The 56098-nt window shown below is 66.8% G+C and carries 52 protein-coding genes, 5 tRNA genes and 1 riboswitch (2 of these 58 cut by a window edge); of the genes, 36 read left to right on the forward strand and 21 right to left on the reverse strand.

Going from position 1 to position 56098, the window contains the following annotated elements:
• From acnA to AB4Y75_RS06395, 5 genes are all read left to right on the forward strand, one after another.
• A protein-coding gene (gene acnA / locus AB4Y75_RS06375) for an aconitate hydratase AcnA (RefSeq protein ID WP_441435006.1) crosses the window boundary here: on the forward strand, nucleotides 1-2631 show its 3' portion. 204 nt of this gene lie to the left of the window's left edge; the window shows 2631 of its 2835 coding nt (coding positions 205-2835); its start codon lies off the left edge, out of view; the stop codon is at nucleotides 2629-2631.
• Nucleotides 2632-3025: 394 nt separating this feature from the next.
• On the forward strand, nucleotides 3026-5476 hold the full coding sequence (locus AB4Y75_RS06380; protein ID WP_441435007.1) for an N-6 DNA methylase: 2451 nt from the start codon (nucleotides 3026-3028) through the stop codon (nucleotides 5474-5476).
• Nucleotides 5477-5586: 110 nt separating this feature from the next.
• On the forward strand, nucleotides 5587-6681 hold the full coding sequence (locus tag AB4Y75_RS06385) for a restriction endonuclease subunit S (RefSeq protein WP_441435008.1): 1095 nt from the start codon (nucleotides 5587-5589) through the stop codon (nucleotides 6679-6681).
• The gene (locus AB4Y75_RS06390; RefSeq protein WP_441435009.1) at nucleotides 6678-9779 is read left to right on the forward strand and encodes a type I restriction endonuclease subunit R; all 3102 of its coding nucleotides are present in this window, start codon (nucleotides 6678-6680) and stop codon (nucleotides 9777-9779) included. Before AB4Y75_RS06385 ends, AB4Y75_RS06390 begins: the two co-directional genes overlap by 4 nt.
• Nucleotides 9766-10503 carry a M48 family metallopeptidase gene (locus AB4Y75_RS06395; protein WP_441435010.1) on the forward strand — a complete coding sequence of 246 codons (738 nt, stop codon included), beginning with the start codon at nucleotides 9766-9768 and terminating at the stop codon, nucleotides 10501-10503. The genes AB4Y75_RS06390 and AB4Y75_RS06395 overlap by 14 nt, the downstream gene beginning before the upstream one ends.
• A 458-nt stretch (nucleotides 10504-10961) precedes the next feature.
• Here AB4Y75_RS06395 and AB4Y75_RS06400 read toward each other — a convergent pair whose 3' ends face one another.
• From AB4Y75_RS06400 to AB4Y75_RS06410, 3 genes are read right to left on the reverse strand one after another with little or no spacing between them, the layout of a single operon-like run.
• Nucleotides 10962-11447 (reverse strand): hypothetical protein, encoded by a 486-nt coding sequence (locus AB4Y75_RS06400; RefSeq protein ID WP_441435011.1) that lies wholly within the window; start codon nucleotides 11445-11447, stop codon nucleotides 10962-10964.
• Nucleotides 11444-11941 carry a helix-turn-helix domain-containing protein gene (locus AB4Y75_RS06405; RefSeq protein WP_441435012.1) on the reverse strand — a complete coding sequence of 166 codons (498 nt, stop codon included), beginning with the start codon at nucleotides 11939-11941 and terminating at the stop codon, nucleotides 11444-11446. Before AB4Y75_RS06405 ends, AB4Y75_RS06400 begins: the two co-directional genes overlap by 4 nt.
• A 42-nt stretch (nucleotides 11942-11983) precedes the next feature.
• Entirely contained in the window at nucleotides 11984-12364 is a 381-nt protein-coding gene (locus AB4Y75_RS06410; protein WP_441435013.1) for a hypothetical protein, read from the reverse strand.
• Nucleotides 12365-13236: 872 nt separating this feature from the next.
• On the opposite strand from AB4Y75_RS06410, the gene dxs reads away from it, so the two are divergent.
• From dxs to AB4Y75_RS06430, 4 genes are all read left to right on the forward strand, one after another.
• Nucleotides 13237-15210, forward strand: a complete 1974-nt coding sequence (gene dxs, locus AB4Y75_RS06415; protein ID WP_441435014.1) for a 1-deoxy-D-xylulose-5-phosphate synthase — start codon at nucleotides 13237-13239, stop codon at nucleotides 15208-15210.
• Nucleotides 15207-15827 carry a DUF402 domain-containing protein gene (locus tag AB4Y75_RS06420; RefSeq protein ID WP_441435015.1) on the forward strand — a complete coding sequence of 207 codons (621 nt, stop codon included), beginning with the start codon at nucleotides 15207-15209 and terminating at the stop codon, nucleotides 15825-15827. Before dxs ends, AB4Y75_RS06420 begins: the two co-directional genes overlap by 4 nt.
• Nucleotides 15820-16380: a hypothetical protein gene (locus AB4Y75_RS06425; RefSeq protein WP_441435016.1), complete on the forward strand. Its 561-nt coding sequence runs from the start codon at nucleotides 15820-15822 to the stop codon at nucleotides 16378-16380. The genes AB4Y75_RS06420 and AB4Y75_RS06425 overlap by 8 nt, the downstream gene beginning before the upstream one ends.
• 97 nt (nucleotides 16381-16477) lie before the next feature.
• Nucleotides 16478-17455 (forward strand): aldo/keto reductase, encoded by a 978-nt coding sequence (locus tag AB4Y75_RS06430; RefSeq protein WP_441435017.1) that lies wholly within the window; start codon nucleotides 16478-16480, stop codon nucleotides 17453-17455.
• Nucleotides 17456-17559: 104 nt separating this feature from the next.
• Here the strand turns inward: AB4Y75_RS06430 and AB4Y75_RS06435 are convergent, their stop codons facing one another.
• From AB4Y75_RS06435 to AB4Y75_RS06475, 9 genes are all read right to left on the reverse strand, one after another.
• Nucleotides 17560-19680: a 3-hydroxyacyl-CoA dehydrogenase NAD-binding domain-containing protein gene (locus AB4Y75_RS06435; protein WP_441435018.1), complete on the reverse strand. Its 2121-nt coding sequence runs from the start codon at nucleotides 19678-19680 to the stop codon at nucleotides 17560-17562.
• The gene (locus AB4Y75_RS06440) at nucleotides 19677-20921 is read right to left on the reverse strand and encodes a thiolase family protein (protein ID WP_441435019.1); all 1245 of its coding nucleotides are present in this window, start codon (nucleotides 20919-20921) and stop codon (nucleotides 19677-19679) included. The genes AB4Y75_RS06435 and AB4Y75_RS06440 overlap by 4 nt, the downstream gene beginning before the upstream one ends.
• Before the next feature lie 82 nt (nucleotides 20922-21003).
• Nucleotides 21004-22335, reverse strand: a complete 1332-nt coding sequence (locus AB4Y75_RS06445) for an HRDC domain-containing protein (protein ID WP_441435020.1) — start codon at nucleotides 22333-22335, stop codon at nucleotides 21004-21006.
• A gap of 45 nt (nucleotides 22336-22380) precedes the next feature.
• Nucleotides 22381-22980, reverse strand: a complete 600-nt coding sequence (locus AB4Y75_RS06450; RefSeq protein WP_441435021.1) for a DUF3000 domain-containing protein — start codon at nucleotides 22978-22980, stop codon at nucleotides 22381-22383.
• 138 nt (nucleotides 22981-23118) lie between these two features.
• Nucleotides 23119-24174, reverse strand: a complete 1056-nt coding sequence (locus AB4Y75_RS06455) for a threonine aldolase family protein (protein ID WP_441435022.1) — start codon at nucleotides 24172-24174, stop codon at nucleotides 23119-23121.
• Between the two features lie 56 nt (nucleotides 24175-24230).
• Complete coding sequence (locus AB4Y75_RS06460) at nucleotides 24231-24953, reverse strand: SDR family NAD(P)-dependent oxidoreductase (RefSeq protein WP_441435023.1); 723 nt, start codon at nucleotides 24951-24953, stop codon at nucleotides 24231-24233.
• A gap of 37 nt (nucleotides 24954-24990) precedes the next feature.
• Nucleotides 24991-26361, reverse strand: a complete 1371-nt coding sequence (locus AB4Y75_RS06465; protein WP_441435024.1) for a DUF6421 family protein — start codon at nucleotides 26359-26361, stop codon at nucleotides 24991-24993.
• Between the two features lie 271 nt (nucleotides 26362-26632).
• The gene (gene msrB / locus AB4Y75_RS06470) at nucleotides 26633-27052 is read right to left on the reverse strand and encodes a peptide-methionine (R)-S-oxide reductase MsrB (protein ID WP_441435025.1); all 420 of its coding nucleotides are present in this window, start codon (nucleotides 27050-27052) and stop codon (nucleotides 26633-26635) included.
• Between the two features lie 46 nt (nucleotides 27053-27098).
• The gene (locus AB4Y75_RS06475) at nucleotides 27099-27593 is read right to left on the reverse strand and encodes a hypothetical protein (protein WP_441435026.1); all 495 of its coding nucleotides are present in this window, start codon (nucleotides 27591-27593) and stop codon (nucleotides 27099-27101) included.
• Between the two features lie 57 nt (nucleotides 27594-27650).
• Here AB4Y75_RS06475 and AB4Y75_RS06480 point away from each other — a divergent pair, with 57 nt between their 5' ends.
• Nucleotides 27651-28919: an alpha/beta hydrolase family protein gene (locus tag AB4Y75_RS06480; protein ID WP_441435027.1), complete on the forward strand. Its 1269-nt coding sequence runs from the start codon at nucleotides 27651-27653 to the stop codon at nucleotides 28917-28919.
• 39 nt (nucleotides 28920-28958) lie between these two features.
• Here AB4Y75_RS06480 and ybaK read toward each other — a convergent pair whose 3' ends face one another.
• From ybaK to AB4Y75_RS06495, 3 genes are read right to left on the reverse strand one after another with little or no spacing between them, the layout of a single operon-like run.
• Nucleotides 28959-29447, reverse strand: a complete 489-nt coding sequence (gene ybaK, locus AB4Y75_RS06485) for a Cys-tRNA(Pro) deacylase (protein WP_441435028.1) — start codon at nucleotides 29445-29447, stop codon at nucleotides 28959-28961.
• 6 nt (nucleotides 29448-29453) lie between these two features.
• The gene (locus AB4Y75_RS06490) at nucleotides 29454-29936 is read right to left on the reverse strand and encodes a SufE family protein (RefSeq protein WP_441435029.1); all 483 of its coding nucleotides are present in this window, start codon (nucleotides 29934-29936) and stop codon (nucleotides 29454-29456) included.
• A 22-nt stretch (nucleotides 29937-29958) separates the two neighbouring features.
• Nucleotides 29959-30876, reverse strand: coding sequence for a sulfurtransferase (locus AB4Y75_RS06495; protein WP_441435030.1), 918 nt, complete (start codon nucleotides 30874-30876; stop codon nucleotides 29959-29961).
• Between the two features lie 236 nt (nucleotides 30877-31112).
• Between AB4Y75_RS06495 and zapE the strand changes: the two genes are divergently transcribed.
• Nucleotides 31113-32162, forward strand: coding sequence for a cell division protein ZapE (gene zapE, locus AB4Y75_RS06500; protein WP_441435031.1), 1050 nt, complete (start codon nucleotides 31113-31115; stop codon nucleotides 32160-32162).
• A gap of 128 nt (nucleotides 32163-32290) precedes the next feature.
• Here the strand turns inward: zapE and AB4Y75_RS06505 are convergent, their stop codons facing one another.
• From AB4Y75_RS06505 to AB4Y75_RS06525, 5 genes are all read right to left on the reverse strand, one after another.
• Nucleotides 32291-32488: an antitoxin gene (locus tag AB4Y75_RS06505; RefSeq protein WP_441435032.1), complete on the reverse strand. Its 198-nt coding sequence runs from the start codon at nucleotides 32486-32488 to the stop codon at nucleotides 32291-32293.
• A gap of 138 nt (nucleotides 32489-32626) precedes the next feature.
• Nucleotides 32627-32702: transfer RNA gene (locus AB4Y75_RS06510), tRNA-Gly, on the reverse strand.
• 20 nt (nucleotides 32703-32722) lie between these two features.
• Nucleotides 32723-32794 (reverse strand) — tRNA-Val (locus AB4Y75_RS06515).
• Between the two features lie 37 nt (nucleotides 32795-32831).
• Nucleotides 32832-32902 (reverse strand) — tRNA-Cys (locus AB4Y75_RS06520).
• A gap of 34 nt (nucleotides 32903-32936) precedes the next feature.
• A tRNA-Gly gene (locus tag AB4Y75_RS06525) sits at nucleotides 32937-33009 on the reverse strand.
• Nucleotides 33010-33181: 172 nt separating this feature from the next.
• On the opposite strand from AB4Y75_RS06525, the gene AB4Y75_RS06530 reads away from it, so the two are divergent.
• The 16 genes from AB4Y75_RS06530 to hisF all read left to right on the forward strand — a co-directional run bounded on the left by AB4Y75_RS06530 (nucleotide 33182) and on the right by hisF (nucleotide 45516).
• Nucleotides 33182-33253, forward strand: a tRNA-Val gene (locus AB4Y75_RS06530).
• Nucleotides 33254-33541: 288 nt separating this feature from the next.
• Nucleotides 33542-33877 carry a DUF6966 domain-containing protein gene (locus AB4Y75_RS06535; protein WP_441435033.1) on the forward strand — a complete coding sequence of 112 codons (336 nt, stop codon included), beginning with the start codon at nucleotides 33542-33544 and terminating at the stop codon, nucleotides 33875-33877.
• Nucleotides 33878-34023: 146 nt separating this feature from the next.
• A complete protein-coding gene (locus AB4Y75_RS06540; RefSeq protein WP_441435034.1) occupies nucleotides 34024-34866 on the forward strand; it encodes a cytochrome in 843 nt (280 codons plus the stop codon).
• 111 nt (nucleotides 34867-34977) lie between these two features.
• Entirely contained in the window at nucleotides 34978-35577 is a 600-nt protein-coding gene (gene def / locus AB4Y75_RS06545) for a peptide deformylase (protein ID WP_441435272.1), read from the forward strand.
• Nucleotides 35574-36494 (forward strand): methionyl-tRNA formyltransferase, encoded by a 921-nt coding sequence (gene fmt, locus AB4Y75_RS06550; protein WP_441435035.1) that lies wholly within the window; start codon nucleotides 35574-35576, stop codon nucleotides 36492-36494. The genes def and fmt overlap by 4 nt, the downstream gene beginning before the upstream one ends.
• Nucleotides 36491-38059 carry an RsmB/NOP family class I SAM-dependent RNA methyltransferase gene (locus AB4Y75_RS06555; RefSeq protein WP_441435036.1) on the forward strand — a complete coding sequence of 523 codons (1569 nt, stop codon included), beginning with the start codon at nucleotides 36491-36493 and terminating at the stop codon, nucleotides 38057-38059. The genes fmt and AB4Y75_RS06555 overlap by 4 nt, the downstream gene beginning before the upstream one ends.
• 25 nt (nucleotides 38060-38084) lie before the next feature.
• The gene (gene rpe, locus AB4Y75_RS06560) at nucleotides 38085-38759 is read left to right on the forward strand and encodes a ribulose-phosphate 3-epimerase (RefSeq protein WP_441435037.1); all 675 of its coding nucleotides are present in this window, start codon (nucleotides 38085-38087) and stop codon (nucleotides 38757-38759) included.
• Between the two features lie 130 nt (nucleotides 38760-38889).
• A riboswitch (FMN riboswitch) is annotated at nucleotides 38890-39024 on the forward strand.
• A gap of 75 nt (nucleotides 39025-39099) precedes the next feature.
• Nucleotides 39100-39810: a nicotinamide riboside transporter PnuC gene (gene pnuC, locus AB4Y75_RS06565; RefSeq protein WP_441435038.1), complete on the forward strand. Its 711-nt coding sequence runs from the start codon at nucleotides 39100-39102 to the stop codon at nucleotides 39808-39810.
• Nucleotides 39811-40881 carry a bifunctional diaminohydroxyphosphoribosylaminopyrimidine deaminase/5-amino-6-(5-phosphoribosylamino)uracil reductase RibD gene (gene ribD, locus AB4Y75_RS06570; protein WP_441435039.1) on the forward strand — a complete coding sequence of 357 codons (1071 nt, stop codon included), beginning with the start codon at nucleotides 39811-39813 and terminating at the stop codon, nucleotides 40879-40881.
• A 9-nt stretch (nucleotides 40882-40890) separates the two neighbouring features.
• The gene (locus AB4Y75_RS06575; RefSeq protein ID WP_441435040.1) at nucleotides 40891-41511 is read left to right on the forward strand and encodes a riboflavin synthase; all 621 of its coding nucleotides are present in this window, start codon (nucleotides 40891-40893) and stop codon (nucleotides 41509-41511) included.
• Nucleotides 41508-42152, forward strand: coding sequence for a 3,4-dihydroxy-2-butanone-4-phosphate synthase (ribB, locus tag AB4Y75_RS06580; RefSeq protein ID WP_441435041.1), 645 nt, complete (start codon nucleotides 41508-41510; stop codon nucleotides 42150-42152). The genes AB4Y75_RS06575 and ribB overlap by 4 nt, the downstream gene beginning before the upstream one ends.
• Nucleotides 42153-42186: 34 nt before the next feature.
• A complete protein-coding gene (gene ribA / locus AB4Y75_RS06585; RefSeq protein ID WP_441435042.1) occupies nucleotides 42187-42843 on the forward strand; it encodes a GTP cyclohydrolase II in 657 nt (218 codons plus the stop codon).
• Between the two features lie 34 nt (nucleotides 42844-42877).
• Complete coding sequence (gene ribH / locus AB4Y75_RS06590; protein WP_441435043.1) at nucleotides 42878-43369, forward strand: 6,7-dimethyl-8-ribityllumazine synthase; 492 nt, start codon at nucleotides 42878-42880, stop codon at nucleotides 43367-43369.
• Between the two features lie 95 nt (nucleotides 43370-43464).
• Nucleotides 43465-43728 carry a phosphoribosyl-ATP diphosphatase gene (locus AB4Y75_RS06595; RefSeq protein WP_441435044.1) on the forward strand — a complete coding sequence of 88 codons (264 nt, stop codon included), beginning with the start codon at nucleotides 43465-43467 and terminating at the stop codon, nucleotides 43726-43728.
• A 137-nt stretch (nucleotides 43729-43865) separates the two neighbouring features.
• A complete protein-coding gene (hisG, locus tag AB4Y75_RS06600; protein WP_441435045.1) occupies nucleotides 43866-44708 on the forward strand; it encodes an ATP phosphoribosyltransferase in 843 nt (280 codons plus the stop codon).
• 28 nt (nucleotides 44709-44736) lie between these two features.
• Complete coding sequence (gene hisF, locus AB4Y75_RS06605; protein WP_441435046.1) at nucleotides 44737-45516, forward strand: imidazole glycerol phosphate synthase subunit HisF; 780 nt, start codon at nucleotides 44737-44739, stop codon at nucleotides 45514-45516.
• A gap of 120 nt (nucleotides 45517-45636) precedes the next feature.
• Here the strand turns inward: hisF and AB4Y75_RS06610 are convergent, their stop codons facing one another.
• The gene (locus tag AB4Y75_RS06610) at nucleotides 45637-46278 is read right to left on the reverse strand and encodes a TIGR03085 family metal-binding protein (RefSeq protein ID WP_441435047.1); all 642 of its coding nucleotides are present in this window, start codon (nucleotides 46276-46278) and stop codon (nucleotides 45637-45639) included.
• 152 nt (nucleotides 46279-46430) lie between these two features.
• On the opposite strand from AB4Y75_RS06610, the gene hisI reads away from it, so the two are divergent.
• From hisI to gltB, 9 genes are all read left to right on the forward strand, one after another.
• Nucleotides 46431-46907 carry a phosphoribosyl-AMP cyclohydrolase gene (gene hisI, locus AB4Y75_RS06615; protein WP_441435048.1) on the forward strand — a complete coding sequence of 159 codons (477 nt, stop codon included), beginning with the start codon at nucleotides 46431-46433 and terminating at the stop codon, nucleotides 46905-46907.
• Entirely contained in the window at nucleotides 46907-48484 is a 1578-nt protein-coding gene (locus AB4Y75_RS06620) for an anthranilate synthase component I (RefSeq protein WP_441435049.1), read from the forward strand. The genes hisI and AB4Y75_RS06620 overlap by 1 nt, the downstream gene beginning before the upstream one ends.
• Nucleotides 48484-49116, forward strand: a complete 633-nt coding sequence (locus AB4Y75_RS06625) for a Trp biosynthesis-associated membrane protein (protein WP_441435050.1) — start codon at nucleotides 48484-48486, stop codon at nucleotides 49114-49116. Before AB4Y75_RS06620 ends, AB4Y75_RS06625 begins: the two co-directional genes overlap by 1 nt.
• A gap of 95 nt (nucleotides 49117-49211) precedes the next feature.
• Complete coding sequence (locus tag AB4Y75_RS06630) at nucleotides 49212-49472, forward strand: HGxxPAAW family protein (RefSeq protein ID WP_441435051.1); 261 nt, start codon at nucleotides 49212-49214, stop codon at nucleotides 49470-49472.
• 3 nt (nucleotides 49473-49475) lie between these two features.
• Entirely contained in the window at nucleotides 49476-50288 is an 813-nt protein-coding gene (gene trpC, locus AB4Y75_RS06635; protein WP_441435052.1) for an indole-3-glycerol phosphate synthase TrpC, read from the forward strand.
• A 77-nt stretch (nucleotides 50289-50365) separates the two neighbouring features.
• Nucleotides 50366-51775: a tryptophan synthase subunit beta gene (trpB, locus tag AB4Y75_RS06640; protein WP_441435053.1), complete on the forward strand. Its 1410-nt coding sequence runs from the start codon at nucleotides 50366-50368 to the stop codon at nucleotides 51773-51775.
• A complete protein-coding gene (gene trpA / locus AB4Y75_RS06645; RefSeq protein WP_441435054.1) occupies nucleotides 51772-52566 on the forward strand; it encodes a tryptophan synthase subunit alpha in 795 nt (264 codons plus the stop codon). Before trpB ends, trpA begins: the two co-directional genes overlap by 4 nt.
• A 9-nt stretch (nucleotides 52567-52575) precedes the next feature.
• Nucleotides 52576-53685, forward strand: coding sequence for a prolipoprotein diacylglyceryl transferase (gene lgt / locus AB4Y75_RS06650; RefSeq protein WP_441435055.1), 1110 nt, complete (start codon nucleotides 52576-52578; stop codon nucleotides 53683-53685).
• A 213-nt stretch (nucleotides 53686-53898) separates the two neighbouring features.
• A protein-coding gene (gene gltB / locus AB4Y75_RS06655) for a glutamate synthase large subunit (protein ID WP_441435056.1) crosses the window boundary here: on the forward strand, nucleotides 53899-56098 show its start. It continues 2417 nt past the right edge of the window; 2200 of the gene's 4617 nt are visible here — the first part of the coding sequence; its start codon is at nucleotides 53899-53901; its stop codon lies off the right edge, out of view.

Genomic DNA, 56098 nt, shown 5'->3' on the forward strand with positions numbered 1-56098 from the left:
GCCGAGCCTGACACGGAAATCCAGTTCACCCCCGCCCGCGTGATCATGCAGGACTTCACCGGCGTGCCGTGTGTGGTCGACCTGGCCACCATGCGCGAGGCCGTGAAGGATCTGGGCGGTGACCCGAAGCGCGTCAACCCGTTGGCGCCCGCCGAGATGGTCATCGACCACTCCGTGCAGATCGACGCCTTCGGCAATGCCGGGGCGCTCGAGCGGAACATGGAGATCGAATACCAGCGCAATGGGGAGCGTTACCAGTTCCTCCGCTGGGGCCAGACGGCCTTCGACGACTTCAAGGTCGTCCCGCCGGGAACCGGCATCGTGCACCAGGTCAACATCGAGTACCTGGCGCGCACCATCATGACCCGTGAGGTGGACGGCAAGCTCCGCGCTTACCCGGACACCTGCGTGGGCACCGATTCGCACACCACCATGGTGAACGGCCTGGGCATCCTCGGCTGGGGCGTCGGCGGCATCGAAGCCGAGGCGGCCATGCTGGGCCAGCCCGTCTCCATGCTCATCCCGCGCGTGGTCGGCTTCAAGCTCTCCGGCTCCATCCCGGCCGGCGCCACCGCCACGGACGTGGTGCTGACGATCACCGAGATGCTGCGCAAGCACGGTGTGGTCGGCAAGTTCGTCGAGTTCTACGGTGAGGGCGTCGCGGCCGTGCCGCTGGCAAACCGCGCCACCATCGGCAACATGAGCCCGGAGTTCGGCTCCACGGCAGCCATGTTCCCGATCGACGACGTCACGCTCGACTACCTGCGCCTCACCGGCCGCAGCGAGGAGAACGTCGCCCTGGTGGAGGCTTACACCAAGGAGCAGGGCCTCTGGCACGATCCGTCCCGCGAGCTGCGCTTCTCCGAGTACCTCGAGCTGGACCTGTCCACCGTGGTGCCGTCCATCTCCGGCCCGAAGCGTCCCCAGGACCGCATCGAGCTCACGGACGCCAAGGAGCAGTTCCGCAAGGACATCCACAACTACGTCACGCTCGCCGACGGCAGTGTCGACGAGGCGCTGGACGAGTCCTTCCCGGCTTCCGACTCCCCGTCCTTCAGCCCGGATTCCCACATGACCGAGGACAACGAGGTCAAGGTGGTGGCATCCGCCGCCAACGGCGCCAACGGACGTCCGTCCAAGCCCGTGACCGTGCAGACCGCCGACGGCCGCAGCTTCGAGCTGGACCACGGTGCCGTGTCGATCGCCTCGATCACCTCCTGCACCAACACCTCGAACCCCTCGGTCATGCTGGCTGCGGCTCTGCTGGCACGCAACGCCGTGGAGAAGGGCCTCACGGCCAAGCCGTGGGTCAAGACCTCGGTAGCCCCCGGTTCCAAGGTCGTCACGGACTACTACGAGAAGTCCGGCCTGACGCCGTACCTGGAGAAGCTCGGCTTCTACATCGTCGGCTACGGCTGCGCCACCTGCATCGGCAACTCCGGTCCGCTGGAGCCGGAGATCTCCGAGGCCGTCCAGGCCAACGACCTCTCCGTCACCGCCGTCCTGTCCGGCAACCGCAACTTCGAGGGCCGCATCAACCCGGACGTCAAGATGAACTACCTGGCCTCCCCGCCGCTGGTCATCGCGTACGCTCTGGCCGGCACCATGGACTTCGACTTCGACGTCGATCCGCTGGGCCAGGATGAGCAGGGCAACGACGTGTTCCTGAAGGACATCTGGCCGAACCCGGTCGAGGTCCAGCAGGTCATCGACTCCTCCATCGACGAGGGCATGTTCGCCAAGGGCTACGAGGGCGTCTTCGAGGGCGACGACCGCTGGAAGGCGCTCGACACCCCCGCCGGCGACACCTTCGCCTGGGCCGACGACTCCACCTACGTCCGGAAGCCCCCGTACTTCGAGGGCATGAAGTCGCAGCCGGAGCCCGTCACGGACATCGAGGGGGCCCGCGTGCTCCTCAAGCTGGGCGATTCCGTCACCACGGACCACATCTCCCCGGCCGGTTCCTTCAAGTCGGACACCCCGGCGGGCCAGTACCTGCTGGCCAACGGTGTGGAGCGCAAGGACTTCAACTCCTACGGTTCCCGTCGTGGCAACCACGAGGTGATGATCCGCGGCACGTTCGCGAACATCCGCATCAAGAACCAGCTGCTCGCCGACTTCAACGACGGCGCCGGCGTCGAGGGTGGCTTCACCCGCGACTTCACCCAGCCCGAGGGTCCGCAGGCCTACGTCTACGACGCGGCGCAGAACTACCGTGAGGCGGGCACCCCGCTGGTGGTCCTGGGCGGCAAGGAGTACGGTTCCGGCTCCAGCCGTGACTGGGCTGCCAAGGGCACCGCGCTGCTGGGCGTCAAGGCCGTCATCACCGAGAGCTTCGAGCGCATCCACCGCTCGAACCTGATCGGCATGGGCGTCCTGCCGCTCCAGTTCCCGGAGGGCGAGAACGCCGCGACTCTGGGCCTGGACGGCACCGAGACGTTCTCGATCTCGGGTGTGACCCAGCTGAACGAAGGCGTGACGCCGAAGACCCTCAAGGTCACGGCCACCAAGGAGGACGGCACGAGCAAGTCCTTCGACGCCGTCGTCCGCATCGACACCCCCGGTGAGGCTGACTACTACCGCAACGGTGGCATCCTCCAGTACGTGCTGCGGCAAATTAGCGGTAGCTGAACATAGCGAAATAGAGCCCTGTCTCCGGGATGCCCCGGCGACAGGGCTCTATTGCTTGGCTTGGGCCAGAGATTCGCCTGAGACCAGAATTACATGGGACCCGTTGTGTACCCGGTGTCGACTGAGGAACCCATCAGTACGCGCTGAGGCAAATCAGAGGAGCTCGAGCCGATCTGCTCGGGTACCAGCGGATCTGGTCGTCGACGCACCTTTTCGGGGACTGTGATGAAATTTTGCACGAGCGCACCGTAATTCTTCGGCTCGGTGCGGCATTTGGCGTTGGGCCGCGATCTCAGATGAGGACGATGGCAGTGGAAGACACTGAACAGAATTGGCGGTCCGTGAGGCCTGTTCTCGGCTCGTGATACTTGAATGAACGTAGAAAGAGTCAACCGTGGCGCTGAAAAAATCTGACCTCTACTCCTCACTGTGGAGCAGCGCCGACGAGCTGCGCGGATCGATGGACGCCAGCCAGTACAAGGACTATGTCCTCACACTGCTGTTCGTGAAGTATGTCTCTGACAAGGCGAAGGCAGACAGGTCGGCGCTGATTTATGTCCCCGACGACGGCTCCTTCGACTATCTGATCTCGCTCAAGGGAAAGCCCGACGTCGGGGAGAAGGTTAACGTCGCCATCCGGCGTCTCGCCGAAGAGAACGACTTGCTGGGCGTTATCAACAACGCCAACTTCGATGACCCCGCTAAGCTCGGCTCGGGCAAGGAACTGCAGGACAAGGTCTCGAACCTGATCGGCATCTTCCAGGACATGGACTTCACTGGCTCCAAGGCCGAGGGTGACGACCTCCTGGGCGACGCCTACGAGTACCTCATGCGGCACTTCGCCACGCAGTCCGGCAAGAGCAAGGGGCAGTTCTACACCCCGTCAGAGGTCTCTCGCGTGATGGCGCAGCTGCTCCAGATCCCGGCGGGCACCCCGAAGTCCACCACCGTGTACGACCCGACCTGCGGCTCCGGGTCGTTGCTGATCAAAGTTGCGGACGCCGCCCCCAACGGCTTGACGATTTACGGCCAGGAAAACGACAATGCCACCTGGGCGCTGGCGCGGATGAACATGATCCTCCACGGCAACGAGACTCACGACCTGCGCCAAGGGAATACCCTGGCCACCCCGAAGTTTACTTACAACGGCAACCTCCAGACATTCGACTATCTTGTGGCAAACCCGCCGTTCTCTCACAAGACCTGGACCAACGGTTTCGACTACTCTTTCGGCCGTTTCGATGGCTTCGACACCCCGCCCGACAAGAACGGCGATTACGCGTTCCTCTTGCACATGGTCAAGTCATTGCGGCCCCGAGGCAAGGGCGTCGTAGTCCTCCCGCACGGAGTGCTGTTCCGCGGAAACTCTGAGGCGAGGATCCGCACCGGGCTGATCAGGCGCGGCTACATCAAGGCAATCATCGGCCTGCCGGCGAACCTTTTCTACGGCACCGGCATCCCCGCCTGCCTGATCGTGCTCGACAAGGAGAACGCCCAGGGACGCAGTGGCATCTTCATGATCGACGCGAGCAAGGGCTTCGCCAAGGACGGTCCCAAGAACCGGCTGCGCCCGCGCGACATGCACAAGATCGTCGACGCCTACAACAGCAGCAAGGAGATCGCCCGCTACTCCCGGATGGTGCCGATCGGCGAGATCGCGGATCCGAAGAACGACTACAACCTCAACATCCCGCGCTACATCGACTCTTCCGAACCCGAGGACATCCAGGACCTCCGCGCGCACATGCACGGCGGCATTCCCAACCGTGACCTCGATGCACTCCAGGCCTACTGGGACGCGTTCCCGAACCTCCGCAGTGAACTCTTCGCACCGCAGCGCGAGGGTTACTCGGAGCTGAAGGTCGAGCCCAGCGAAATCCGGTCGACAGTCACCATCTCCGGCGAGTACGAGGCTTTCGAACTCGACACCGCGAATACGGTGCAGCAGTGGTGGGCAAGCAAGCGAGACCTGCTCGAGGCGATCGAACCGACCGCTAGACCCGCAGAGCTCATCCACGAGATCTCCGAGGCGCTCTTGGATGCGTTCCGGCCACGACCGCTGATCGACGAATACGGCGTCTACGAGCAGCTCATGAGCTATTGGAACGACGTCATGCACGACGATGTGTCGCTGATCGCCAGCGAAGGCTGGATCCAGGCCGTGCAGCCGCGCGCCGCACGCATGTGGAAGGACAAGAACAACAAGCCCAAGTACGAAGACGCCCACATCGTCTTCGGCACCGGTGCGAAAGCGAAACGTTGGGTGATGGACCTCCTTCCACCTGAGCACGTGATCGCTCGCTACTTCGCAGCCGAACAGGCCGAACTCGACCGCCTGACCGAGGCTCGCGACGCAGCAACCCTCTTAGTGGCCGAATACATCGAAGAGAACGCCGCCGAAGGCGGGCTGCTCTTCGACGCTGCCGAAGAGGAGGGCAAGCTGCCTAAGAAGGCTGCGGCTGAGTACCTCAAGGAACTCAAACGTTCTGGTGGAGACTCCGATGAGATTGCGGCGTTCACTGAAGTCGGAGTGTTGTATCGAGCTGAGGACAAGGCTAAGGAGGCCGTCAAGGACGCTACAACCGCACTCAACGAGAGGGCTCTCGCCAAGTACAAGATACTCACCGAGGCTGAAGTGCAGGACCTCGTCATCGATGCTAAGTGGGGGACGACCCTCCAACGGCAGATTAATGGTGAAGTGGTGGCGCTCGGTCAGATTCTGATCGCGAGGCTTAGCATGCTTGCTGGACGGTACGAGGCGACGATCGGCGGGCTGGACGCATTGGTCAGTCAGCTTGGCGAAAAGGTAGCGCGCCTCCTTGCTGACTTGGAGATCCTTGCATGACCGCGTGGGGCATATCGACATTTGGAGACGAGTTTTCCGTCCAACTTGGGAAGAGGGTGGATGCGGCGGTTGCGAGGGGAGTCCCAAAGGTTTGCATCAACAATCGGGGCGTGCGCTGGGGGCATATCGATCCCTCGGTAGCGGCTATCGAGCTGCTGAACGATGCTGATATTCGTGAGCTGCGTCTGGTTAAGGGCGACCTGCTTGTTTGCGAAGGCGGCGAGATCGGACGTTCCAGCGTCTGGCGCGATGAAGTTCCAGAGGCCTATTACCTCAACACCCTCCATCGCTTGCGCCCCAAGCAAGGATACGAACCCGAATTGGCTGCGGCATATCTTGAGTATTTTGTCGCTACAGGGGCACTTCAGGCGATTGTTGGGAAGTCGAGCCTGGCTCATCTGACCAAAGAGAATCTTCTTCGGCTTCCGCTGCCTGTCCCGCCGCTTGATGAACAGGCCGCTATCGCCGCGACACTGCGTTCCGCGGACGACCTAACGGTATCGCTGGAGCGTCTGATCGCGAAGAAGCGGGATGTCAAGCAGGGCATGATGCAGGAACTCCTTACCGGCCGCACACGCCTTCCCGGCTTTATGGGTGACTGGTGTGAGGTCGAGCTTGGTGTACTCGGGGTATTTCTCAAAGGCCGCGGAATCAATCGAGACCAGGTGCGATCCTCCGGTGTTCCGTGCATTCGGTACGGTGAGATTTACACGGCATATCGGAACTATGCTCGCGAAACGGTTTCATTCGTAGATCCTGACGTGGCGATGTCGGCTCTGCCGATCAGGTCAGGCGACCTGCTTTTCGCTGGTTCTGGTGAGACCAAGGCTGAGATCGGCATGACCGTTGCCTACGTAGGCGATGCCGCTGCAGTAGCCGGTGGAGACATCATCGTCTTGCGTGGGACTGGCTTCGATCCTGTTTTCGTTGGGTCGCTCCTAAACACTCCACAGTTGGCCGCGCAGAAGGCGAGTCGCGGGCAGGGCGATGCGGTGGTGCACATCGGCGCGAGTGCGCTCTCGGCACTTCGATTCCGACTTCCTGATATCGATGAGCAACGCGAGATCGCGAATATCTTGCAGTACGCTGACGCAGAGATCGAAGCGCTGAGGCGTCGTCTGGAGTCTGCACGTGCGGTGAAGGTCGGGATGATGCAGGAGCTGTTGACGGGGCGAACCCGCCTGAGAGTGACGGAGGAAGCATGAGCACGGTCGGTCAGAAGGAGCACGAGACACAACGCCGGGTGGTCAAGCTCTTCCAAGACAAGCTGGACTACACCTACGGTGGGAACCTGAAGGATCAGGACAACCGCAATGTCGATGAAGCTAAGCTCCGCACTTACCTGCTCGGTCGCGGGTACGACGAAGCTCTAGTCTCTCGCGCGGCACATCAGCTCCTGACCGCCGCAGCGTTCGGCGGCGGCTCTTCGTTGTACGACCAGAACCGTAAAGTCTATGAGCTACTCAGATACGGCGCTAAAGTCAAGACCGATGTCGATGAGACCACCCATTCAGTGCACCTGATTGACTGGACCAATCCGGCGAAGAACGACTTCGTCGTGGCTGAAGAAGTCACGGTCAAGGGCCAGCATACGAAGCGACCCGATCTCGTCCTCTATGTGAATGGGATCGCGCTCGGGGTGGTGGAGTTGAAGCGCTCAACGGTGAGCGTGGCCAGTGGTATCCGTCAGAACATCGGTAACCAGCGCCATGACTTCGTCCGTCCGTTCTTCACCACGGTCCAGCTGCTGTTCGCCGGCAACGATGTGGAGGGTCTGCACTACGGGGTCATCGAGACCCCGGAGAAGTACTGGTTGCGGTGGAAGGAGGAAGACGAGAACGCTGATCTTGACCTCGCGATCACCCAGATGTGCGCCAAAGAGCGGTTCTTGGAGATCCTCCACGACTTCATTGTCTATGACGCGGGCGTGAAGAAGTCCCCGCGCCACAACCAGTATTTCGGCGTCAAGGCCTCTCAGGCCCGTATCGCCAAACGCGAGGGCGGCATCATCTGGCACACCCAGGGATCGGGCAAGAGCCTGACGATGGTATGGCTGGCCAAATGGCTCCTGGAGACCCAGCACGATGCCCGCGTCCTAGTGATCACCGACCGCACTGAGCTGGACGAGCAGATCGAAGACGGCTTCTCCGGGGTCGGGGAGAAGATCGTCCGCACCCAGTCGGGCGCAGACATGCTCGCGATGCTCAACACGTCGAACCCGCGTCTCATGTGCTCCCTAGTGCACAAGTTCCGCGGCACCGGCGAAGAGGCCCGGGACAAGGACGCCGAGGACTTTGCGAAGGACCTCAAGACGAAGATCCCCGACGGTTTCACGGCCAAAGGCAACATCTTCGTTTTCGTCGACGAGGCCCACCGCACGCAGAGCGGCAAGATGCACCGCATCATGAAGGACCTGCTGCCGGGGGCGATGTTCATCGGTTTCACCGGCACGCCACTGTTAAAGAGCGACAAGAAGACCAGCATCGAGACGTTCGGGTCGTTCATCCACACCTACAAGTTCGACGAGGCCGTCCGTGATGGTGTCATACTCGACCTGAAGTACGAGGCCCGCAAGGTCGAACAGGAGCTCCAAGGATCCGCGGCGGTCGACAAGTGGTTCAACGCCAAGACCCGCAACCTCACCGACCTGTCGAAGGCTCGGCTTAAGCAGAAGTGGGGCACGATCCAGAAGGTCTTCTCCTCTGCGCCCCGCTCGGCACAGATCGTCCAGGACATCCTCATGGACATGGAGACCCAGCCGCGGCTGATCAGCGGCCGAGGCAACGCGATGTTGGTGAGCGACTCGGTCTATCAGGCCTGCACCTTCTACGAGGCCTTCGTGAAGAACGGCTTCAGGGGCAAGGTCGCGATTGTCACCAGCTACAAGCCTAATCCGACCGTGATCTCCAAGGAAGACGCTGGCGAGGGCGATACGGAAGAGCTCCGCAAATACGAGATTTACCGGCAAATGCTCGCCGACTACTTCGGCGGGGATCCCGACAAAGCCATCGGTCGGGTTGAAGAGTTCGAGACCGACGCGAAAAAGAAATTCGTCAACGAGCCTGGTCAGATGCGGCTGCTCATCGTGGTCGACAAGCTCCTGACCGGCTTCGACGCGCCGAGTGCGACGTACCTGTACATCGACAAGAGAATGCGCGACCACGGCCTCTTCCAGGCGATCTGCCGCGTTAACCGTCTCGACGGCGACGACAAGACCTACGGGTACATCGTCGACTACCGCGACCTGTTCAAGTCGCTCGACAAGACAGTCACCGACTACACCTCCGAAGCCTTCGGCGAGTACGAGGCCGATGATGTCGACGGACTGATCAGCGACCGCACTGAGCAGGACCGCAAAGATCTCGAGGAGGCCCTCGACACCATCCGTGCTCTTTGCGAGCCGGTAGCTCCGCCCAAAGGCACGCTCGAATACCAGCACTACTTCGTTGCGTCTACGCCCGGCGACGCCGACCAGATCAAAGACAACGAACCCAAACGCGTTCTGCTCTACAAGTCCGTTGCCACCATCGTACGCGCCTTCGGAGCCGTCGCCAGCGACATGGAAGCCGCCGGCTACACGGCTGCTGAGATGGCGTCGATCAAGGACGAGGTTGCCCACTACACCGCCGTCAAGAGCGAGGTCGAGGCCGGAGCCGGCGAGAACATCGACATGAAGCAGTACGAGGCAGGGATGCGCCAACTGCTCGACAACTACATCAATGCCAAACCCGTCGAGCAGGTCGCCGACCTGGAGAAGACCCTGGTCCAACTGATCGTCGATCGCGGGCCCGACGCTCTCGACATGCTGCCACCTGGAATTAGGGGCAGCAGCACGGCCACAGCGGAGACGATTATCAACAACGTCCGCAAAACGATCGTCGACGAACACGCGATGAACCCGCGCTACTACGAGCACATGTCCGACCTTCTCGACGCACTCATCGAGAAGCAGAAGGAAGACGCCGAGGACTACGGGGACTACCTCCGCAAACTCATCGAGCTGACGAAGAAGGTCGGCACCCGAGAAGTAGTAGGCGGCAAAACCTACCCGGAATGGGCAAATACTCCAGCGCGCCGGGCGATCGTTGATTTCCCATGGCTACCGATCGATCTTGTTGTCGACTCCGAGGCGCTGCATCGCAGGATCCAGTCCAGCAAGGAACACGGATGGGCCGACGCCGGTTCCGGCAAGATGAAGGAACGCGCACTCGCCCGTGAGTTGCGCAAGGAACTCCCCAGGATCGAAGAGGACTGTCTGGCAGAGTTCATCGAACTGTTGAAGAACAATGATGAGTACCGATAACGCCTACCTCACCGTCGCGGGCCTTGGCGTCGATGTCGTCTACAAGGACATCAAGAACATGCATATCGCGGTCTACCCCCCGGTGGGCCGGGTGCGGGTAGCTGCCCCGCAGCGGACGACTGAGGACGCTATTCGTCTTGCGGTAGTGCAGCGGCTCGCCTGGATCAGGCGTCGGCGGGAACAGCTCCAGAACGCGGAGAGGCAGACAGAACGCAAGATGGTCTCGGGGGAGACTCACTATGTGTGGGGGCAGCGGTATCTCCTCGACGTTTCTAAGTCGAGCGGTGCGTACGGTGTCGAGGCCACGGGCAATACGCTCTGGGTGATCACTCCACCTGGTACAGACGCCTCCGGGCGGTTCGGAGCACTGGATCGGTGGTACCGCCGTGAGCTGAAGGCCGCGGTGCCGGCGGTGCTGGAAAAGTGGCAGCCGATCCTAGGGGTCGAAGCAGCCAAGTTCGTCGTACGACGGATGAAGACCAAATGGGGAACATGCGTCACGACCTCGCGGACAATTTGGCTCAACCCTGAGTTGGCGAAGAAGGATCCCCGGGGCCTGGAGTACATCGTCGTCCACGAATTGATGCATCTGCTGGAGCGTGGGCACGGTGAGAAGTTCGTGGCTCTGATGGACCGGTTCCTTCCCGACTGGCGAGCACGCCGAGACGAGCTGAACGAGGCCCCGCTCGGGCACGAAGAGTGGGGAGAGTACGAGCAGCCGTAATTTCCAACCGGTCGGCTCAGCGACTCCAATCTTGCATGTGACGATGCTCTGGAGCTCCGGCATGCTGCAAACCCGCTTACGCGGACCTCGGCGGTATGCCTCGAAGTCGTAAACCGGGGCGTTCCTTGATCAGCCGCCGTCGTGGCGAATCGATGGCAAGAGCCGTATCCTTTGGGGATATTGCGGCAATGGAAGGGTTCTTCAGTCGATGGCATAAAAGCATCCTTAACTGGGGCTACCGGATCGCCAGTGAGGAGCTGCAGATAGTGATCATGACCTGGATTGAGCGAACCTGCCACCACCGGCGCTGCCGACCACGCTAAGTTCGTTTGAAGCCCGTAGATCTTGAGACCATGAGAACTAGGAACGCGGATCACGTGGTCGAACGGCAACCGTCACCTGCTTCTACGGCAGACCCATGCCACGTTCGGCGTCAACTAGCATAGTGACCCCGACACCTAGAGCTCGGTGGCGGGCAGGAAGACTTTGTCCTTCAAGAAATCGTTTAGCGAGTCGACGTTGATCTGAAGGTTCACATCTCCCTGACGAATCAGTCCGAGTGTCGGCACCGGAACGCGAAGGCGAGCTGCGTAGGTAGCCAGAGCCTCGCGCTGGTATGGGTAAATCGCCATGATGGCGACTCGCTCTAGAAATTCGCCCATAGCTATGCCGGAGACAGTCGCGGGTTCACTGGCTGCCCATATCGCGGTGAATACGCTCTCGATGGCGCAGCCCTCGTCAACGAACTGGAAGGCAAACTGGGTGGCTAGTTCGTTTTCTTCGCTAATGCCAACTTCGAAATGGACGCTTTGGCTTGGCTCTTGGGCAGATCCCGGTGCGCTCCGACGGGCTGAAAATGATTTCTCATTTACGGCGCGGAGGTCGAAGGCATGGACGAGCTCGCCAGCGTCCTCTATGCGTCGAGGGCGTTCTGTGAATGTCATCCGGCTAGGGCAAAGTCAGTGCGAGGACTGTTGCTCGCAAAAGTCACCGAGAATTTGGTAAATTTGGCCGATCCCGAAACAAGCTGATCTTGGAAAGCAGTCTCGGTGACGATTGGCTCATAAAGGGCTTTGACAAATTCATGCCCGGACAATACCTTGTGCTGCACTGGGGGCAGCTCCACGAACTGAATCCAGCGGTCACCGTGAGCTTCGAGCTGCCCACTGTCCTTGGCCACGTAATGAGTGACGAGAGCGCCGACCGCGTGAGCGTAGTTTGAGATCCTGCTCAGTGATGCAGCAGTGAGCATCCGTTCAAATTCTGAGACGGCCTGTTGCGTGTGCCCAAGGAGTTCAGCCACGTCGGATTGCTTGAGGCCCGCGTCCTTCCGGATCTGGACGAGCTGTGCGATCAGTTCGCGGTTCTGGCGAGCAAGGTACTTGGCGCGACGCCTCGCGCTCTTTGTGCCGATGCTGTGGTCGTGATCGGTAGCCATGTTCCGATGATTCCATACAAGCTACACCTTGTGCAAAGTTATCTAGGTTTTGGCGTGCAGGCCGAGTAGCCGTTCCACAAGCCCTTCGGTGTCCGTCGGGAGATTCCACGCCTTCGAACGGCCCCCGTCGCAACGCGCGTAGGCGAACTTCATCTGAACGTTCTGGCGCTCATGCACCTCTCCAGGTGTACCTGCGACGTTCTTCAGGTGAGCATGCAGTGCCACCAGAACGTCTTGCCATGGGGCGGCCGGCTCGTAATGGTAGTGCCTGAAGTGTTCGGTGTTGACCTTCGGGACATCTGGGTCAAGCAGTGCCCGGAGTTCGTATGAGTCTGCAGCTCCCCGCATCACCTTAATTGGTTCGCCGTCGTCTTGCGGATCGGCAAGCCCATCAGCTGCTGTGTCAAACAGGTCCTCAAGCACTCCGAAGATCGTGTCCCGCGGTACGGCTGGGAGATCGTGGTACCACTGTCTCAATTTGTCGAGCTCAGCGTCCTTGACTGGGTAGTAGGCGTGCCACTGGTACGGGGCTAGGGCGGGCTGGCAGCACCGAGATTGAGCCGCGTCATCCTGGCTTTGTCCGTGTGGATATACGTACGTGAGCGCTGTGGGCAGTCGAGGCCCAGGTTTCGGCGCGGATCCGGATACTGGCACGCGACCTCCTCAAGGAATATATAAGGAAGACTAGGTTCCCCCGCTGACATCGTAACGCCGTGGGAACTGGGACCGCATGCTCATCTCAGTGGAGTGCAAGCTCTGTGACCAACCTGTCGGATTAGACTGTCAATGTTCATTCTCTAAGTTCTACGAGTGGTAGCCAATGACTGCTGTATGCGCCCTCTTGCGGCAGACAGAAGCGATCGGTCGAGTTCTTGTCAGTGGCCCGCGGGTGCTCGTTGAGCAACGGCTCGATCGCTCGGCCAAAGGTGGTTGGAACCGTCATCGAAGCACTTCGACTGTCTGACTTAGGCGGGTCAACGTCCTACGTTTACGGTAGACGTTCTTGTATCAAGAAGCTCGATATGGATCTGGGCTCCTGAGTACATCACCATAATTGCCCAGGGTCGTTACGCAGATAGCTCAATGCGCTCAAGACGGATAACAACCGTCGCGGATTGGAAGCACGTAACAGTACGTGCTGCGCCAGATCTCGGCCTAGCGTCCGTACGTTCCGGATCGGAAGACCCCGCCACCCGAGGGTGGCGGGGTCTTCCGTTTCCGGCGAAGTCACGACGTCTCCCTGTCCGGGGAGGCGGTAAAGTGGGAGAGCACAACCGGCGGGAGAAGGAGGGCCCTTGGGCATCTTGGAAGGTATCCGGGAACCGCATGACCTGCAGCGGCTGAACCAGGATCAGATCGAACCGCTGGCGGCCGAGATCCGCGGGTTCCTGATCAGCAACGTCTCGCAGACGGGCGGCCACCTCGGTCCCAATCTGGGCGTGGTGGAACTGACCATCGCGCTCCACCGGGTCTTCAACTCGCCCGTGGACTCCATCGTCTTCGACACCGGTCACCAGTCCTATGTGCACAAGCTGCTGACCGGCCGCCAGGATTTCGGCACGCTCCGTCAGCAGGGCGGCCTCTCGGGCTACCCGGACCGCGGCGAGTCCGAACACGACATCGTCGAGTCCTCGCATGCGTCCTCGTCCTTGTCCTGGGCGGACGGCATCTCCCGTGCTCGCAAGCTCCAAGGTGAGAATGATCGCTACACGGTCGCCGTCATCGGCGACGGCGCCCTGACCGGCGGCATGGCGTGGGAGGCCCTCAACAACATCGCGGCCGACAAGGACCGCAAGGTGGTCATCGTCGTCAATGACAACGGCCGTTCCTATGCCCCGACCGTCGGCGGTTTCGCCGATTACCTCGCCTCGCTGCGCCCCACGATCGACGCCTGGCGGGCCAAGCCCGGCTACGAGGGCGCCATGAACTGGTGGAAGACGCGCCTGCAGGAGGGCGGCCCGGTGGGGCAGTTCACCTATAAGAGCCTGCATGCCGCGAAGAAGGGCGTGAAGGACTGGTGGGCCCCCCAGGGGATGTTCGAAGACCTCGGGATGAAGTACATCGGCCCCGTGGACGGCCATGACGAGGAAGCCGTGGAGGAGGCCCTGAGGCTCGCCCGTAACTTCGGCGGTCCGGTCCTGGTTCACACCATCACGGAGAAGGGCCGCGGCTATGCGCCCGCCCGCGCCGACGAGGCCGACCAGTTCCACGCGGTGGGCGTCATCGACCCGGAGACCGGGCTGCCCACCTCCAGCGGGGGCGCCCGTTCCTGGACCAGCGTGTTCGGCGAGGAGATCGCCGCCATCGCCGACGAGCGTGACGACATCGTCGGCATCACCGGCGCCATGCTGATCCCCGTCGGCCTCAGCGAGATGGCGGCCCGGCACCCCGACCGGGTGATCGACGTCGGCATCGCCGAACAGCATGCCGTGACCATGGCGGCAGGGCTGGCGTTCGGCGGCCTCCACCCCGTGGTGGCCGTCTACGCGACGTTCCTCAATCGCGCGTTCGACCAGCTCCTCATGGATGTCGCCCTCCACAAGGCCGGGGTCACGCTGGTCTTGGACCGCGCCGGGGTCACCGGACCGGACGGCCCCAGCCACCACGGCATGTGGGACATGGCCATGGTGCAGACGGTCCCCGGCCTGCACCTCGCAGCGCCCCGCGACGCGAGCCGGCTCCGCGAGGAGCTTCGCGAGGCGGTGGCGATCGACGACGCCCCGAGCGTCGTGCGCTTCTCCAAGGGCGCGGTGGGTCCCGAGGTCAACGCCCTGGAACGGCTCAAGGACGGCGTGGACGTCCTCGCCCGCCCCGAGGAGGGCCGGCTGGAGAATGACGTGCTGCTCATCTCGGTGGGCGCGCTGAGCGAGCTCGCCCTGGAGGTCGGAGAACGGCTCGCGGCCCACGGCATCACCTCGACGGTGGTCGATCCCCGCTGGGTGCTCCCCGTCCCGCGCTCGATCATCGCCCTGGCGGCGCGCCACCGGCTGGTGGTGTGCCTGGAGGACGGCGTGCGGGCGGGCGGCGTCGGTTCCCGGATCCGCCAGGAGATGCGGGCCGCTGGAGTGGACACCGCCCTGAACGAGGTCGGGCTCCCGGTGGAGTTCCTCGCCCACGGCACGCGAGGCCAGGTGCTGGAGCGCGTCGGCCTCACGGCGCAGCAGGTGACGCACGACGTCGTCGCGCAGGTTCTCGGCACGAAGGTCCCCTTCGCTCGCCCCCTCCCCGGTCAGCAGGCGCCCAGCACGGGAAGCATCCCGGCCCTGTGACGGCCGATGCCGGCCGGGGCCCGCTCGACGTCGCCCCCGGTGAGCTCGTCGTGGCCCGTAACCGCAAGTGGGACGGCGCCGCGCACTGGGTGGTGCCGGGCCGCTACCTCGGCGAGGACGACCACGGCTGGTGGATCTATCAGGCCCAGGGCGAGTTCTGCTCCCGGCCCGGCGCCGCCTTCTACACGCACAGCCACAACGTCCTGCTCGTGCCCCGCGAGGGGGACTGGGTGGCGACGTTCTACGACGATGACCACCCCGGTGACTTCCGGGTCTATGTGGACATGGCGGTCGGACACGAATTCAAGCGCATCCGGCCCGCGGTCACCGAATTCCACGTGGTGGACATGGACCTGGACGTCATCCTCTTCGCCGACGGCACGAGCCACATCGATGACGAGGACGAGTTCGCCGAGCGGTGCGTGAGCATGCACTATCCGGCCTGGCTGGTGAAGGCGACGGAGGACTCGTGCCGCGACGTCCTCGCCGCCGTGCAGGCCCGCCAGGCGCCCTTCGCCGGCGTGGCGGACGCCTGGCTGGCCCGCGGACTGGAAGCCACCCGAACCGGTGAATGGCACGATGACTGGATCCCAGAAGACGGAGAGAACGATGAATGAACTGCTGCGCGCCTACCGGCGTGACGAGGACGGTGTCCTCAGCTTCCGCGAGGCCTGGTACGAGCAGGAGGAAGGCGTGGTGGTGGTCAACCACGGCGTCGTGGGCCATGTGAGCAAGGACGACGTGCAGTCCGTGGAGTCCGACGAGGCCGCGGTGGCACTGCTGGAGGCCTTCAGCGCGCAGTGCGCCGAGGACGGCTTTGCCGAGATCCCGGTCGAGGAGCAGCACTGGGTGGTCGCCCAGTTCGCGCTGAAGAGCAAGGACGGGACCGAGCGGGACCGCTACTTGGAGCGTTCCGCCGTCGCCGCGCTGACCGGCCACTTCGCCTGGCGCGGGCTGGGCGTGGTGGACCGGAGCGCCATCGCGAACGGCAAGCTCAACATCTTCCTGATCTCGCCCGAACCGGCCAAGGCCGTCAAGGCCGTGGTGTCGGTGGCGCGCGAAGCCGATCTGGACCCGACCAAGCTGAGCGTCGGCGTCGCGCCGTATTCCGAGCCCGAGGCACTCAAGCGCCGTCACCCGGCAGGGCCCGGGACAGCGTTCAGTCTCTGAGCGGACTGCCGGCAGCCTTCGCCCGCTCAACACAGGCCCTTCCGGCGTGTCCGGAGGGGCCTGTGGCGCTTCCGGGGCCATTGGATAGGCTGACTGTATGACTGAATACCGCAGATTGGGAACATCCGGACTCGTCGTCTCCACCATCGGCCTCGGGTGCAACAACCTGGGCCGGCCGAACACGCCGAGCTTCACCCAGGAAGGCACGGACACCGTCATCCACGCGGCGCTGGACGCGGGGGTCACCCTTTTCGACGTCGCGGACGTGTACGGCGCCACACCCGGCCTGAGCGAGGAGATGCTCGGCAAGGCCCTCGGCAGCCGGCGTTCGGAAGTCGTTCTGGCTACCAAATTCGGCATGGACATGAACGGGGTCAACGGCGCGGACTTCGGGGCCCGCGGATCCCGCCGTTACATCGTCAACGCCGTCGAGGCGTCCCTGCGGCGTCTCGGGACCGAGTGGATCGATCTGTACCAGTTCCACACCCCGGATGACGGGACGCCCGTCGAGGAGACGCTCCGCGCCCTCGATGACCTGGTGACCGCCGGCAAGGTGCGGTACATCGGCCACTCGAACCGTGCCGGCTGGCAGATCGCGGAGGCCGAATTCCTGGCGCACTCGCTCGGCACCGAGCGCTTCATCTCCAGCCAGAACCATTACAACCTGCTGGACCGCCGGGCGGAACTCGAGGTCCTGCCGGCGGCTCGGGCGTACGGACTGGGTGTTCTGCCGTACTTCCCGCTCGCCAACGGGTTCCTCACCGGCAAGTACGCGCCGGACCGGGTGCCCGAAGGCTCGCGCCTCAGCCACACCCGGCAGAACATGGTGCGCGACGCCGACTGGGAGCAGATGGGCCGCTACTCGGAGTTCGCCCGGGAACGGGGACTCACCGAGGTGGAGGTCGCCTTCGCGTGGCTCCTGGCCCAGGAGCCTGTCAGCAGCGTGATCGCCGGTGCGACGAAGGTGGAGCAGGTCCAGCAGAACGCACGCGCGGTCGAGGCCCGACTGAGCCCCGAGGATCTGGCCGTCCTGGACGAGATCTTCCCGCCGGTGCCCAAGGTGGCGCTCTTCTAGACCCGGCACGACGACGAAGGGGACGGCACCCGGTGGTGCCGTCCCCTTCGTCGTCGTTCGCTGCGCCGTCGCCCCCTCCGCCCGCGCGGCTCAGGATGCCTGGCTCAGGCCGTGTGGAACCGCTTGCCGTTGACGCGCTCGGACGCGCCCACGCGGTCCAGGTACGGCGTGATGCCGCCCAGGAACATGGGCCAGCCGGCGCCGAGGATCATGCAGAGGTCGATGTCCTCGGGACCCGCCACCACGCCTTCCTCCAGCATGAGGCCGATCTCCTCGGCCAGGGCGTCCTGGGTGCGGGTCAGGACTTCTTCAGCCGTCGACGGCCGATCACCGAAGCTCATCAGCGCCATGACGCGCTCCGGGATCTCCTGGCCGCCGTCGTCGGTGGGAGCCCACAGACCCTTCACACCGTTGTCGATGAGCGCCTGCAGATTGGCCGAGACCGTGAAGCGGTCACCGAACGCAGCGTGCAAGGATTCCTGCACATGCTGCGCGACCGGCAGGCCCACCATGGCGCCCAGCGTGAACGGCGTCATGGGCAGACCCATGGGACGCAGGGCGTTGTCCGCGACGTCGGCCGGAGTGCCTTCGTCGAACGCCGCGGTGACCTCGCCCATGAGGCGGAGCAGCACGCGGTTGACCACGAACGCAGCGGCGTCCTTGACGAGCACGGCGCTCTTCTTCAGGTTCTTGGCCAGCTGGAACGCGGTGGCCAGGGTCTCGTCCGACGTCTTCGGCGCCCGCACGATCTCCAGGAGCGGCATGACGGCCACCGGGTTGAAGAAGTGGAAGCCCACCAGTCGTTCCGGGTGTTCCAGATCGCGGGCCATCTCCGTGACGGACAGGCTCGAGGTGTTGGTGGCGAGGATGCACTCCGGGGAGACGATGGCCTCCACCTCGGCGAACACCTGCTTCTTGACCGAGAGCTCTTCGAACACGGCCTCGATCACGAAGTCGGCGTCGGCGAACACCTGCTTGTCCACGGCGCCGGTGATGAGGGCCTTGGTCCGGTTGGCGGCATCGGCGGACATGCGGCCCTTGGCCTGCAGCTTGTCGACTTCACCGTGGATGTAGGACACCCCGCGGTCCACGCGCTCCTGGTCGATGTCCGTCATGACCACCGGCACCTTGAGCTGCTTCGCGAAGAGCAGCGCCAGCTGACCGGCCATCAGGCCCGCGCCGACCACGCCGACCTTGGTGACGGGCCGCGCCAGCTTCGCATCCGGCGCACCGGCCGGTCGCTTGGCACGCTTCTGCACCAGATCGAGGAAGGCATAGACCGTGGAGCGGAACTCGCCGGTCTGCATGAGGCCCGCGAGAGCCTCGCACTCTGCCGCGGCGGACTCCTCCTGCGTCTGGGTGCGATTGGCCTCTAGCAGGTCCAGGACCTTGCCCGGAGCGGGAGCCGCATCGGAGATCTTCCGGGTCACGAAGGCGCGTCCGGCGTCCACGGCGGCCTGCCAGCGCTCGGCCACCTGAGGATCGGAGGCGTCGACGGCGTGGGTGCGCTCCGGGGTCACGTCGCCGCGGAGGACCTGCCCGGCCCAGACCAGGGACTGCTCCAGGAAGTCGGCGGCATCGAAGAGCGCATCCGCGACGCCGAGCTCGACGGCCTGCTTGCCGCTGAGCGTCCGGTTGTTGTTCAGCGGGTTCTCGATCATGACCTTGACGGCGTTCTCGGGCCCGATCAGACGTGGCAGGAGGTACACGCCGCCCCAACCGGGGACCAGGCCCAGGAAGGCCTCGGGGAGCCCGAGCGCGCCGGCGGAGGCGCTCACCGTGCGGTAGGTGGACTGGAGGGCGATCTCGAGGCCGCCGCCCAGGGCGAGGCCGTTGATGAAGGCGAAGGTCGGCACCGGCAGGTTCCTGAGCAGTCCGTACACCTCGTGTCCCAGGCGGGCCATGGCCAGACCGTGCTCGGGCTCCGAGATCGCGGACACGGCGGTGAGGTCGGCGCCGGCCACGAGGAAGTACGGCTTCCCCGTGATGCCGACGGCCTGGATCTCGCCCTTGGCCGCCCGTTCGGCGAGGGCCTGGAGGGTCCGGCCCAGCTCGATCAGGGTGTTCGGCCCCAGCGTGGTCGGCTTGCGGTGATCCAGGCCGTTGTCCAGGGTCACGAGGGCGAGCGTCCCCGCGCCCGGCAGAGGCACGTCCTGCACCAGAGAGTGGGTCACCGTCTCCGTGCTGAAGAGCCCTGCGAGTTCTGTGAAGTCATCGAGACTCATGCTGCCTCTCCTGCCTGTGCGTCGGTTCCGTAGTCGGGGTGGTGGGGGTTCTCCCAGATGATCGTGCCGCCCATGCCGAGGCCGATGCACATGGTGGTCACGCCATAGCGGACGCCCGGGTCCTGCTCGAACTGGCGGGCGAGCTGGTTCATCAGGCGGACGCCGGAGGAGGCGAGGGGGTGGCCCAGGGCGATCGCGCCGCCGTAGCGGTTGACCCGGGGGTCGTCGTCGGCGATGCCGAAGTAGTCCAGGAAGCTGAGGACCTGGACCGCGAACGCCTCGTTGATCTCGAAGAGCCCGATGTCCTCGATGCCGAGGCCCGCCTTCTCCAGAGCCTTGAGGGTGGAGGGCACCGGGCCGTATCCCATGACGCTCGGCTCGACGCCGGCGAAGGCGTACGAGACCATGCGCATGCGGACGGGCAGGCCCAGCTCCTCGGCGGTGCCGGCGTCGGCGAGCAGGGCTGCCGTCGCGCCGTCGTTCAGTCCGGCCGCATTGCCGGCGGTGACGCGGCCGTGCGGGCGGAAGGGGGTGCGGAGACCCTCAAGGTCCTCCAGGGTGGTGCCGGGCCGGGGAGGCTCGTCCGCGGTGTTCAGGGTCCAGCCGGCGCCGGCCTTCTTGCTCGCCACGGGGACGAGGCCGGCCTGGATGTCGCCGCTTTCGTAGGCTTCGGCGACCTTCCGCTGTGAGGCGACGGCATAGGCGTCGGCGCGCTCCTTGGTGATGGCCGGGAAGCGATCGTGGAGATTCTCTGCCGTGTTGCCCATGTTGAGGGCGGCGGGGTCCACGATCCGCTCGGAGAGGAAGCGGGGATTGGGATCGGCTCCCACACCCATGGGGTGGTGGCCCATGTGCTCGACTCCGCCGGCGATCACGACGTCGTAGGCGCCGGACGCGATCCCGCTGCCGGTGGTGGTGACGGCGGTCAGGGCGCCGGCGCACATGCGGTCGATGGCGAATCCCGGGACCGACTGGGGGAGCCCTGCGAGCAGCGCTGCGGTGCGCCCGATGGTCAGTCCCTGGTCGCCGGTCTGCGTGGTGGCGGCGATGGCCACCTCGTCCACGCGTTCCGCCGGAAGACCGGGGTTGCGGCGCATCAGTTCACGGATGCATTTGACCACCAGGTCGTCGGCGCGGGTCTCGGCATAGATGCCCTTGTCTCCTGCCTTGCCGAAAGGGGTGCGAATGCCGTCGACAAAGACGACATCGCGGCCGGCCAGGCCTTTGCGGATGCGGCTCACGCTTGCTCCTCGTTGAGTTCAACGCCCGGCGGACGGGCGGCACGCTGGTGTCCGGCGGGCGCCGGACGCGTTCAACGTTATGTTACTCGTCAGTAACTTCTTTGGGCAAGGGCTTCCGGCCGGGTGTCTGCGCGGAGTCCGGATGCTGGATCGCCTCCAGCAGCAGGGGGCCCGTGAGCCGGCGCTGCCAGCTCCGTGCGCCGAGTTCCGCGAGTGCGTCATCCACGCTGTCGGCGTCCGGCTCGGTGGGCGGCCGCCACATGACACGCCGCAGGTGATCCGGCGTGAGCAGGTTCTCCACGGGCATGTCCCACTCCGCTGCGAGGTCGGTCAGGGCCTGGCGTGCGGCGGCCAGGCGGGCGGCCGCCACGGGGTCTTTGTCCGCCCAGGCGCGAGGGGGAGGCGGGGCATTGGTGGGCAGGTGCAGCGGAGGCAGATCCTCGGTGTCCCGGGCCGACATGAGCGCCCGGAGCCAGCGTGGCGCCTCGCGCTGCGCCGCGCGGCCGTCGAAGCCACGCGTCGCGATCAGCTGAGGAACCGTGGTGGGCATGGCGCGGGCCGCGGCGATGAGCGCGGAGTCCGGCAGCAGGCGTCCCGGTGCGACGTCGCGCTTGCGGGCCAGATCCTCCCGTTCGAGCCAGAGCTGGCGGACGGCGGCCAGCTGCCGGCGGTCACGGATCTGGTGCATGCCGGACGTCCGCCGCCAGGGTTCCTTACGGGGAGGCGCGACGCCGGCGTCCAGAATCGCCTGGAACTCCTCCAGGGCGAAGCCGAGTTTGCCCTGGCTGGTGAGGAGCTCGATCAGCTCCTCACGCAGCTCGATGAGCACCTCGACGTCCAGGGCGGCGTACTTCAGCCAGGGCTCAGGCAGGGGACGGGTGGACCAGTCCGCGGCCGAGTGCTCCTTGGCGAGCCGGAAGCCGAGCAACTGCTCGATCACGGCAGCCAGTCCGACGCGGGGGAGTCCGGCCAGGCGGGCCGCCAGCTCCGTGTCGAAGAGTGCGGATGGCCAGAGGCCGAGTTCGCTCAGGCAGGGCAGGTCCTGAGTGGAGGCGTGCAGGATCCACTCGGCGCCCTCCAGCGCGTCCTGAAGGGGTTCCAGGTCCTCGAACGGCTCGGGATCGATCAGCCAGGTGCCCGAGCCCTCCCTCCGGATCTGGACCAGGAACGCCCGCTGGCCGTAGCGGAAACCGGAGGCGCGCTCGGCGTCGACGGCGACCGGCCCGGTCCCGGCGGCCAGGGCGGCGGCACAGCGCTGCAGCCCGGCATCGGTGCTGATGACGAAGGGGACGCCCTCGCGAGGGGTGTCCAGTTCGACGACATCCGGCGCCTCGAGGACGAGGTCATCCAGGTCGGGGGAGACTGTGTCAGCGGCCGGATCGCCGGCCGTGGTCAGGTTTCGCTTCAGAGTCATGGTGCTTTCAGTTTATCCGGGTGCTGTCCACGGGCCGCCCGGTCGTCAGAAACGGCGTCCCGGGAGGGCGGTGACACCCTCGGGAAGCGGCGGGAGGCCGGCGAAGGAGCAGACCATGTCCGCCCAGGCTTCGAGGTGGTTCTGCACCTGCCAGTCCGCGGGGGTCCAGGAGGCCCGGAGTTCGATGTCGATGGTGCTGCCCCGTTCGGCGAGGGTGCCGAAGGAGTCTGACAGCACGCGGGTGGCGGTGCCTCCCGCGGAGCTGTGGTCGGCGCCGTGATTCTGGAGCGCCTCCACGAGCCAGGCCCAGGCGACCGTGCCCAGGAGCTCGTCGTTGCCCATCTCGGCGTCCATCTGGGCCCGGATGAAGGTGACCACGCGGAAGTCACCGCCCCAGACCTCGGAGCCCGCCGGATCGTGGAGCAGGATGAACCGGCCCGTGGCCAGGTCCGCGAGCCCTTCGGCATCGGCGTGGCCGGGGCCGAGCGCGGACGGTGAGATCTCCGCGCCGAGGGCCACGGCGAAGGGCGCCAGCCGTGCCGGAGCCGGGATCTCCTCGAGCCGGAGTTCCGCGCGGGAGCGCGCGGCCTTCAGCGAGGAGAGTGCTCTGTTGAAGCCCGACGGCAACGGGGCATTGGCGTTCACGGCACGAGAATACTGCGGTGCGGGCGTGCCTCCATTGAGCCACGCCCGCACGATGCGAGTTTGAGGCCTCCGAGCCCCGTCTCAGGGCGCCGAGGCCAACTGTCCGGCATCACGATGCCGGGGTCCGGCGTCGGCCGGTCAGGCTCCGAGCTCCGCGCGCAGGGCGGCGGCGAAGGCGTCCACGTCGGCCTCGGTGGTGTCGAAGGAGCACATCCACCGGACCTCGCGGCGGCCGGCGTCCCAGTCGTAGAACCGGAACTTGGAGCGCACGGCATCCGCCACACCCTCCGGCAGGATGGCGAAGACGCCGTTGGACTGCGTCTCCTGGGTGATCTCCACCCCGGGCAGGTCTTCCACGGCGGTGCGGAGGCGCTGCGCCATGGCGTTGGAGTGGCTGGCGGAGCGGAGCCAGAGGTCGCCTTCGAGCAGCGCGATGAACTGGGCGGACATGAAGCGCATCTTGGAGGCCAGCTGCATGCTCATCTTGCGCAGGTAGATCAGGCCGGGAGCGGCTTCCGGGTTCAGCGCCACCACGATCTCGCCGAAGATCAGGCCGTTCTTGGTGCCGCCGAAGGAGAGGATGTCCACCCCGGCGTCGCGGGTGAAGGCGCGGAGGGGCAGGCCGAGGGTGGCGGCGGCGTTGGCGAGCCGGGAACCGTCCATGTGCAGCTTCATGCCCTTGGCGTGCACGTGGTCCGCGATCGCGCGGACCTCCTCCGGGGTGTACACGGTGCCCAGCTCGGTGCTCTGGGTGATGGAGACGGCCAGCGGCTGGGCGCGGTGCTCGTCACCGTAGCCCCAGGCCTCCAGATCGATGAGTTCGGGGGTCAGCTTGCCGTTGTCGGTGGGCACGGCCAGCAGCTTGATGCCGCCCATGCGCTCGGGGGCGCCGTTCTCATCCACGTTGATGTGGGCCGTCGTGGCGCACACGACCGCGCCCCAGCGGGGGATGAGCGACTGGAGTGCCACCACATTGGCGCCGGTGCCGTTGAAGACCGGGTAGTACTCGATGCCGGCGCCGAAGTGTCCTTCCAGGACCTCGCCGAGCCGGGCGGTGTACTGGTCCTCGCCGTAGGCGATCTGATGCCCGTGGTTGGCCTGGGCGATGGCTTCCAGGATCTCCGGGTGCACGCCGGAGTAGTTGTCCGAGGCGAAGCCCCGGCTGGTGACGTCATGCAGGGGTGCGGATGCCATGGTGGCGTGTGTTTCCTGTTCTGTTCGCGGGAAAGTGGAGAGTGGGGACGGACCGGTCACGCGTTCCAGGCGGGCAGGATCCGGCGGGTGCCGTTCAGATCCGCGGCATCCTGGCCGAAGAGGTCCAGGGCGGCCTGGGCCAGTTGCGTGACATCCGTGTAGCCGGGGAATCTGCGCTCAGGGTGGGCGGCACGCTGCGCTTCGTCCACGAGGGACTTCACGGCGAGCACGACGGCGGCCGCGCGGCCGGTCTCCTCGGTGCGGAATGCGTCCGCCACGGCGAGGGTCCAGGCTTCCGCCGCAGCCTTGGCGGCGGCGTAGTTGGCTCCCTTGCCCGTGGGGTGCTCGGCGATCGTGGAGCCGACCATCACGAAGCGGCCGGTGGGGGAGGCGAGCAGGGCCGGAAGGAACGCCCGGCTCGTGTTGCGCAGGGTCTGCACCGCCTGGCGGTGCAGGAAATCCCAGTCCTCGTCGCTCTGGTCCAGCAGGGACGTGCCGCCACGCCAGCCGCCCACCAGGTGCAGCACGCCGTCCACTCCGCCGGATTCGTCGGTGACCTGTGCCGCGAGCCGCTGGACGGCGTCGAAGTCGGCCAAGTCGCAGACCAGGGGGGTGACGGTGTGGCCGGAGGCCCCGGTGGCGGCGGCCGCAGCCGATTCGATGCGGTCCGGGGACGAACCGATCGTGTAGACGCGGTGGCCGGCCTGGGAAAACGCCGTGGCGGCAGCAACCCCGGAAGGGCTGCTGCCGCCGGCGACGACAACGGTGAGGTTGTTCATGATCTCGAGTCTAGGCTCTCGTTCCGGGTGCCGTGGTTCAGGCCAGCGCGGTGGCGCCGGTGATGCCCGCGGTGGACTCGATGACGTGGCGCATCTTCTTCTCGAGGGCCTCGAAGAACATGGAGAGCGGGAACTCGTCGTCCATGACCTGATCGGTGATCTCGCGCGGGGTGCCGGTGAGCGGCAGGGCGTCGGGTCCCTTGGCCCACACGGAGGCCGGGTGCGGGGTGACGGTGGCCGTGATCATCTCGTAGGCGGCGATCCAGTGCGCGACCTTCGGGCGGTCGATGGAGCGCCAGTAGAGTTCCTCGATTTGCTCGCCGAGGGCCACGACGACGTCCGCGACGTTGTCCCACTCGATGCTCATCTTGCCGTCGGTCCAGTGCAGCACGCGGTGCTGGTGCATCCACGCGAAGAGCAGCTGGCCGCCCAGGCCGTCGTAGTTGCGGACACGGGAGCCCGTGATGGAGAAGCGGAAGATCCGGTCGAAGATGACCGCGTACTGGACGAGCTTCGCGTGCTTGCGCGCCTCGGGGCTGGCGTTCTCGTCCTTCTCGACCAGGACGGACTCGCGGAAGGCGGTGAGGTCGCAGCGGAGCTCTTCCAGCGAGTAGAGGAAGAACGGCATGCGCTGCTTGATCATGAACGGATCGAAGGGCAGGTCGCCTCGCATGTGGGTGCGGTCGTGGATGAGGTCCCACATGATGAAGGCCTCCTGCGTCAGCTGCTGGTCCTCGATCAGCTCCGCCGCGTCTGCGGGGAGGTCCAGCGAGGTGATCTCGGCAGCTGCCTTCAGCACCCGGCGGAAGCGGGCTGCTTCGCGGTCCTGGAAGATGGCGCCCCAGGTGAAGGCCGGGGTTTCGCGGACGGCCACGGACTCGGGGAAGAGCACTGCGGAGTTGGTGTCGTAACCGGCGGTGAAGTCGACGAAGCTCAGCGGGACGAACAGCTTGTTGGAGTACGCGCCGGCTTCCAGTTCCGAGATGAACTCGGGCCAGAGGACGTCCACCAGCACCGCTTCCAGGAGGCGCTGGGTGCTGCCGTTCTGGGTGTACATCGGGAAGACCACCAGGTGCTGGAGGCCGTCGATGCGGTGCTCCTGCGGCTGGAAGGCCATGAGGGAGTCGAGGAAGTCCGGCTCGCCGAAGCCGGCAGCGGCCCAGGCCTTCAGGTCCTTCTGCAGGAGGGTGAGGTACTCGGCGTCGTGCGGGAAGAGCGGGGCCAGCTCGGCGACGGCTGCGACGACGGTGTCGACAGCCTCGGCCGCTGCGGCGTGGTTCGCCGGCTCTTCGATGGCGCCGTTCTTCGACTGGAACGGCTGCACGCTGCTCACGGCGGTCTTCAGGCGCTGCCAGGCGGGGTGCTCGGCGGTGACGCGGGAGGTGGTCTCGATGGTGGTGGCGGTCATGGCCAGGCTCCTTATTCCTCTGTTCCCCGGAGGGAAAGTGCGGGGGATCGTGTGTGATCCGCCACACCGTGACATCTGGATTCAGCGTAGCCGTGAACAATCATGTCTGTTGCAAATTCGAGCCAAGCATCAGTAGTTCTTATGCATGCCGAGGTTCTCGCGCCTTGAGGCCCACTGACCGTGGAAGTGCCTCACGCTGGTCACCCGGATACCCCTGGAAAGCAGTCGGACCCGGACGCACAGGAAGTGCGTCCGGGTCCGGGGAGTCGATCTATTCGGCAGGCCTCAGCTTCAGGGACACCGAATTGATGCAGTACCGCTGGTCGGTGGGCGTGTCATAGCCCTCGCCCTCGAAGACGTGTCCCAGATGGGAATCACAGCTGGCACAGCGGACCTCGACGCGTTCCATGCCGAGGGTCGAATCCCGCAGGTACCGGACCGTGCCGTCCGCGAGCGGTGCGAAGAAGGACGGCCAACCGCAATGGGAGTCGAACTTCTCCTTGCTGGTGAACAGCTCCGCGCCGCAGGCACGGCAGCTGTAGACGCCCTCCTGCTTCGTGTCCCAGTACTCGCCGGTGAAGGCCCGTTCCGTACCGGCCTGGCGGAGGACCTGGTATTCCTCCGGTGTCAGCTCCTGACGCCATTCCTGGTCGCTCTTGACGACCTCTGCGCCGTTTCCCGGGCGGTCCATGATGCGCTCCTCACTCCGATGATCTGTTCGGTGTACGTGTTAACGCTCAGGAGTCCCCGATGAATCCCGAACCCGCATACAGATGCAGCACCGGCAGCCCGAGAGCGTTCTGCGCCTTGCTGGCCAGGTCCGCGTGGAAGGTGTCCAGCACGGCGTGCGGCTTCGTGAACACGACGGCCTGAGCGGCGTCGGTGGCCTTGACGGCGTCCACGAGCGCCTGCACGGCGGAGCCTTCGTCCACCACCGTGCCTTCGATCTCCTGGAAAAGGCCGTCCAGCGCGGCCAGTGACCGCTCCAGGATCTGAGAGGCGTCCTGCCGCGCGTCGGCGGGGTCCTGCGCCTTGGTGCCCAGCTCGCGGAACGCCTCGGCGAACTCGAGAAGCGAGAGGTGCTCGACGAAATCGACCAGGAGGTGGCGCTGCGTGTCGGCCTGGACCAGGAGCTTCGCGGAGAACTCCCCACCGTCCAGGAGTTCCTCCAGACTGGTGCGGTCCGACTCGTCAAGTGTGGTTTCCGTCAGGATGACGATTGGCTGAATCATGTGACAAGACTAGTCCGGTGCAGGAGATTCCCGGCCACAGCCAGCAGAATGGATGTCATGGAAGAACAGAGCAGCACGGCACGTGGCCATGGTTTCTTCAGGATCGCAGGCCTCGGCGTCGCCTCGGCCCTGGCGGCGACGGCATTGCTGGGTGCGGGCAGTTCCGCCCTGGCGGCCTACTTCGCACGCCGGATCATCACCCCGGACCGTGTGAAGAGCGAAGGGGAGGAACTGCTCGCGGTGGTCCAGGGAGACCGGGGCCCCGAGGCGATCTTCCGTGCCACGGCGGAGAGCACGGTGGAAGGCGTCTACAGCTTCCACTTCGACGGCGACGCCGGTCTGGCGAGGATCGGCCGGATCACGTCCTATTCGCCGCTGGAAGGCACCGTGCAGCGGGAGATCGAGGAGATCTACTCCGGGAGCCTGGACCGGGTGCGCTGGGGCCGCTGGGGCGGAGCCACGTATCCGGACCCCTCCGCGCTCGGCCTCCCCTTCGACGAGGTGCTGCTCCGGAACGAGATCGGCGATTTCCCCGCCTGGCTGGTCCCTGCGCCGGAGGTCAGCGCCGGGGAGCACCGCAAGCATGCGGCGCCGGGTGGCCAGGAGGTCTGGGCGATCATGGTCCACGGCCGGGGCGCCACGCGGATGGAAGGGCTGAGGGCCCTGCCGGTGGTCCAGGAACTCGGCCTGACCAGCCTGATGATCTCCTACCGCAACGACGGCGACGCCCCGCCCTCCGACGCGGGACGGTACGGTCTGGGCTCCACCGAATGGCGGGAGGTCGAGGCGGCCATCACCTATGCGCTGGACCACGGCGCCACCGATGTGGTGCTGTTCGGCTGGTCGATGGGCGGTGCCGTGTCCCTGCAGGCCGCGGATCAGGCCCGCAATCGGCATGCCATCAGGGCGCTGGTCCTGGATGCTCCGGTGATCGACTGGGTGGACGTGCTCGCCTTCCAGGCGCGGCTCAACCGCATCCCCGCCGAGGTGGGGCGCTATGGGCAGTTCATGCTGTCCCATCCTCTGGGCCGACGGCTGACCGGCTTGTCCGCGCCCGTGGACCTCAAGTCCATGGACTGGGTCACCCGTTCGATCGAACTGCGCACCCCCACGCTGATCCTGCACAGCGTGGACGACGACTTCGTCCCCTATGGGCCGTCGGAGAAACTGGCGGAGAAGAACCCCGAGATGGTGACCTTCGTGCCGTTCCAGCTCGCGCGGCACACGCGGGAGTGGAATGTCGACCGGGATCGCTGGAACACGACCGTCCGGGACTGGCTCGCAGCGCAGCTGGAGGAGCGGAAGGGGCCGGCCGCAGCGGTCTGACCCCTGATCCGGCGGGTCGTCCGCCCGGGCGCGGATGGCTCAGGCGCGGATGGTGGCGCGCACGGCCCCGGTGAGCCGTTCCAGATCCTCCGGCGCGAGTTCGACGTCGAGCCCTCGGCGTCCGCCCGACACCAGGATGGTGACGTGACCGAACGCCGAGTCGTCCAGGACCGTGGGTGACGGGTTGCGCTGCCCCAGGGGCGAGATCCCTCCCAGGACGTACCCGGTGCGGCGCTGCGCGGCGGCGGGATCCGCCATCGCCGCCTTCTTCTGTCCCAGCGCCCCGGCCACCGCTTTGAGGTCCAGCGTGCCGCTCACCGGAACGATGCCCACGGCCATGCCGTCGGCGAGCTGCACCATGAGCGTCTTGAAGACCTGCTCGGGAGAGAAGCCGAGTGCCTCGGCGGCTTCGAGCCCAAAATTCGTCACGCGCGGATCGTGCTCATACGCGTGCAGGGTGAACGGGACCCCGGCCGCTTCGAGTGCGAGGGTGGCCGGGGTCCCGGTGCTGTGCTTCTTACCCGCCATCGCCGATCAGGACGGCGCGACGGCAGTGGACTGCGCCACGTAGGCCGTCACCTTGCGCTTGATCCTGCCGAGCATGGCGGTCATGCCGCGCATCCGCAGCGGGGACACCGCGCGCGTCAGGCCGAGGAGTTCCGGCATGTCTTCCGGCACGGCCAGGATCTCGGCCGCGGTCAGGCCGTTCAGACCCTCGTTGAGAACCCCCGCGAACCCGCGAGTGGTGGGGGCCTCCGCAGGAGCCTGGAAGAAGAGCTCGATCCGGGCGTCCGACCCGCGGCCCTCCGCCTCGATCGTGAGGAAGAGCGGCGACTGGCATTCGACCACCTGCTCCAGGAGCTCCGGGTGGTCCTTCAGCCGTGCGGGAAGCTCGGGCAGGCCGCGGGAGAAGTCCAGGAGCAACTGGAGGCGGTCCCGCTCCTCAAGAGCCTGGAACTCCTCGACGATCTCGGAGAGTGCTGCTGGAAGCTGGGCTGGGGGAAGCTGGCTGCTCATGGGCAACAATCCTACGCCCAGCTCAGAAGCCGGCCGGAACCTCGCCGCGCTCAGCACCCTTGACGATGGGGACCCGCACGGCGTTGCCCCATTCGGTCCAGGAGCCGTCGTAGTTGCGGACGTTCTCGAAGCCCAGCAGGTACTTCAGCGCGAACCAGGTGTGGCTGGACCGCTCGCCGATGCGGCAGTACGCGATCACCTCGTCACCCGGGGCGAGACCGGCTTCGCCGCCGTAGATGGCGTCGAGTTCCTCGCGTGAGCGGAAGCTGCCGTCCTCTGCGGCGGCACGGGCCCACGGGACCGAGGCCGCGGTGGGGATGTGGCCGCCGCGCAGCGCGCCTTCCTCGGGGTAGGCCGGCATGTGGGTGCGGGCGCCGCTGTACTCCTCGGGGGAGCGGACGTCGATGAGGGGCTTGCCCAGGTGAGCCAGCACATCCTCTTTGAAGGCGCGGATGGGCTGGTCGTCACGCTCGACGACGGGGTAGTCGCCGGCGGCGGGAGCGGGCACCTCGGTGACGAGCTCGCGGCCCTCGGCGATCCACTTGTCGCGGCCGCCATCCAGCAGTCGGACGTCCTTGTGACCGAACAGGGTGAAGACCCAGAGGGCGTAGGCCGCCCACCAGTTGGACTTGTCGCCGTAGATGACCACGGTGGAGTCGCGGGAGATGCCCTTGGACGCTGCGAGCTCCGCGAAGGCGGCGCCGTCCACGTAGTCGCGGGTGACTTCGTCGTTGAGGTCGGTGTGCCAGTCGATCTTGACGGCGCCGGGGATGTGCCCGGTCTCGTACAGCAGGACGTCCTCATCGGATTCGACCACCACGAGGCTGCCGTCACCGACCGCGCCGGAGGCGATCTGCTCGGCGAGCCAGTCCGAGGACACCAGGCGTTCCGGGTGTGCGTAGCTGGCGAACTTGACGTTCTCTTCAGGGGCGATGCTCATGGGTCAGCCTGGCTTTCTTCGGGGACAGGATCGGCTCGCGCCCCGGGGACGGGACTGTGCCGTTGAGTCAACCTTAACCACGCCGGCTCCCCAGGGAAGGTGAGTGTTCACATGGGGCAACACTGCGCCGTCGTCGTTATTCCCCGGCTGTCAGGCGGCCCGCCGTGGCCGGACGGCCATCGCCCGGTATCCTGGGCACTGCGGTTCAGTCGCCCGGGCTGCCGTGCCTTGGAGGAATGGAACCCTTGCAGATCGAACAGCTTTCCACCCGGACCCCTGCCGTCTCCGCCGATGAGATCCTGGCGGGGTTCGCTCCCACCTACCGTTTCGGGGAGGTGTCGTTCGACAGTTACCGCCCCGACCCCGCGCACCCGAGCCAGGCCGCCGCGGTGAAGGCCCTGCGCGAGTTCGCTGCCGGAGTGGGCGCCGACACCTCGGGCGGTCTGTTCGGGAAGCTGTTCGCCAAGAAGAAGGCATCCGGCCGGGCCGGGATCTATCTGGACGGCGGGTTCGGCGTCGGCAAGACCCACTTGCTCGCCTCGCTCTGGCACGCCGTTCCCGGCCCGAAAGCCTTCGGCACATTCGTGGAGTACACCAATCTGGTGGGGGCGCTCTCCTTCCGGAAGACGGTGGAAGCGCTGAGCACCTACAAGCTGGTGTGCATCGACGAATTCGAGCTGGACGATCCGGGTGACACGGTGCTGATGTCGCGTCTCATGCGCGAACTGGCCGACGCCGGCGTGAAGCTCGCCGCGACCTCCAACACCCTGCCGGGCTCGCTGGGGGAGGGCCGCTTCGCGGCGGTGGACTTCCAGCGGGAGATCCAGGTCCTCTCCGATCAATTCGACGTGATCCGGGTGGACGGCGAGGACTTCCGGCACCGCGGGCTGCCGGCGGCGCCCCAGCCGGTGCGTGCGGACGAGCTGAACTCCCGGATGAAGGCCGAGTTCGAGGGCAAGACCGTGGCGGTCGACGACTTCCCGAGCCTGATCTCGCATCTGGCCGGTGTGCACCCGAGCCGCTACCGCGCGCTGCTGGACGGTGTGGAGGCCGTGGTCTGGAAGGGCGTGACCCCGGTGACGGAGCAGGCCGTGGCGCTGCGCTTCGTGGTCTTGGCCGATCGCCTCTACGACAAGGACGTGCCGATCCTGGCGAGCGGTGTGTCCTTCGACCAGCTTTTCACGCCCGAGATGATGAGCGGCGGGTACCAGAAGAAGTACTTCCGCGCCGTCTCCCGCCTGACGGCCCTGGCTCGTGAGGCGCAGCAGCACGAACCCGCGGTCTGACGGCGCCCGCGGCCGCCCGCCGTCGCCGTCGTCCGGAAGGCATCCTTAAACGCCAAAGCGCCGGTGCTGCCTCTCGGCAGTACCGGCGCCTCGCTTGACAAATGCTTTGGGCGCCTCAGGCTTCCGGCCTAGGCGTTGTCCTTGCCTTCGAGGTTCTCCACGAAGTTGGAAGCGCCATCCTGGACTGCGTCCACCTGGCCAGCGAACTTGCCACCGGTCTTCTCATCGATAAAGTCGCCGACCTTCTCGATGCCATCCTTGATGGCCTGCTCGTTGCCCTGGACCAGATCCTGGGCCTTGCCCTTCAGATCGTCAAAGACAGACACAGGCACCTCCTTTCCGTTGGCGGGGCCAGACGCCCCGTTCGATCCACGAGCATAGTGGAAAGAGGGGAAAAGAAAAAGACCACCCGAAGGTGGTCTTTCAGATCTTCATCCTGACCGCAGAAGGGCCGGGGGAGAAGGTGGAGCGGACGACGAGATTCGAACTCGCGACATCCACCTTGGCAAGGTGGTGCTCTACCAGCTGAGCTACGTCCGCATGGAACACTTGCGTGTCCGTGGGCGATACTGGGATCGAACCAGTGACCTCTTCCGTGTCAGGGAAGCGCGCTACCGCTGCGCCAATCGCCCCTAGATATCCACCGAAGTGGACCCAGGGTTTTCACCGAGGTGGGTACGGGATTCGAACCCGTGTATACGGCTTTGCAGGCCGCTGCCTCGCCTCTCGGCCAACCCACCGTGCAGAAGGTTTCCCTTCAGACAGTGTCCTGCGAGCGGACGACGAGATTCGAACTCGCGACATCCACCTTGGCAAGGTGGTGCTCTACCAGCTGAGCTACGTCCGCAGAAGGTTTTCCGGCCCTGTCCCACCAGGGGAGAAGGCCGCTTTCCAACGAAGAAAAACTCTATAGGACGGAGGCCTGTTTGTTCAAATCCCGCGGCCTTCCGCGCGTCGGAATCATCGATTGGCGTTCGGCTCGATCATGGTCTAGAGTTTCTAAGCGTTGCAGAACGCAAGGGCGATTGGCGCAGTGGTAGCGCGCTTCGTTCACACCGAAGAGGTCACTGGTTCGAACCCAGTATCGCCCACCCTTGCAAAGCCCCTTCTCCCGCGAGATTTCGCAGGAGAAGGGGCTTTTTCGTGGTCGCTCATCGACTCCGATGAAGGTGGATTCTTCACCGTGCTCCTGCCTCAGCTCTTCCGTGGGTATGGCCCCGGCGCACGCGATGCCGCTCCTGGCGGCGAGGCCGGTGTCCTGTCGTTCGCCGACTAGGCTGTGCGCACCACTCGTTGACGGAAGGGACTGACGTGAAGAGCGACGCACAGACAAATCATCAGACCGGAGCCGAGCGCCTCCGCAGCCGCGTGCCGGTTTCATGAGCCGGAAACAGCGCAGCCGTCGCGTCGCGCGGCTCGGGCGTGAGCTGTCGGCCCTGGCGCGGCTCCTGGAGAAGTACGGCGTGACACGCTGGAGTTCCTGGGCCGATCATTGCGTGTCCCTGCTTCAGAGCGGCGACCCTCGAGCTCCGGGACGGGTGAGAAGCGCCTTTGGGGGCATGGGCAGCCTCAATGATGTGGTCATCAGTCCGCATCACGGGCATCTCCTGACCGACTCCGAAGCGGCTGCCGCCAACCGGCGGCTCGCACGATTGACATCATCGGTGTATGAGGATGCCGTCTGGCTGCTCCAGGACGAGGACTCCGGGCAGTAAGGTCCGGCTAGCAAGGAAGACGTCGGCCGGGACGGATGGTGCGTCCTTCAGATTCACCGCCTCCAGCCCGTCCGACCCTCCGGAGCACGTTCCCCGCGGCCGGGGCCGCCTGAAGGAATGTCGGCAGGCTATGGGAAAGTGAAGACATGACCGCACCAATGCTTGCCCGGGCCACCGATACGGGCCGGATGTATGCGCGCAGCACGCGTGAAGAACCTGTCGTCCCGTCGATCACCACCGTGATCGCCCAGCAGCCGCACGGCCTGGACGGCTGGTTCGGCTACATGGGTGCGAACGCCCTGGCCCAGGACGTGACGCTCCAATCCGCTCTGAACAGTCCCGCGAAGCTCCGCCAGGCGGTGCAGCGGGCCGCCAATGCCGCCGCCGTCTACCGTGACGCCGCGGCCGAACGAGGCGACCGCGTCCATAACTACTGCGAGCAGGTGGCGCTCCGCCGTCTGGATCGCGAGCACGACGTCGACGGCGCGCGCGATCTTCTGGCTCAGAACGGCGAGCAGGCGTTCGCGGACCGCTTCGATGAATGGTGGAAGGCGTACGACGTCCGGCCGATCGCTCCCGAGATCACCGTGTGGAATCACGAGGTCGGCTATGCCGGCACCCTGGATCTGGTGGCGGAGATCAACGGCCGCACCTGCCTGATCGACTACAAGACCAAGGGAACGACGCGTGACGGCCAGGTCAAGGCACTGGATGACAAGGTGGTCATGCAGCTGGTGGCCGGCATGAAGGCCGAGGAGAGCCTGGTGGATCCCGAACTCGGAGAATGGGAGGCCTGGCAGCACGGGGCGGGTCCGTTGCTCATCGCCGTGGCCGTGGGGGAGACCGAGGTCCGGCCCCAGCGGGCGAACCCCGAAGTCCTCAAGCATCACTGGTGGAAGTTCTGTGCGCTGAAGAGGGTGTGGCAGCTCAACCAGGATCTGCTTCAGGAGAGTTCGGCACTGCTTCCGCTCGCCCCGCCGCGCGCCTAGCGCGCTCCCGGGACTCGTCAGCCGTGGCGTCTGCCGCCGGTCCGTAGAATAGACAGGGTGGCGCAGGGCGCCACAGCGATCCGTCAGCACCTTACACAGGAGGTCCACTCCATGGCCGTTCTCGGCATCAGGACTCTCGGCGATCCGGTCCTCCGGACCAAGGCCGAGGAAGTCACCGACATCTCACCAGCCGTCCATCAATTGGTGGACGACATGCTCGAGACCATGGAGGACGTCCACGGGGCCGGGCTCGCGGCGCCGCAGGTGGGTGTGGGGCAGCGGATCTTCACCTTCAACATCGACGGCGTGAAGGGCCACGTGATCAACCCCGTGCTCGTGAACAGCGAGGACCACCAGCCGGACGAGCGGGAAGGGTGCCTGTCCGTGCCCGGCATCTCCGCTCCGGTCCGCCGGTTCCGGCAGACCACGGTGCGCGGGATCGACCGGGACGGCAACCCGGTGGAACTGACCGCCGAGGGGATGCTGGCCCGGTGCTTCCAGCACGAGACGGACCACCTGGATGGGATCCTGTTCATCGACCGCCTGTCCGGTGAGGAGCGGCGTCGAGCGCTCAAGGCCCTGCGCAGCGGCGAATACTCGGCTGCCGAGCGGGCGACGGTGGATCAGCGCGCCGGTTCGGTGGCCTCCTCCTTCAGCAAGGCGCCGTCGTCGGCCTCCGGTGGCCGCGGCGCCTTCGGGCAAGCGCTGTGAAGGTCCTGTTCGCGGGCACGCCCGCCGTCGCCGTCCCGTCGCTCGACCGCCTGATCGACTCGGGCTTCGAGGTGGTGGGTGTCCTGACCCGCCCGGACGCCCCGTTGGGCCGGAAGCGCGTCCTTACTCCTTCGCCCGTCGCGCAGCGCGCCGAAGAGCTGGGCCTCGAGGTCATCAAGGCCGCACGCATCACGCCCGAGGTGACTGAGCGCATCGTGGCGACCGGTGCGGAGATCGGGGCGATCGTGGCCTTCGGAGGTCTGGTGCCTCAGCCGGCCCTCGACGCCCTGGAACACGGCTGGATCAACCTGCACTTCTCCCTGCTGCCTGCTTGGCGCGGCGCGGCTCCCGTGCAGCACGCCATCATCCATGGCGATGATGTGCTGGGCGCCTCCACCTTCCAATTGGAGGCGGGCCTCGACACCGGTCCCGTGTTCGGCACCATGACCGAGTCGGCCCGGCCCGATGACACGAGCGGCGCGGTGCTGGAGCGACTCTCGGTGAGCGGTGCCATCCTCCTGGCACAGACCCTGTCGGCCATCGCCTCCGGGCGGGCCGAAGCCCGACCGCAGGAGGGCACGCCGACCCTGGCTCCCAAGCTTTCGCTGGAGGACGGCCGGCTCGACTGGTCCCTTCCGGCCGTGTCCCTTCACCGCCGCGCGCGGGGGGTGACCCCCGAACCGGGAGCCTGGACGCTGCTCGACGGGCAGCGTTTCAAGATCGGCGCCCTGGTACCGCGCCCGGACGTCCGGGACCTGGCTCCCGGAACGCTGCGCCTGGTGGGCAAATCCGTGGTGGCCGGCACCGGCAGCCACGGGCTGGAGCTGCTTGAGGTGCAGCCCAGCGGTAAACGCATGATGTCAGCCCGCGACTGGGCCCGTGGCCTGGCCGCCCTGGAGAAAGTGACCTTCGAATGAGTCAGCAGCGGGGCACGCCCCAGTCCAGAGGCGGCGGGGGAGCAGGCCGCTCCGGCGGTGGCCGGGATTCCGGTCGCAGGAACGCCCAGGGCCGCGAACGGCACAGAGGCAACGGTTCCGGTGGCCGGCAGTTCAGCAGCGCGGCGCCGTCGCAGCGTTCCCGGCGCGCCGATCCGGCCCGCCTGGTCGCCTTCGAGGTGCTCCGGGCGGTATCCGGCGCGGATGCCTATGCGAACCTCGTGCTGCCCGGTCTGATCCGGGACCATCGGCTGGAACGCCGGGACGCCGCCTTCGCCACGGAACTCGCCTATGGCACCTTGCGGGGTCAGGGCAGCTACGACGCGATCCTGGCGGAGTGCGTCGACCGGCCGCTGGCGGCACTTGATCCGGCCGTGCTGGACGTGCTGCGACTGGGTGCTCACCAGTTGCTCGGCATGCGCGTCCCCGCGCACGCCGCCCTCGACGAGAGCGTCGGACTGACCCGTGCCGTGATCGGCGCCGGCCCGTCGGGCCTGGTGAACGCCGTGCTGCGCAAGGTCAGCGCCCACAGCCTGGAGGAATGGCTGGATGACATCGCGTCCCGGACGCCCGACGCCGTGGATCAGCTCGCGCTGCGGCACGCCCACCCGGCGTGGATCGTGCGTGCTCTGCGGCAGGCGCTGGTGGGCCACGGTCACGAGGTGACCGAGATCGAGGACCTCCTGGCCGCCGACAACGAGGCACCCGTGGTGAACCTCGTCGAGCTCCCGTCCCTCGCCGCTCCGGACGATCTCGACGGCAGCGGAGCCGAACCCGGTCCTCTCCTCGACGGCTCCTGGCTGTCCGCCGGTGGCGATCTCGCCAGGATCCCCGCCGTGCGCGAAGGCGTGGTCCGAGTGCAGGACGTCGGTTCCCAGCTCGTGGCCCGTGCCCTGGTGGCCGCACCGGTGGAGGGCGGCGACGGCGGCCCCGAGCGCTGGCTCGACCTGTGCGCCGGCCCCGGTGGCAAGGCGGCCCTGCTCGCCGCGCTGGCGATCGACCAGGACGCGTCGCTGCTGGCCAATGAGGCGCAGCAGCACCGGGCCGAACTGGTCCGCAAGGCCCTCCAGCCCGTACCGGAGGAGCGCTGGGAAGTCCGCACCGGTGACGGCCGGAAGGTCGGCGAGGAGTTCCCGGAGCAGTTCGACCGCGTTCTGGTCGACGTCCCGTGCACCGGACTCGGCGCGCTGCGCCGACGCCCGGAATCCCGCTGGCGCCGCACGCCTCAGGACCTGACGGAACTCGGCCCGTTGCAACGGCAGCTTCTGGACTCGGCGCTCCAGGCGACGCGCCCCGGAGGCGTGGTCGCCTATGTGACGTGCTCTCCGCATCTCGCCGAGACGCGCATGGTGGTGGATGACGTCCTCAAGCGCCGCGACGACCTGGAACTCCTGGATGCCGGACCCGTGATCGACGGGGTGGCTCGCGTGGAGTCACTGTCCGCCGCACACGGCGGATACGTCCAGCTCTGGCCCCACCAGCACGGGACGGACGCCATGTTCCTGGCCCTGCTCCGCAAGAAGAGTCCCGCCCCGGCCCAGGCCTGAGCGTCCAGCCCCAGAAGGAGAACGTATGCGCTGTTGCATCAACCCGAGCATCCTGTCCGCCGACTTCGTCAACCTCCAGGCGGAGCTGGACAGGATCGCTTCGGCCGACGCGGTCCACGTGGATGTCATGGACAACCACTTCGTGCCGAATCTGACCCTGGGCCTGCCCGTGGCGTCCCGGATCCAGGCGGTGAGCCCCATCCCGCTGGATGCTCATCTCATGATCGAGGATCCGGACCGCTGGGCTCCCGGTTTCGCGGACGCGGGCCTGGCGTCCGTCACCTTCCATGCCGAGGCGGCCACCGCACCCATCAAGCTCGCCCGTGAGCTGCGTGCCCGTGGTGCGAAGGCGGGCCTGGCCCTCCGTCCGGCCACCCCCGTGGAACCGTACCTGGACCTGCTCCATGAGTTCGACATGATCCTGGTGATGACCGTGGAACCGGGTTTCGGCGGGCAGAGCTTCCTGGACGTCACCCTGCCCAAGATCCGGCGCGCACGCGCCGCGATCGACGGCAGCGGGGCGGCGGTCCAGTTGCAGGTGGACGGCGGTGTCACGGAGGAGACCATCGTCCGTGCCGCCGAGGCCGGGGCGAACGTCTTCGTGGCCGGCAGTTCGGTGTACGGGGCGGAGGATCCGGAGCGTGCCATCACGCGATTGCGTGAGGTGGCGGAGAGCGCCTGGTCCGGAATCCGTTCCTGACCCGTTCCTGACCCGTTCCTGACGAAATGTTTCCGGGGGCCGCCGGGAATGAACCGGCGGCCCCCGGACTTATGAGAATATGAAATCCTGCTCCATCGCCTCATGGTGAGGGAGCAGACACAATTTGATCAATCGTGCTCCGGGGTCGGTGAAAGTCCGAACCGGCGGTTATAGTCCGCGACCCGTCAGGCCTTCATCGGCTTGCCGGTTGAGCCGGTGAAATTCCGGCACCGACAGTTAAAGTCTGGATGGGAGAAGCACGAACACAAGCCACGGGTCTGTCCCGTGCGTCCTTGTCGTCGCCCCCGGAGCCGCCGCGGTTCTCGTGAAAGGGTGAGACATGGACCTCTTGCGGTGGCTCTTCGAAGCGCAGATCCCACTCGGTGGGACGGCGCTTCTGCTACGTGAAGTTCTCGGTAATGTTTTCGGCCTGGCCAGTGCCCTCGGTGGCATGCGCCGCCGGGTCTGGGCCTGGCCCGTGGGCATCGTGGGCAATCTGCTCCTGCTCACGGTCTTCCTGGGCAATGTGTTCGGCGCCGCCGCCCCCGCCACGCTGTGGGGCCAGGCGGGCCGTCAGGTCATGTTCATCGCCGTGGCCGTCTTCGGATGGATCCGCTGGCGGCAGGGCAAACGCGATGCCGACAGTCACGGCGTGGCGCTGGTGCCCCGTTGGGCGGGCGCCCGGACCCGTGTCGGTCTGGTGGTGGCGCTCTTCCTCGGAACGGGCCTTCTGACTCCTCTGTTCTCGTTGCTCGGCTCCTACCCTCCCGTCTGGGCGGATGCGTGGACCTTCGTGGGTTCGCTTCTGGCGACCTTCGGCATGGCCAAGGGCTGGACCGAGTTCTGGCTCATCTGGGTGGCCGTGGACATCGTGGGCGTGCCCCTGCTGTTCAGCGCCGGGTACTACGCCAGCGGCTTCATGTACCTCTTCTACGGCGTCTTCACACTGGTCGGGTTCTTCGTCTGGATGCGGGCGCAGAAACGGGAGGCGCAGGCGCCTCCCGGATACACCCACGACGACGGCGCGGCCGCCACGGCGGAGGTGCGCTGAATGGGCGGCCGGCAGCAGAGCGGAGCCCCCTTCAGCGACATCGAACGGACCGCGATGAGCCAGGCCCTGGACGCCGCGCTCAACGGCCCGCGGGGAGCCAACCCCCTCGTGGGCGCCGTGATCCTCGACCCCGAAGGCCGCGTTCTCAGCGTGGGCCACCACCGGGGCGCGGGGACTGCCCACGCGGAAGCGGACGCACTGGCGACTGCGAGGGAGCACGGCATCGACGTCACGGGCGGGACCATCCTGGTCACCCTGGAACCATGCAATCATCAGGGCCGCACGGGGCCGTGCGCCCAGGCGATCATCGAGGCCGGGCTGTCCCGGGTCATCTACGCGATCGACGATCCCCACGATCCCGCGGCAGGAGGTGCCGCGACACTTCGCGCCGCCGGGATCCAGGTGGAGAGCGGACTGGACGCCGAACGAGCCCGCGAGCTGAACGCCCGCTGGTTCGCCGCCGTCGTCGAGCGGCGCCCGTTCGTGACCCTGCACATCGCCCAGACGCTGGACGCGCGCATCGCCGCCGAGGACGGGACCAGCCAGTGGATCTCCGGCCCCGAGTCACTGCGCGACAATCATGCGATCCGGCAGCGGATCGACGCGATCCTGGTCGGGACCGGCACCGTCGCCATCGACGATCCTCGCCTGACCGCCCGCACCCCGGACGGTTCGCTCGCCGGGCATCAGCCGCTCCGCGCGGTGATGGGCCTGCATCCGATCCCTGAGAACGCGGCGATCCTCGGCGATGACGGCCGTGCCGTCCATCTGGCGACGCGGAATCCCTCCGAGGCCCTGGCCGAACTCTTCGAACGAGGCGTCCGCCACGTCATGGTCGAAGGAGGCAGCCGGATCATCGGGGCCTTCCTCAGCGCGGGCCTGGTGGATGAACTCGTGGTCTACCAGGCGCCCACCCTCCTCGGCTCGGGGAAGAACTCCGTGGCCGGGCTGGGCATCCACACCCTCTCCGAAGCCCAGTCCTGGGACTGGGATCACTCCGACGGAGGCGCTGTGCGGCATCTGGGCCGCGACCTCCGCCTCCACCTTCAACCGGCCGCGCCGCAGCATTAAGGAAGCACCATGTTCACCGGAATCATCGCCGAGCGCGGCACCGTCGCCGCGCTCCAGCAGCAGGACGGCAGCGCCGTGCTGACCCTCGACGTCCCCACTCTGGCCGACGACCTCGGTCTGGGCGGGTCGATCGCCGTCAATGGCGTCTGTCTCACCGCCATCACCCGTGAAGGCGGCCGCATCGACGTGGACGTCATGGGGGAGACCCTCGTCCGCACCACGATCGGTTCGCTCGAGCCCGGCGACCAGGTCAATCTCGAACGCTGCGTGCCGGCCGGAGGACGCCTCGACGGGCACGTGGTGCAGGGCCACGTGGACGGTGTGGGCGCCCTCCTCGAACGGGAGAACCAGGGCAATTGGGACCGGCTGCGCTTCAGCATCCCCACCCCGCTGGCCCGCTATGTCGCCGAAAAGGGCTCCATTGCGATCGACGGCGTCTCCCTCACCGTCACCGCCGTCAGCCCGGCGTCCGAGCCCGAGCAGTGGTTCGAGGTGGGCCTCATCCCGATCACCCTCGCCGAGACCGGGCTGGGCGCCAAGAAACCGGGGGAGGGCGTCAACCTCGAGGTGGACGTCCTGGCGAAGTATGCCGAGCGCCTGCTCTCCTTCCTGGACGGAGCGCGCCGGTGAGCGGCACGAGCACCGGGCCGCTCGGCCTGGACCCCATCGAGGACGCGATCGCCGCGATCGCGTCGGGACGCGCCGTCGTCGTGGTGGATGACGAGGACCGTGAGAACGAAGGCGACATCATCTTCGCCGCCCAGCACTCCACGCCGCAGCTGATGGGCTGGACCATCAGGCACAGCTCCGGGGTGATCTGTGTGCCGCTGACCGGGGAGCAGGCGGACCGGCTGGAGTTGCCGCCCATGGTGGAGGACAACCAGGACGCCAAGGGCACCGCGTACACCGTCAGCTGCGACGCGGCGACCGGTGTGAGCACCGGCATCTCGGCGACGGACCGGTCTCTGACGGTGAATCTCCTGGCCAGCCCGCAGACCCGGCCGGACGAACTCACCCGGCCCGGGCATATTTTCCCGCTGCGAGCCGTTAAGGGTGGAGTGCTCGAACGCCCTGGACACACCGAGGCGGCCGTGGACCTCTGTCGTCTGGCCGGTGTCCAGGAGGCGGGGGTCATCGCCGAGATCGTCCACGACGACGGCGAGATGATGCGCCTGGATGCGCTGCGTGAGTTCGCAGCGGCCCACGGCTGTCCTCTGGTGTCCATCGCCGATCTCGCGGCGTACCTCCGGTCCGGAGGCGAGCAGGCATGACAGAGCGCAGCATGGTGGAACAAGAGGAGGAACAATGAGTCCGGAACACTACAGTGGGAAGCACCCCGTCAGCTCGGGGCCCATCGTGAAACTGCCCACGGCCTTCGGGGAGTTCGTGGCCCAGGCCTGGACCGATGAGGCAACCGGAGTGGAACATCTGGCCGTCAGTTCCCCCAACCCGCCCAGTGACGGGCAGGCGCCGCTGGTGCGGCTCCATTCGGAGTGCCTCACCGGCGACGTCTTCGGCTCGTACCGGTGTGATTGCGGTGAACAGCTCGCCCTGGCGCTGAACCTGATCCGCGACCAGGGCGGCACGCTGCTCTACCTCCGCGGCCAGGAAGGCCGCGGCATCGGCCTGGCCAACAAGATCAAGGCGTACGCCCTGCAGGAGGCCGGCTTCGACACGGTGGAGGCCAACGAGCAGCTCGGCCTGCCCGTGGACGCGCGATGCTACAAGGCGGCGGCCCAGATCCTGGCGGAGATGGGGCTGACGGAGATCCGTCTTCTCAGCAACAACCCGGACAAGGAACAGCGGCTCGCGGCCGCCGGTGTGACGGTGGTGGAGATGGTCCCCACCGAGGTGCCCAGCCGCGAGGAGAACGTCCGGTACCTGCGCACCAAGAAGGACCGCATGGACCACCGGCTCACCCTGGAGATCCCGGACGTGGAGATCCCCGGAGCGAATTCCTGATGACCACCCAGCACGAACAGAAAGTGAGCACCGCATGAGCGGCCACGGAGCACCCACCATCACCCTCGACGCGGGCGCGGAGCAGCAGCCGCTGCGCGTGGCCGTCATCGCCGCGAGCTGGCATCGTGAGGTGATGGACGGTCTGCTGGCAGGCGCCCAGGCGGCGGCCGACGACGCCGGGCTCACCGACGTCACGGTGGTCACCGTCCCAGGCACGTTCGAACTCAGCGTCGCCGCGGCGCGCCTGGCCCCGCACTTCGACGCCCTCGTGGCGCTCGGCGTGGTCATCCGTGGTGGCACCCCGCACTTCGACTACGTGTGTCAGTCCGCCACTCTCGGCCTGACCCAGGTGTCGGTGAACACCGGAGTGCCGGTGGGCTTCGGCGTCCTGACCTGTGACAACGAGCAGCAGGCGCTGGACCGGGCCGGGCTTCCGGGCTCGTCCGAGGACAAGGGCCGCGAGGCGCTGGAAGCGGCGGTGGCCACCGCGCTGACACTGCGTTCCACGCTGGCCCAGCAGGACTGAGGCAGATCAGGGGTGGGGAAGATCACCCCTGGCCGTTTTGTAACGCCCCCGGCCCGTTTCGGGCCGGGGGCCCGGTTCACAGTAGGGTATGAGACGTGAAGAATTTCGAGGCGCTCTTCGCTGAATTGAGCGAAAAAGCCGTCACCCGGCCCGAAGGTTCGCGTACTGTCGCCGAACTGGATTCGGGCGTGCACGGGATCGGCAAGAAGGTTGTGGAAGAGGCCGCCGAAGTCTGGATGGCGGCGGAGTACGAATCCGATGAGGCAGCCGCGGAGGAGATCTCCCAGCTGCTGTACCACCTCCAGGTCCTGATGGTCGCCAAAGGCCTGACCCTCGAAGACGTCTACAAGCATCTCTAGCCGCTCGGCGCGGCAAGCGCCCGGCGGCTGGCGTCGTTCCCGGCCCTGCCTTCCCGCAGGACGGGACGGCACACGTCTCTCCAGTTCACAGACCACTGCGGGCCGAGGGCCCGGACACGAAAGATGCTTGAAGACCTATGTTGCGTGTAGCAGTTCCCAATAAAGGATCCCTTTCCGAAGCCGCCGCGGCGATGCTGGCCGAAGCCGGCTACCGTCAGCGCCGGGACAACCGTGAACTCGTCATGGTCGATCCCGACAATGACGTGGAGTTCTTCTTCCTCCGGCCCCGCGATATCGCCGTCTACGTGGGGCAGGGAACCCTGGACGTCGGGATCACCGGCCGGGACCTCCTTCTGGACGCCCAGGTGGACGCCGTCGAGATGCTCGAGCTCGGTTTCGCCGCGTCCACGTTCCGCTTCGCAGGTCCGGTCGGCGACTTCCAGACGGTGGAGCAGCTGGCCGGCAAGCGTCTGGCCACCAGCTACGACGGCCTGCTCCGGGATTACCTGGCCAATCTCGGGATCGAGGCCAAGGTGGTCCGTCTGGACGGCGCCGTCGAATCCTCGGTGCGGCTCGGCGTGGCCGACGCGATCGCCGATGTGGTCGAGACCGGCAACACCCTCAAGGCCGCCGGGATGGAGATCTTCGGCGAGCCGATCCTGAAGTCCCAGGCCGTGCTGATCGGCCGTCCCGGGGAGCACAACCCGGCAGCCGACGTCCTGATCCGACGTCTCCAGGGCGTCCTCGTGGCCCGTCAGTACGTCCTGGTGGACTACGACATCCGCAAGGACCTGGTGGAGGAGGCCGCGGCGCTGACGCCTGGGCTCGAGTCCCCGACCGTGTCCCCGCTGCGCGACTCCGAATGGGTGGCCGTGCGCTCCATGGTGCTCAAGAAGTCCACCAACCAGATCATGGACGAGCTCTACGATCTGGGCGCCCGCGCCATCCTGGTGAGCAGCATCCACGCCTGCCGCATCTGAGCCACCGGACGAGAACCCAGGAGGAACCATGGCAGTCGCCATCCGCGTCATCCCGTGCCTTGACGTCGACGCAGGCCGCGTGGTCAAGGGAGTCAACTTCAAAGGTCTCCGCGACGCCGGGGATCCGGTGGAGCTGGCCCATCGCTACGACCGTGCCGGCGCCGATGAGCTGACGTTCCTGGACGTCACCGCGAGTTCCGGGAACCGGGAGACCACGTTCGACGTGGTCCGCCGCACCGCGGAGGAGATCTTCATCCCGCTCACCGTGGGTGGCGGCGTGCGCGGCGTGGCCGAGGTGGACAAGCTCCTGCGCTACGGCGCGGACAAGGCGTCCATCAACACCGCCGCCGTCGCGCGTCCCGACGTGATCGACGAGATCACCCGGCACTTCGGCTCCCAGGTGCTCGTGCTTTCTGTGGATGCGCGCCGCGTCCCGGAGGGTGCGGGCGACGGCACCCCGTCCGGCTTCGAGGTGACCACCCACGGCGGTCGCCAGGGGACCGGCATCGACGCCATCGCCTGGGCCCGGGAGGCCGCCGACCGCGGCGTGGGGGAGATCCTGCTGAACTCGATCGACGCCGACGGCACCAAGGACGGCTTCGACCTGGAGATGATCCGCGCCGTGCGGGCCGCGGTGAACATCCCGCTGATCGCCTCGGGCGGTGCGGGCGTCCCGGAGCACTTCCCGCCCGCGATCGAAGCGGGCGCGGACGCAGTGCTCGCCGCCTCGATGTTCCACTTCGGGCCCGACGACATGATCGCCCAGGTCAAGACGGCCATCCGGGAAGCCGGGTACGAAGTCCGGTGACCTTCGGGGACTGAGTGCCCACCGATGGCTGAGTGCCCCGGTGATACAGCAGAGGGACCCTGCCCAGCGGCAGGGTCCCTCTGCTGTTCACGAGTGCCGAGGCCGACGTCTGGCCCCGGCTCAGGCTCCGAGCGTGGCCGAGCGGAGCAGCGCGACGGCGTCCGGCTGGCCTTCGAACGAGACGAGCGCATGCGAGGCGCGTCCGTAGGCGTGCATCATGAGCTCGGCGGGGTCGCCCAGGATGGCCACCGAATCCGGCGCGCGACGGGCGACGTGCCGGGGGCCGTTCGGGCGGACGAGCACGATCCCGAGATCCACGCCCCGGTACAGCAGTGCGGCGCGCTTCACCAGATCGGTCCAGAGGGCCTCGGCGTAAGCGTCGTCGAGGGCGCGGGGCGCCCAGCGGTCGCCGGCGCGGCGTACGTCCTCGGCGTGGACGAAGTACTCCGCGAGATTGGCCAGTTCGGCCACGGCGGGTATGCCCCAGGGCGAGAAGCGCGAGGGACCGGCCTGGAACTGTTTCACGAGCCGGGCGTACGCGTCATCGTCCAGGGTGGCGGCGAGCTCGTCGATCGCCTGGTCCGTGGCGGGCGCCAGAGCCTTCACCGCAAGGCCGAGTGCGACCCGCGGGCTGTTCTCCCGCAGGTGCAGGTGCGCCAGGAGGTGCCGCGTCTTCCAGCCCTCACAGAGGGTGGGCGCGTCGGGACCGGCCGCGAGCAAAGTCTCGGCCAGGAATTCTCGGGAAGGGGCCACAAAACGCATCACTGTGAACGTAACACGAGAGCCGGCTCCCGGCGGTGCATGACGCTCTGCGAGACGCGGCGTTGCGCACCGGGCGGCGGGCCCGGGGAGGGGATGTCACCAAGCCGGCGGAAGGCGGGCCGCCACCTCCCGCCGTACTAGACTGGTTTGCGATGTCTGAACAGCCCATTCCCCCTCTTCCCGGCGCGTCCACGGCCACCGAACTGGCCCCCGAGGTGGCTTCGCGTCTCAAGCGCGACGGCCACGGCCTGGTGGCGGCCATCATCCAGCAGCATGACAGCGGTGAAGTCCTCATGCTCGGCTGGATGGACGACGAAGCGCTCCGCCGCACGCTCAGCTCCGGTCGGGTGACCTTCTGGTCCCGTTCGCGGCAGGAGTACTGGCGCAAGGGGGACACCTCGGGCCACGTGCAGTGGGTCAAGTCCGTCGCCCTCGACTGCGACGGCGACGCGCTGCTGGTGCGCGTCGATCAGGTGGGCGCGGCCTGCCACACTGGGACGCGGACCTGCTTCGACGGCCGGGAGCTGCCCGCCGTCGTCGGGCCCCAGCTGTCTGATGAGCGGCTGTCTGAAGACCGGCCCTCTGACGCCCAGACCGCAGATGAAGCGACCACGGAAGGTGCACGCTAGTGCTGGAGACCACCGCCCTCACCCCCAGCCTGAATGAGTTCCGGGCTCTGGCGCGGGAGCACCGCGTGATCTCGGTGACCCTCAAGGTGCTGGCCGACGCGGAGACGCCCATCAGCCTGTACCGCAAGCTGGCGCTCGACGCCGACGGCTTGGCCACCCCCGGGACGTTCCTCTTCGAGTCGGCCGCCGTGGGCGGATCCTGGAGCCGTTACTCCTTCATCGGCGCGCACAGCCGGGCGACGCTGACCACCCGCGACGGCGAGGCGTTCTGGCAGGGTGAGCCGCCCCAGGGCGTGCCCACCTCCGGTAATCCGGCCGAGGCTCTGCGCCTCACGCTGGAGGCTCTGCGCACCGAGCGCCATGCCGATCTGCCGCCGCTGACCTCCGGCCTGGTGGGTTTCGTCGGCTGGGAGACCGTGCGGCACTGGGAACGCCTGGTTCATCCGCCGCAGGATGACCTCAATCTGCCGGAGCTGGCGCTCAATCTGGTGAGCGACATCGCGGTCCACGACAATGTGGACGGCTCCGTGCTCCTGGTGGCGAACGCCATCAACATGGACGACAGCCCGGAACGCGTGGACGAGGCGTACCAGGACGCCGTGCGCCGCCTCGATGCCATGCTGGAGCGCCTGCAGCGTCCGGCCGCCGCCGCCGTGTCCGCCCTGGCCCCGAGCCGCGACTATCAGGCCGCCGTGCAGCACCGCTGGCCGGAAGCGCAGTACCTTGAGGCGATCGATCGCGGCAAGGAGGCCATCCGCGACGGCGAGGTGTTCCAGGTGGTGATCTCGCGCCGCTTCGAACTGGACTGCGAAGCGACCGCCTTGGATGTCTACCGGATGCTGCGCAACAGCAACCCCAGCCCCTACATGTACCTCTGCAACTTCGAGGACCCGGAGGGCCGCGAGTACGCGATCGTCGGATCCAGCCCCGAGGCCCTCGTCACGGTGACGGACCGTGAAGTCATCACGCACCCCATCGCCGGCTCCCGGCCGCGTGGCAAGACGCACGACGCCGATGTCGCCCTGGCCGAGGAACTCCTCGCGGACACCAAGGAACGCGCGGAGCACCTCATGCTCGTGGACCTTTCGCGGAACGACCTTTCGCGGGTCTGCACCGCAGGCACCGTGGACGTCACGCAGTTCATGGAAGTGGAGCGGTTCAGCCACATCATGCACCTGGTCTCCACCGTGGTGGGACAGCTCGCCCAGGGCTCCACGGCCTACGACGTGCTGGCCGCCACCTTCCCGGCGGGCACGCTCTCCGGAGCGCCGAAGCCGCGGGCACTGAGCCTCCTGGACGAGCTGGAGCCGCACCGGCGCAGCGTCTACGGGGGAGTGGTGGGGTACCTCGACTTCGCCGGGGACATGGACATGGCCATCGCGATCCGGACCGCCCTGCTGCTGGACGGCAAGGCGTACGTGCAGGCCGGAGGCGGCATCGTGGCGGACTCCCACAAACCGGACGAGGCCCTGGAGACCGTGAACAAGGCGGCCGCGCCGCTGCGTGCCGCACACCTCGCCTCGGCGCTGCATGATGCGGCGCCCGGTCTGGCTTCCTCGCTCACGGAAGGCCAGTGATGAGCAGCGCCGCCGCTCCCAGCTGGTCACGCAAGGGCGCCGTCGTGCTCGTGACGGTGCTGTGCGCCGTCGCGGTCTTCGGCACCACCACGCAGAGCTGGGTGAACGTCGTCCTGGCTCAGAGTGGTGTCCGCATGCCGGACATCCACGTCGCCGGCAGCAAGGCGGCCACGGCTGTGACCGCCCTCGCCGTGGTGGCGGTGGCCGGAGCCATCGCCAGCAGCATCGCCGGGCGGGTGGCCCGCTGGGTGGTCGCCGTGGCGATCGCCCTGTCCGGGATCGGCATCGTCTCTGCGGGTCTGACGGTGCTGAACGATCCGCGCTCAGCGGCCCAGGGCGAGATCGGCCGTCAGACCGGGGTGGCGAACGGACCGGCGCAGGTGAGCCTCACGGCCTTCCCTCTGGTCGCGGTGATCTTCGGCGCGCTGCTGATCGTGTGCGCCGCGTGGCTGATGCTGGCCTCGCGGCACTGGGCGGGGAGCACCAAGTACGACGGCGCCAGCGGACGGACGCGGGCCACCGTCAAGTCCGCGGGCAGCCGCTCCCCGGTCGCCGAGGAAGCGGCCGACGACGCGCCGCTGGACGCGATCGACAGCTGGGATCAGCTCAGCAAGGGACAGGACCCCAGCTAGTCCTTTCCGGCATGTGGGCACGGCGGCCCTGCTGCGCCGCGACCTGCACAATCAATGGCAGAATGTAGTTAGTTTCATCCTTGAGGAGTATCACCATGAGCAAAGCCACTGTTTCCGCCGGCCAGTCCACCGGGTCCCACGCGGACGAGATCGGACACGGCAACAGCCCGGCTGCCTGGACCTGCGTGGCCATCATGCTGGTGGGCGCCCTGGTCTCGTCCATCGCCTACGTCCTGGCCAGCGCGCCGGTCTTCTGGGGCGGCATCGGCGTCATGGTGATCGGCCTCCTGGCCGGCTACGCCATGCGCAAGGCCGGATACGGCGTCGGCGGCAGCAAGCTCAAGAACAGCCACTGATCTGTGACTGTCCTCGACGACATCATCGCGGGGGTCCGCGAAGACCTTGAGGCCCGCAGGCTGTCCCAGGCTGTGATCGAGGACGCCGCGCGTGCCGCGGCACCCGCCCGGGACGCCTGGGCGGCTCTCGGCGGTGGACAGCCCGACGCCGGACTGAAGGTCATCGCGGAGATCAAGCGCCGCAGCCCCTCCAAGGGCGACCTCGCCGGCATCGTCGATCCTGCGGCTCTCGCCGAGCAGTACGTCTCGGGCGGAGCGTCGGTGATCTCGGTCCTGACCGAGCAGCGCCGCTTCAACGGCAGCCTCGCGGATCTCGATGCCGTGCGCGCCCAGGTGGACGTCCCGCTGCTGCGCAAGGACTTCACGGTGGATGAGTATCAGATCTGGGAGGCTCGCGCCCACGGCGCGGATCTGATCCTGCTGATCGCCGCCGCACTGGACGATGCTCAGCTCAGGGACTTCAGCGCACTGGCCCATGAACTGGGTATGAATGTGCTGCTGGAGACCCACACGCTCGAGGAGATCGACCGGGCCGCCGAAGCCGGGGCCCGGATCATCGGCGTCAACGTCCGCAATCTCAAGACCCTTGAGGTGGACCGCGGGGTCTTCGGCAGTCTGGCATCCGCCATTCCGACCGGGGCCATCGCCGTGGCGGAGTCCGGTGTCCGAGGTGTCGAGGACGCCGTGCACTACGCCTCGCAGGGCGCGCAGGCACTCCTGGTGGGCGAGGCACTCGTCACCACCGAGGATCCCCGCGCGCTGCTGCAGGAATTCCGGGAAGCCGGCACGCGTGCCATGCCGGCCCGGCGAGGCTGAACAGCCCTACGAACACGCCCGGCGATGCCCACGCGGCGTCGTCGGTCCGAACTGAAACACAGAGGACGGTGAGCGCGATGGCGGAGAACGCATCGCAGACCCCCGGGCAGGGCGCGGCTGAAGAGCAGTCCTTCGGGGACCCCGCTGAGGCATTCCTGGCGGGACGGCCCACGGCACAGACCGACGGCGGCAGCGCCGCCGACCACGGCCCGCTGCGTCACGCGGAAGGCCCGTACTTCGGCGAGTACGGTGGCCGCTGGATGCCCGAATCGCTCATCGCCGCCCTGGACGAGCTGGAAGACACCTTCAACAAGGCGCGTCTGGATCCCGATTTCCTCGCGGAGATCTCCGAGCTGAACAAGAACTACTCCGGCCGTCCGAGCCTGCTCACCGAAGCCAAGCGCTTCTCCGAGCACGCCGGCGGGGCCCGGGTCTTCCTCAAGCGCGAAGACCTCAACCACACCGGCTCCCACAAGATCAACAATGTGCTGGGGCAGGCGCTCCTGGCCAAGCGCATGGGCAAGACCCGGGTGATCGCCGAGACCGGAGCAGGCCAGCATGGCGTCGCCTCGGCCACGGCTGCCGCTCTCATGGGCCTGGAGTGCGTCGTCTACATGGGTGCCGAGGACTGCCGTCGCCAGGCCCTCAACGTGGCCCGCATGCAGCTGCTGGGCGCGACCGTGATCCCCGTGACCAACGGCTCCCAGACGCTCAAGGACGCCATCAACGAGGCCCTGCGCGACTGGGTGACCAATGTGGACAACACCCACTATCTGCTCGGCACCGCGGCGGGCGCGCACCCGTTCCCTGCCATGGTCCGTTTCTTCCACGAGGTCATCGGCGACGAGGCCCGCGAGCAGATCCTGACCCAGACCGGGCGCCTGCCGGACGCGGTCTGCGCGTGCATCGGCGGCGGCTCGAACGCGATCGGCATCTTCCACGGATTCCTGGACGACCCTGAGGTCGCCATCTACGGCTTCGAGGCGGGCGGCGACGGCGTCGAGACCGGCCGTCACGCGGCCACGATCACGCTGGGCCGCCCGGGTGTGCTGCACGGCGCACGCTCCTACCTCATGCAGGACGAGGACGGCCAGACGGTGGAGTCCCACTCGATCTCCGCCGGCCTGGACTACCCGGGCGTCGGCCCGGAGCACTCCTACCTCCACGACATCGGACGCGTGCAGTACGAGCCGATCACGGACACCGAGGCCATGGACGCTTTCAAGCTTCTGTCGCAGACCGAGGGCATCATCCCCGCCATCGAGTCGTCCCACGCCCTGGCTGGAGCCATCAAGGTCGGTCAGCGGCTGACCGAGGGCAAGGAGGACCCCAGCGAGGTCATCATCGTGGTGAACCTCTCGGGCCGTGGCGACAAGGACGTGCAGACCGCCGCGGAGTGGTTCGGCATGCTCGACGAGGACGGCAACGTCCGCGGCACCACCCTTTCCACACGTCAGAGCACCACGGGTGAGGAGTCCCCGGCATGATCCACTCCAAGGCCGCGGCCGCCATCGACAAGGCGAAGGCCGAGGGGCGCTCCGCCCTGATCGGCTACCTGCCCGCCGGTTACCCGGACGTCCAGACCAGCATCGACGCCGGCATCGCCCTGGCGAAGAACGGCGCGGACATCATCGAGATCGGCATCCCGTACTCGGATCCCGTCATGGACGGCCCGGTGATTCAGGCGGCGACCACCGAGGCCCTCGCCAACGGCTTCCACGTGGCGAGCGTCTTCGACGTCGTCAAGGGCATCACGGATGCCAGCGACGCCGCCGTCGTGGTCATGACCTATTGGAACCCGGTCATGCGGCTGGGCGTCGATGAGTTCGCACGCCGGCTCGCCGAGGCCGGGGGAGCGGGCCTCGTCACGCCGGACCTGATCCCGGACGAGGCGGCCGAATGGATCGCCGCTTCGGACAAGTACTCGCTGGACCGCATCTTCCTCGTGGCCCCGTCCTCCACGCCGGAGCGCCTCAGCATGACGGTCCAGGCGAGCCGCGGCTTCGTGTACGCGGTCTCGGTCATGGGCGTCACGGGCGCCCGCGGCGCGGTGAGCAACCTCGCCGAGAGCCTCGTGGCGGCCACCCATGCCGCCGGGGCCGAGCGTGTCTGCGTCGGGCTGGGCGTGTCCCGGGCCGAGCACGTCCGTGAGATCGCCTCCTACGCGGACGGGGTGATCGTGGGCTCCGCCCTGGTCTCCGCCCTCCGTGACGGTGGCGTCCCCGCCGTCGCACAGCTCACTCAGGAACTCAGCGCCGGATTCACCCCGGCCGGATAGGAACCCGGTATGCAGACCGCCCTGATGGCGTCCCAGCTTCCAGCCAGCATCCCCAGCCCCAGCTGGTCGGGGTTCGAGCTGGGGCCGTTCAGCATCAGGGCGTACGCCCTGTGCATCCTGCTCGGCATCGTGGTGGGCCTGTGGCTCACCGCGGTCCGCTGGAAGCGCCGTGGCACGCCGGAAGGCAGCCTGTGGGACATCGCCATCTGGGCGATCCCGTTCGGCATCATCGGTGGCCGTCTCTACCATGTGTTCTCGTCCCCTGCGCAGTACTTCGGCCCGAACTTCGACGGCACGGGTGACCTCAGCCTGATCCCGCAGATCTGGCGCGGTGGACTGGGGATCTGGGGTGCGGTGGTCCTGGGCGCCGTGGGCGCGTGGATCGGCTGCCGCCGATCCGGCGTGAAGCTGAGCGCGTTCATGGACGCTGCGGCTCCCGGTCTGCTTCTCGCTCAGGCGGTGGGCCGCTGGGGCAACTGGTTCAACCAGGAGCTCTTCGGCGCCCCCACGGACCTGCCGTGGGGTCTGCAGATCGATCCGCAGAACCCGAACTTCCCCGCTGACGCGGCCCCTGGCACCCTGTTCCACCCGACCTTCCTCTATGAGAGCCTCTGGAACCTGATCGGCGTCGTGATCCTCCTGCTGCTGGACCGCAGGTTCCACTTCCGCCGTGCCCGTCTCTTCGCCCTGTATGCGGCGTATTACTGCCTGGGCCGCGTCTGGATCGAACTGCTGCGGATCGACGACGCCGAACAGGTGACGCTCTTCGGCGTCACCACCCGCCTCAACGTCTGGACCAGCATCTTCGTCCTCGTGGCGGCGCTCCTGTACTTCGTGATCGCCGGTTTCGGACGCTCGAAGAAGAGCGACACGCCCTACCTGAAGGGCCGCGAGCCGGAGGCGGAAGAGCCGGCGGACAGTCATGAAGCGAAAGTTACCATCCAGGATGCGGAAGGTTCCGTCTCAGATGCTGGTCCTCGTGGTAGTGTCGCTGCAACACCGAGCGATGCTGCAACCGATGAAGACCCTGCAGCAGCCCAGCCCGAAGCGGACGCCACCCCCCAGTCCGCGGGCCCGGAAGCCTCCTCCTCGTCCACCGACCAGGAGTCCCGGAACTGAATCCAGCAATTCACGGTCCTGCCGCCCCGTCACGACGGGCGAGGGCCGGATGCCGCCCCCAGCACGAGGGGTGTAACCATTCGTTCGGTGACCGCTGGTGACCTACAATCGCTAGTATCAATCGCCTTGTTGCGCGCGTCACAGTGATGTGCGAACGACTGGGGCCAATGTTGTCCCCTCCAGCAGCTCGACCAGGAGGAAGGACGCTCCGTCATGACTCATACGCGGAACCACGCACCCGAAGTGGAACCGGCAGCCCCCGCGCAGCCGGAGAACCCCTTCGTGCGGTTCGCGGCTCAGCCTGCCGCCGCGGGGCTTTACCGCCCCGAGGAGGAGAAGGACGCCTGCGGCCTCGCCATCATCGCCACCCTGCGCGGTGAACCCGGCTACGACATCGTGGCCAACGCCCTCCACGCTCTGCGCAGCCTGGAGCACCGTGGCGCCGTGGGCGCGGACGAAGGAACGGGCGACGGCGCAGGTCTGCTGACGCAGATCCCCGACGAGTTCTTCCGTGCTGTCCTGGACTTCGAGCTCCCCGCTCAGGGCCAGTACGCCGTGGGCACCGCGTTCCTCCCCGCCGTCGCCGGCGAGGCCGAGGCCGCCCGCCAGGGCATCGAGGGCCTCGCCCGCGAAGAGGACCTGAGGGTCATCGGCTGGCGCGAAGTCCCCATCCGCGCGGAACTGGTCGGGTCGATGGCCCGGGCCTGCATGCCGTTCTTCGCCCAGCCGTTCTTCGCGGCCGCCGACGGCGCGGAGCTGGGGCGCGATGAATTGGACCGCCGGGTGTGGCGCATCCGCAAGCGGGCTCAGAACCGCTTCGGTGTCTACTTCCCCTCGCTGTCCAGCCGCACCATCGTCTACAAGGGCATGCTCACCACGGCCCAGCTCGAGCCGTTCTACCCGGATCTTTCGGACACCCGGTTCAAGAGCAAGCTCGCGATCGTGCACTCGCGTTTCTCCACCAACACCTTCCCGTCCTGGCCGCTCGCACAGCCGTTCCGGACCATCGCCCACAACGGTGAGATCAACACCGTGAAGGGCAACCGGAACTGGATGCGCGCGCGCCAGTCACAGCTGGCCAGCCCGCTGCTCGGCGATTCCCCGGAAGACCTGTACCCGATCTGCACCCCCGGCGCCTCGGACTCCGCGTCCTTCGATGAGGTGGCCGAGCTTCTCTGGCTGTCCGGCCGGCCCATCAGCCACGCGATCATGATGATGATTCCGGAGGCGTGGGAGAACCACACCGCCATGGATCCGGCCCGCCGCGCCTTCTACGAGTACCACTCCATGCTGATGGAGCCGTGGGACGGCCCGGCCGCCGTGTCCTTCACGGACGGCAACCTGGTCGGCGCCACCCTGGACCGTAACGGTCTGCGTCCGGGCCGCTACTGGATCACCGAGGACGGCATGATCGTCTTCGCGTCCGAGGTGGGCGTCCTGGACATCGAGCCGTCCAAGGTGGTCAAGAAGGGCCGCGTGTCCCCGGGCAAGATGTTCCTGGTGGACACCGGCGAGGGCCGCATCATCGCCGATGAAGAGGTCAAGGCGGAGATCGCCTCGTCCAACCCCTGGGCCGAATGGGTGGAGCAGAACCTCGTCAAGCTGGACGACCTTCCCGATCGTGAGCACGTGGTGCACACCCCGGCGTCGGTCAACATCCGTCAGCGGACCTTCGGTTACACCACCGAGGAGCTGAAGATCCTGCTCGGGCCGATGGCCCGCACCGGCGCCGAGCCGCTCGGCGCGATGGGCTCGGACACCCCGGTGGCCGTGCTCTCCGAGCGTCCGCGTGTGCTGTTCGACTACTTCGTGCAGTCCTTCGCTCAGGTGACCAACCCTCCGCTGGACGCCATCCGCGAAGAGCTCGTGACCTCCATGCGCTGCGCCGTCGGGCCCAATGGCAACATGCTGGACACAGGGCTCATCCGGAAGCCGCAGATCGCCCTGCCGTTCCCCGTGATCAACAACGACCAGCTCGCGAAGATCGCGAACATGGAGAACGCCGACGGCGACCGCGTGGCCATGAAGGTCCGCGGCCTCTACCGCCCCGAGGGCGGCGAACAGGCGCTCCGCACCCGCATCAAGGAGATCTGCGAGCAGATCTCCGGCGCCATCAACCGTGGTGTGCAGTATGTGGTGCTCTCCGACCGCGACTCGAACGCCCAGTGGGCCCCGATCCCGTCGCTCCTGCTGCTCTCCGCCGTGCACCACCATCTGCTCCGCAGCGCGAACCGCACCAAGACCGCTCTGGTGGTCGAGGCCGGCGACGTCCGCGAGGTGCACCACGTGGCCGTGCTGATCGGCTACGGCGCGTCCGCGGTGAACCCGTACCTCGCCATGGAGAGCGTGGAAGAGCTCATCCGCACCGGCGAGCTGCGCGGCGTCAGTCCGGAGACGGGTGTCTACAACCTGA

The organism is Arthrobacter sp. RAF14 (assembly GCF_052114185.1).
Taxonomy (GTDB): domain Bacteria; phylum Actinomycetota; class Actinomycetes; order Actinomycetales; family Micrococcaceae; genus Arthrobacter_E.

What these genes read in the sequence shown, in the direction of transcription:
- AB4Y75_RS06425 (WP_441435016.1), top strand. Translation starts at nt 15,820, where the DNA reads ATGAATGAACTGCTGCGCGCCTACCGGCGTGACGAGGACGGTGTCCTC.
- AB4Y75_RS06535 (WP_441435033.1), top strand. Translation starts at nt 33,542, where the DNA reads ATGAGCCGGAAACAGCGCAGCCGTCGCGTCGCGCGGCTCGGGCGTGAG.
- AB4Y75_RS06435 (WP_441435018.1), bottom strand. Translation starts at nt 19,680, where the DNA reads ATGAGTCTCGATGACTTCACAGAACTCGCAGGGCTCTTCAGCACGGAG.
- rpe (WP_441435037.1), top strand. Translation starts at nt 38,085, where the DNA reads ATGCGCTGTTGCATCAACCCGAGCATCCTGTCCGCCGACTTCGTCAAC.
- AB4Y75_RS06575 (WP_441435040.1), top strand. Translation starts at nt 40,891, where the DNA reads ATGTTCACCGGAATCATCGCCGAGCGCGGCACCGTCGCCGCGCTCCAG.
- AB4Y75_RS06490 (WP_441435029.1), bottom strand. Translation starts at nt 29,936, where the DNA reads ATGAGCAGCCAGCTTCCCCCAGCCCAGCTTCCAGCAGCACTCTCCGAG.
- trpB (WP_441435053.1), top strand. Translation starts at nt 50,366, where the DNA reads ATGGCGGAGAACGCATCGCAGACCCCCGGGCAGGGCGCGGCTGAAGAG.
- hisF (WP_441435046.1), top strand. Translation starts at nt 44,737, where the DNA reads ATGGCAGTCGCCATCCGCGTCATCCCGTGCCTTGACGTCGACGCAGGC.
- AB4Y75_RS06540 (WP_441435034.1), top strand. Translation starts at nt 34,024, where the DNA reads ATGACCGCACCAATGCTTGCCCGGGCCACCGATACGGGCCGGATGTAT.
- AB4Y75_RS06390 (WP_441435009.1), top strand. Translation starts at nt 6,678, where the DNA reads ATGAGCACGGTCGGTCAGAAGGAGCACGAGACACAACGCCGGGTGGTC.
- trpA (WP_441435054.1), top strand. Translation starts at nt 51,772, where the DNA reads ATGATCCACTCCAAGGCCGCGGCCGCCATCGACAAGGCGAAGGCCGAG.
- AB4Y75_RS06460 (WP_441435023.1), bottom strand. Translation starts at nt 24,953, where the DNA reads ATGAACAACCTCACCGTTGTCGTCGCCGGCGGCAGCAGCCCTTCCGGG.
- AB4Y75_RS06395 (WP_441435010.1), top strand. Translation starts at nt 9,766, where the DNA reads ATGAGTACCGATAACGCCTACCTCACCGTCGCGGGCCTTGGCGTCGAT.
- ribA (WP_441435042.1), top strand. Translation starts at nt 42,187, where the DNA reads ATGAGTCCGGAACACTACAGTGGGAAGCACCCCGTCAGCTCGGGGCCC.
- AB4Y75_RS06400 (WP_441435011.1), bottom strand. Translation starts at nt 11,447, where the DNA reads ATGACATTCACAGAACGCCCTCGACGCATAGAGGACGCTGGCGAGCTC.
- msrB (WP_441435025.1), bottom strand. Translation starts at nt 27,052, where the DNA reads ATGGACCGCCCGGGAAACGGCGCAGAGGTCGTCAAGAGCGACCAGGAA.
- ybaK (WP_441435028.1), bottom strand. Translation starts at nt 29,447, where the DNA reads ATGGCGGGTAAGAAGCACAGCACCGGGACCCCGGCCACCCTCGCACTC.
- AB4Y75_RS06625 (WP_441435050.1), top strand. Translation starts at nt 48,484, where the DNA reads ATGAGCAGCGCCGCCGCTCCCAGCTGGTCACGCAAGGGCGCCGTCGTG.
- zapE (WP_441435031.1), top strand. Translation starts at nt 31,113, where the DNA reads ATGGAACCCTTGCAGATCGAACAGCTTTCCACCCGGACCCCTGCCGTC.
- ribH (WP_441435043.1), top strand. Translation starts at nt 42,878, where the DNA reads ATGAGCGGCCACGGAGCACCCACCATCACCCTCGACGCGGGCGCGGAG.
- AB4Y75_RS06630 (WP_441435051.1), top strand. Translation starts at nt 49,212, where the DNA reads ATGAGCAAAGCCACTGTTTCCGCCGGCCAGTCCACCGGGTCCCACGCG.
- AB4Y75_RS06610 (WP_441435047.1), bottom strand. Translation starts at nt 46,278, where the DNA reads ATGCGTTTTGTGGCCCCTTCCCGAGAATTCCTGGCCGAGACTTTGCTC.
- AB4Y75_RS06495 (WP_441435030.1), bottom strand. Translation starts at nt 30,876, where the DNA reads ATGAGCATCGCCCCTGAAGAGAACGTCAAGTTCGCCAGCTACGCACAC.
- def (WP_441435272.1), top strand. Translation starts at nt 34,978, where the DNA reads ATGGCCGTTCTCGGCATCAGGACTCTCGGCGATCCGGTCCTCCGGACC.
- hisI (WP_441435048.1), top strand. Translation starts at nt 46,431, where the DNA reads ATGTCTGAACAGCCCATTCCCCCTCTTCCCGGCGCGTCCACGGCCACC.
- AB4Y75_RS06445 (WP_441435020.1), bottom strand. Translation starts at nt 22,335, where the DNA reads ATGACTCTGAAGCGAAACCTGACCACGGCCGGCGATCCGGCCGCTGAC.
- AB4Y75_RS06480 (WP_441435027.1), top strand. Translation starts at nt 27,651, where the DNA reads ATGGAAGAACAGAGCAGCACGGCACGTGGCCATGGTTTCTTCAGGATC.
- AB4Y75_RS06475 (WP_441435026.1), bottom strand. Translation starts at nt 27,593, where the DNA reads ATGATTCAGCCAATCGTCATCCTGACGGAAACCACACTTGACGAGTCG.
- AB4Y75_RS06455 (WP_441435022.1), bottom strand. Translation starts at nt 24,174, where the DNA reads ATGGCATCCGCACCCCTGCATGACGTCACCAGCCGGGGCTTCGCCTCG.
- pnuC (WP_441435038.1), top strand. Translation starts at nt 39,100, where the DNA reads ATGGACCTCTTGCGGTGGCTCTTCGAAGCGCAGATCCCACTCGGTGGG.
- AB4Y75_RS06465 (WP_441435024.1), bottom strand. Translation starts at nt 26,361, where the DNA reads ATGACCGCCACCACCATCGAGACCACCTCCCGCGTCACCGCCGAGCAC.
- AB4Y75_RS06405 (WP_441435012.1), bottom strand. Translation starts at nt 11,941, where the DNA reads ATGGCTACCGATCACGACCACAGCATCGGCACAAAGAGCGCGAGGCGT.
- hisG (WP_441435045.1), top strand. Translation starts at nt 43,866, where the DNA reads ATGTTGCGTGTAGCAGTTCCCAATAAAGGATCCCTTTCCGAAGCCGCC.
- lgt (WP_441435055.1), top strand. Translation starts at nt 52,576, where the DNA reads ATGCAGACCGCCCTGATGGCGTCCCAGCTTCCAGCCAGCATCCCCAGC.
- AB4Y75_RS06430 (WP_441435017.1), top strand. Translation starts at nt 16,478, where the DNA reads ATGACTGAATACCGCAGATTGGGAACATCCGGACTCGTCGTCTCCACC.
- ribD (WP_441435039.1), top strand. Translation starts at nt 39,811, where the DNA reads ATGGGCGGCCGGCAGCAGAGCGGAGCCCCCTTCAGCGACATCGAACGG.
- AB4Y75_RS06555 (WP_441435036.1), top strand. Translation starts at nt 36,491, where the DNA reads ATGAGTCAGCAGCGGGGCACGCCCCAGTCCAGAGGCGGCGGGGGAGCA.